Raw genomic sequence first — 57,671 nt, forward strand, 5'->3', positions numbered from 1 at the left:
GTGTTAATCAATGAGAAAAAAGGAGTTGTTGAAGTTACCAATGCTAATATTTTTGTTTTAAAAGGAAATATAGTGAAAACGCCAGCATTAACTGAGGGGTGTATAAAAGGTATTGTGCGAAATAAAGTGATTGAAATTATTCTTAAAAACAAAGAATATACTTTAGAAGAAACAACTATTTCGCCATTCGAAATTCAAAAAGCAGATGAAGTATTCATTACAAATGCAATTATAGGTGTTCAACCAATAACGAATTATAAAAAGAAAAATTTCACAATTGATTTTGCGAATAAAATAAGTAAAAGTTTAAAAGTTTTAGAAGTAACTGCTTCTTAGTTAAGATTGATATCACTTGGCGCATTCGCCCAAAGTTTATAGTCACCTCCTTGTTGTAATATTTTATTTTTCCAAAGAGATTCCTCGTTTTTAGAAAAGATGTTTTTGATATCATTTTCTGAAATAAACCAAGAGTTTGAATTTAGTTCATCTTCAAGTTGATTTTTTCCCCAGCCAGAATAACCAAGAAAAAAACGAATATCATTTTTATTTAAAGATCCATCGCTAAGTAATTTTTTTAAGGATTCAAAATTACCGCCCCAAAATATACCATTATCTACTTTAATGCTTTCTGGTATTAATTCAGGCACTTGGTGCACAAAATATAAATTATCCTGTTCTACAGGACCTCCTTGATAAATAACAAAATCACTTTCAATTTCTGGTAATAAATCTTGGAGTGTATAGTCTAAAGGCCTGTTTAAAATAAAACCTACAGAATTATTGTCTGTGTGTTCTGTAATTAAAATAATTGCTCTATTAAAAGAGCTGTCATTTAAAATAGCGGGTTCAGCAATTAACAATCTACCTTTAAGAGGTTTTAAATGGGTCATAGGTAAATATAAAAAAAAATATGGAAATAAAAAAAAACCCTCTTAAAAAGAGAGTTTCTTTATCACTTCGAAAACAATATCTTAGTTTACAGCTTCGCTTAACCCAGCTCCTGCTTTAAATTTTGCTACATTTTTAGCAGCAATTTGGATTGTCTTTCCTGTTTGAGGATTTCTTCCTGTTCTGGCAGCTCTGTTAGATATTGAAAAAGTTCCAAAACCAACTAAAGCAACTTTGTCTCCACCTTTTAAAGCAGAAGTTACGTTACCTGTAAAAGACTCTAAAGCTGCTTTAGCTGCTACTTTAGAGATTCCTGCGTCTGCAGCCATTGCGTCGATTAAATCTGACTTGTTCATAATAAATAGATTTTAAATTAATTGAATATTATTTTATTTTGCTAATAATAGCTTAACAAATATAGACGGATTAAGGGTTTACGCAAATTTGCCCTTAAAAAAAGTAGGATTTTGTTGATAAATAGGTGTAAATTGTTAATAAAGGTAACATGTAAAATCAAAAAACTCTAAAAACCTTATAAATAAAGGGTTTATAGCATTTCTGCATCTTCAGAAAAAGTGTATCCATTTAACAAGCTTTTTGCATCCATTTTTTTCTTTCCTGAAATCTTAATTTCATCAATAATTAGGAAGCCGTCTTTAATAGCCACTTTTAGCTCTTTTTTAGAAGCAATTATTTTTCCTGTATTAAATTTATGTTTTTGTATTTCTTTACGAACAGCATAAATTTTAGCAGTTATTTCTTCATCATTATTTTTAATGCTTGTCCAAGCGGCAGGAAAAGGGTTTAATCCGCGTATCTGATTATAGATTGTATCTAAAGAATGTGTCCAATTAATTTTTGTGTTTTCAGGATTCAGCTTTGGAGCTGATTTTTCTTCAAGTTCTGGCTGTTTCTTGGTGGTAACATTTCCTTCAGAAATTAAATCAACAGTTTTTGTCACTAAATCGGCTCCTAAGAACATTAATTTATCATGCAAGGAACCAACAGTTTCATCATTATCAATCGAAATTTCTTTTTGTAGGATAATTTCTCCCGTATCAATTTTATCATCAATAAAAAATGTAGTCACACCCGTTTTTGTTTCTCCATTTATAATTGCCCAATGAATAGGAGCAGCACCTCTGTAAGATGGCAGTAGGGAGGCATGAAGGTTAAAAGTACCAAGTTTGGGCATTTTCCAAACGGCTTTTGGTAACATTCTAAAAGCTACAACAATTTGCAAATCTGCTTTTAAGTTTTCTAATTCTTGTTGAAATCCTTGGTTTTTTAAGTTTGTTGGTTGCAGAATTGTTATTTCTTTAGATAAAGCATATTTTTTTACAGCAGATTCATTTAGTTTTCTGCCTCTTCCAGCAGGTTTGTCTGCGGCAGTTATTACACCTACAATATTATAATGGTTTTCTACTAAATGTTTTAAAATGGTAACGGCAAAATCTGGAGTTCCCATAAAAACGATGCGTAAATCTTTCATAATTTTTATTTTAGGTGGTATTTATTTTGATGATTAATTCGTACTTTATTGTCTGATAAAAGTTGTCGCAAATGTATTAAAATGTCTTTTTCGTCTGCTTTTAAATATTGATTTATTTCTTGTGAAGTTAACTCATTTTTTTGTTCTAAAATGGATAAAATTTCAGAAGAGATATCCTTTTTTTCAATTCTTTTTTTTGATAAACAGACATCGCAAATACCACATTTTTTAGTGGATATCTCATCGAAATAGTCTAAAATTTGAATACTTCTGCATACTTTATTATTTAAAATATAAGCTAAAAAATCTTCTGATTTTTTTTCTTTTTGTTTTATAAAACGACTGATTTCTTTTGAAAATTTATTAATTGTTTTATCATCTTCTCTAGGAAGTAAGAAGCGGATTTCTGAGTCTGTTTTCACGCTATTATACGTGAGTATTTCTTCTTGCTCTAAACGTTCTAAATTAGCAATTACCTGTTTAGAAGTAGTATTGCTTTTCTTTGCTAGTAAAAATTCATCTATTTTAACTTCTTGTTTAAATAAACCAGTATAAGTTCTTAGTAATGTGTCTATAAGGTTTTTAGTATAGATATTATTTATAGTGTGTGAAATGATGTTTTTACTACTTGAAGTGAAAATTACAGTAGATTTTTGATTGTAAGTATTTGTTAGTTCTAAGACGCCATTATTGGATAATATTTTTAAAACAGCATCTACTTTTTTAGATGTGAATTTATAGATTTCAGAGAATTCTAAAAGATTAAAACTATAAGAATTTTCAGTAATTTCTCCATTTGAAATTCGAAAATATTGATACAGTTTTTTGTGCACTTCTTTGATTTCTAAAATACTTGGCAAACCTTTTTTTATGTGCTCTCTATGAATGGCAATATCATTTTCGTTTTTTAACAAAACAGCAAAAGATTTTTTTTCATTTCTGCCCGCTCTTCCAGATTCTTGAATATAATTTTCGATACTAAAAGGCAGGTCAAAATGAACCACAATTCCCACATTAGATTTGTCAATTCCCATACCGAATGCATTTGTTGAAATCATAATTGGTGTTCTTTCTGTCATCCAATTATCAAAAGAAAGTTGTTTTTCTTTCACTGATAATCCACCATGATAAAAACTACTTTTAAAATTCCTTGCATTTAAAAATTTTGTAAGATCTTCGGTTTTTTTCCTGGAGTTAACATAAACAATGGCTGGCGATTTTGTTTTTGTAAATATCTGCGTTAACCTCAATAATTTATCTTCAACGTTAAAAACTTGGTAGGCTAAATTTTCTCTTGCAAATGAATTTCTAAAAATTACTGGATTTTTTAATTCTAAATTTGAAGAAATATCTTCTAGAACTTTTTTATTTGCTGTAGCCGTAAGTGCAATAAAATTTACATCGGGTTTAATTTGTTTTAAAATCTTTATGTTTCTATAAGATGGTCTAAAATCATGTCCCCATTCAGAAATACAATGAGCTTCATCAATGGCAACAAAAGAAATATTTAATTCTTTAATTTTTTGTTGCATAAAGATTGACTGCAACCTTTCTGGAGAGATATAAAGAAACTTAATGTTGCCAAATTTAATATTATCAAAAAGTGTTATAATTTCATCTTGAGAAGAACCAGATTTTATCGTTGTGGCTTTTATATTACGCTTTTTTAAGTTTTCTACCTGATCTTGCATTAAAGCAATTAATGGAGAAATAACCAAACAAACACCTTCTTTAACGATACCAGGAACTTGAAAACAAATAGATTTTCCTCCACCTGTTGGCAATAAAGTAATCACATCTTTCTGCTGTAAAACAGCTTTTATGATGTCTTCTTGAGGTCCTCTAAAAGAAGAGAAATTCCAGTGTTTTTTTAATATTTCTTTGGCAGAAATCATAAATCGCAAGAAAGCGAATGAAGGATGAAATTTGTTCTTTCGCTAACGGTGCCAAATGGAACGTTTATAATTTTGTAATCTAAGTCAGCGTAGGCTTTGGTAAGAAATTTATCAATTTTTTTAGACTCTTCAAAAGTTTCATAACGTTCATTATCCTTGGTATGTATTTCTTCCCAGGGAGAAAAATGAAAAATTAAATCATATTTGTATTGTTTGCTTTTTTCTAAAAATAAAGCAGGATAGGTTGTTTTAAAATAATTTAGATACGCATGTATGTCTGGAATTCCTCTATCCAAGAAAATAATATTTTCTTTTCTATTTTCAGCTAGTAAATATTGTTCTTCCCTTCCTTCAAGCAACATTTCACTAAATAACAGAGGTTCAGTTAAAAAGAGTTGTTCTATTCCTTTTTTTTGCGCTTTTAAAATTACTTCTCTTGAAACTTCATCAAAACAGAAAAAATCTTTTTCTCTCAGTTTATTTAAAACAGTAGATTTCCCAGTTCCTGGTCCTCCTATTAAAACAATTTTTTGCTGATTTTTTTGCAAGCTATTTATCTTAGAATTATTATTTTTGATTTTTACTTCAAATGAAAGTTTTACAAAAATAAATCATTCGCTTCATAAAACTAATTTTTAATGTAATTTTGTGAGTGGTTATTTTTAAATGAATAGAAAAGAAGTTCAATTATGAGCGATAAAAAAAATATTTTTTATACTAAATTAAAAGCGCAGTTAGACGATACGACTAATTTTCCAGCTGATTATATGTATAAATTTATTGTTCCTACTGATGAAAATCAAGCAGAAGAAGTGCATAGTTTGTTTAATAACCAAGGAGCAGTTATAAAAACAAAAAAATCGAAAACAGGAAAATATATTAGTGTTTCTATCGTATTAAAAATAGAAAGTGCTAATAAAGTAATTGAATATTACAAAAAAGTAGAAAAAATTAAAGGAATTATATCATTGTAAATTTATGAAAAAGTTAATATTATTAGTGGTCTTATGTTTTTCGAGTGTTTTATTTTCACAAAAGAAAAGCAAAGTTTTATTAACCATAGATGGTGAAAAAATAACAGTTTCAGACTTTAAGAGAGTGTATGAGAAAAACTTAGACGCTATAGATAATGAAGACGCCAAGGATGTAGAGAAAAACTTAGACTTATATATAAATTATAAGTTAAAAGTGAAGGAAGCTTACCACATAAAATTAGATACTTTGCCATCTTATAGAAAAGAGATTGAAACCTATAAAAATCAACTTTCTGCGCCTTATATGCAAGACACTGTATTTATAAATAAGTTAGTAAAAGATGCTTATTTTAGAACAAAAAATGAAGTAAAAGCAAAACATATTTTAATTAAAACTCCAAAATCACTTACTCCAAAATCACTTACTCCAAAAGATACCTTATTGGCATATCAAAAAATTACAGAAATAAGAAATAGAGTTTTAAATGGAGAAGGTTTCGAAATAGTAGCAAGAGAGACTTCAGAAGATCCCTCAGCAAGAGATGACGCCAAATCAGGAAGAAAAGGAAATAACGGTAATTTAGGGTATTTCTCTGCTTTTAGAATGTTGTATTCCTTTGAGACGGCAGCTTACAATACGAAGGTAGGTGAAGTTTCTAAACCTTTTAGAACACGTTATGGATATCATATTTTAAAAGTTGACGCTTTTAGAACTTCGAAAGGAGAAGTTGAAGTAGCACATATTTTGTTAAATGATAAGGGCGCTAAAGGAGAAGAATTAATTAATGATATTTATAAAAAGCTGCAAGCAGATGAGCAATTTAAAGCTTTAGCAAGAAAATATTCTGATGATACTGGTACAAAAACTAAAGGAGGTAAGCTAAGAAAATTTGGCACAGGAGTCATGGTGAAACCTTTTGAAGAAGTTGCCTTTAGTCTACAAAAAGAAGGTGAATACTCGAAACCTTTTAAAACTCGTTTTGGATGGCATATTTTACAATTAACGAAAAAGCATCCTGTATTATCTTTTAAAGAATTGGAAAAAGAATTGAAAAATAAAGTCAGATCTGGCGATAGAGCTCAATTATCCAAAGACGCTGTTATCCATAAATTAAAGAATAAATATTCGATTTCTGAGAATGAAGAAGCTAAGAGAATCTTTGATAGAAAAGATATCAAAACAATGTCTAAAGACTCAATGCAAGCCATAATATTATCAATAAATGATAAGAAAATTACACAAGAAGAATTTTTTGGTTTTTTAAAGAGTAAAAGAAATAAACCTGTTTTTGAAATTTTTAACGAATTTAAAAACAAGGAAATTTTAGCATATTACAAAGAAAACTTAGAAAAAACAGAGCCTGAATTTGCAGAAGTCTTGCAAGAGTATAGAGATGGTTTGTTATTATTTGAGTTAATGCAACAAAAAATTTGGGAGAAATCATCCAAAGATACGTTAGGTTTAAAAAGCTTTTTTGACGCTAATTTAAGCAAGTATCAACCAAAAGAATTAAAAAAAATAAAAGGGGAGGTAATTAATGATTATCAAAATTTTTTAGAAAAAAATTGGATTGCAGATTTAAGAAGAAAAAGCGTCATTCAAGTGGAAAAAAGGCAACTAAAGAAAATAATTAAAGCATATAGTAGCAAATAGATGAAACGTATTTTAAATGCATTTTTAATAATTTATTTATTTAACTCTTGCAATTATTTTATAGTGCAAGAAAAAGAAGATAAATCATCTGAAATAATTGCAATTGTAAATACAGAGAAATTGTTTAAAGAAGATTTAAAAAATGTTATTCCTCAAAATATAAGTAAAGACGATAGTATTGTATTAGTGAAAAGCTTTATCAACGATTGGGCGATAAAACAATTATTGCTGCATAAGGCAGAAAACAATAACTCTCTAGAAGTTATTAATGAAATTAACCATCTTGTAAATGATTACAGAGAAAGTTTGTTCATTAATAATTATAAAGAAATGTTGATAAAACAGCAATTAGATACCGTTATTAGTGATGTGGAAATAGAAGATTTTTACTTAAAAAGTAAAGATAATTTTAGACTAAATGAAGAGTTAGTTAAAATAAAATATCTTCATTTTGACAATAAAGTTGTCAGTAAAAAAGAATTTTTAAAACTCTTTAAATCAGAGGAAATTGAAGACCTAGAAGCATTAGAAAAACAACAATTAAGTTTTAAATATTTTCAGTTTAATGATTCAATTTGGACACAATTAGATAAGGTTTTGTTAAAACTTCCGTTTTCTAAAGAAAATCTGTTAAAAAAAACAAAATTACTTCAAAAACAAGATTCAATAGGTTTATATTTGACCACAATAAAAGACGTATTAGTTAGAAATGATATAGCTCCTTTAAGCTATATAAGACCTACGATAAAACAAATGATTTTGCATAAGCGCAAAATTGAATTAATAAGAGAAATAGAAAAAATAATAGTAAAAGATGCAACAAAAAACAACAATTTTAAAGTATACTAAATTAACTGTATTAACAGTTTTTTTTGGGTTGATGAGTATTTCAACTTTTGCACAAAAAATAAAAATAGATGGTGTTGCAGTGGTCATTGGTAAAAATATTGTTTTAGATTCAGATATTGAGAAATTTAAACAAGAAGTAGATGCTAGATCAGAGGGGAAAATTACAATCTCAGATTGTGAAATGTTAGAAAAATTAATGCAACAAAAATTATTGGCACATCATGCGATTGTTGATAGTGTTACTGTTTCTGAAGCAGAAATTTCTGGCAGGGTAGATCGAAGTGTTGAATATTTTACGCAACAATATGGCAGTTTAGATAAGGTGATTAAAGCCTATGGTTTTAATGATTTAGATGATTTGAAAAAAGAATTATATACGGTTCAAAAAGAGAATGTATTAATAGAAAAAGAACAGCAAAATATCACAGAGAAAATTGATGTAACTCCTGAAGAAGTTCGTTTATATTTTAACGGGTTAAAAAAGAATGAAGAGTTACCAGAGTTTCCAGCAGAAATTGAATTGGCACAAATTGTTTTAAACGCTGCACCTACAAAGGAAGAAAATGATAGAATTGTAACGAAGCTAACGGAGATAAAAAAACAGATTGAAGAAGGCGCAAGTTTTAAAATGAAAGCGATCATTAATTCTGATGATCCGGGTGTTACTCAAAACGGAGGAAGATACGAAGTAACAAAAGATTCACCATTTATAAAAGAATTTAAAGAAATGGCTTTTAGTTTAGATATTGGTCAAGTTTCTAAACCTTTTAAATCAGATTTTGGTTATCACTTAATGCAATTACACGAAGTAAAAGGAAACATGAGAGTTGCATCACACATATTAATGCAACCAGATATCCCAGATACTAGGTTAAAAGATACACAGCAAAGAGCAGAACAAATAGCAAAAGATATTAGAGAAGGAGCTATTACTTTTGCAGATGCTGTGAAAAAATATTCGGAAGATAAAGAAACTAAAAACAATGGAGGCGTTATTGTAAACCCTTATTCAGGAGAAACAAAATTTGATTTAACTAGGATGGATCCTGCTTTATATGCGAGGGTTGCAGAATTAAAAAAAGGAGAGCTTTCTGATGTCTTTTTTGATCAAAATAGGAATGGAGAGAAAATGTTTAAGTTCATTGTTATGAAAGATAGAACAGATACTCATATAGCAGACTTGGTGGAGGATTATGTGAAAGTACAAGATTTAGCTTTAAGAAAGAAGAGGGAAGAAACTATTACTAAATGGGCTAAAGGAAAGATAAAAGATACTTATATTAAAATGTCTGAAGTCCATAGTAAATGTTCTTTTGAAAAAAATTGGAAAAAAGAAATAAGTAAATAATGTCTGATGTGAAAGCTGTAAATGAATTGGTAAGTCAATTCAATTTATTAAAAACAGAGATAGGTAAAGTAATTATTGGTCAAAAAGACGCGGTAGAATTTACGCTTTTATCAATTTTTTGTGGGGGTCATTCACTTTTGATAGGTGTTCCAGGTTTAGCAAAAACTTTATTGGTAAATACTGTTTCTAATGCGTTAGGATTGAATTTTAAGAGAATTCAGTTTACTCCAGATTTAATGCCTTCAGATATTTTAGGTAGCGAGGTTTTAGATCAAAACAGACAGTTTAAATTTATTAAAGGTCCGATTTTCTCAAATATTATTTTGGCCGATGAAATCAACAGAACTCCGCCAAAAACACAGGCAGCTTTATTAGAAGCGATGCAAGAACGTTCGGTAACAGTTTCTGGAAATCATTATAAATTAGAGTTACCGTTTTTTGTTTTGGCAACTCAAAATCCTATTGAGCAAGAAGGAACCTATCCTTTGCCAGAAGCACAATTAGACAGATTTATGTTTTCTATAAATTTAGAATACCCAACATTTGCAGAAGAAGTTGAAGTTGTAAAAAGTACTACGAGTGATATTCAACAAAAAGTAAATGCTATTTTTTCTAGTGATGACATCATCGCTATTCAAAAGCTAATTAGAAAAATACCCGTTACAGATAATGTAATTGAATATGCTGTTACCTTGGTTGGTAAAACAAGGCCAAAGTCTAAGGAAGCAACAGACATGGTGAAAAGCTATTTAGATTGGGGCGCAGGTCCTAGGGCATCTCAGAGCTTAATATTAGGAGCAAAAGCACACGCAGCTGTTCGTGGTAAATATTCACCAGACATAGAAGATGTTCGTGCTGTTGCAATTCCTATATTATCTCATAGAATTGTGAAAAATTACAAAGCTGAAGCAGAAGGAATCTCAATTTCTGATATTATCAACTCTTTACTTTAATTATCTTCTTCAGTAGAATTTTCGAAAAAGCTAAATACATTTCCTCCGTAACGTTTATCATAGGAGTGATTTTTATGTTTTGATAAGTCTGTTTGTTTAGAGTGTTCTATAATCAAAACACCTTCTGGTTTTAAAATATTTTTTGTAAAAACAGTATCAACAATTTCTAAAAATTTTTCAATTTCAAAGTCATACGGTGGGTCGGCAAAAATGATATCAGCCTGCATAGAAGTTTTATCAATAAATTTATAAACATCACTTTTAAAAGTGTTTATCTCTAAATTTAATTCTTTTGCTGTATTAGAAATGTATTTGATACAATTGTAATTGACATCAATTGCGTATATATTTTTAGTGCCTCTAGAGGCAAATTCATAACTAATATTTCCTGTCCCAGAAAACAAATCTATTACAGTAATGCTGTCAAAATAATAGAGGTTGTTAATGATGTTAAATAAGGCTTCTTTAGCCATATCTGTCGTAGGTCGAACAGGCAGGTTCTTAGGAGCTCTGAGACGTCTTCCTTTTAGTTTTCCTGATATAATTCTCATTAGCCTAATAGTATGTAATTAGAGTGATTATCGATTTCTAAATCCTTGAAAATAGAATTTTTACTTTCTAAAAAAAAGATATTTTTAATATAGGTGTATGCTATTGTATATATTGCTGATTCAGCTTTAATTTCTCCCATAAAATAAAGTTCAAACTCTTCTGTATTTAATAGAAGCTGTTCTGCTGTAAATAAAATGTAATAGATAAAATCTTCCTTAGTTGTGTAAGAAAATGAATTTGAAAAAATGAGTTTTTTGTTTTCTAATATCATCAAATCAAAAGAGCTCTTAGATACATTTATGTACATTTTTTTTTGATGAGAGCTCTCTAATTTTAAAAGTTTTTCTACTAAAATAGAACTGTGATGTTGGTATTCAAATTCACCAAAATTTTGAAATAAATAATTATTAATGTTTACATATGGAACATATACATTTTTGGCATCAATAGAATGGATATCATCAAAAGTAATGAAGTCAGTTTTTAAAACCTTAATATTTAAATTAAGATAGGTTGCCAAAGAATTTTCATCAAAATATTTCGATGGTACAAATGTCGATAAATTATTTTGATGTATAACAGTAACTTTAGAGTAGGTGAGTTGTAAGTTGTTATCTTTCTTGAAGATAGCTTCAATTTTTTTCAATAAATCCTCAGGAGAATTTAAGGTTCCTTCAAATTGATATTTTTTAAAATAAAGAGCTTCTTTAGTCTTAGAGTTTATAACACAAAAAGAAAATCCATCCAAACTAAATTGGATGGATAATTCTATATCTTTTGCTTTCTTTAAAGAAATTATTTTATTCTTCTTTTGCACCGTCTCTTTTATCATAAGAAGGAGGCCAGTTTCCACCCGTAGTAACTTCATCTAAAGAACCTACAGAAACATATTCTCCTTTAATTTGATCTGATTCTATAACTTCTAACTCCTGTTTTACCAAAGATTCATTCATGCCTTTTAAAATGTTTTTCTTTGGAGTTCTAGCTCTAAAAGTAGGTACAATTAAGCCTTGTACTTTTTCAACTTCACCAACTTCTAATTCGAATTCAGTATTTTCAACTCCAGGAACTTTAAACATAGTTTTATAGTTTCTATCTTTAAAATACTTTAAAACCGGCTCAAAACCAATAGTATCAGTAACTCTTTTTTCTACATCTATGATAACACCACCACCTTTATTAACTTTTTCTACAATAGTTTTCGTTTCGGTTAATGCAATCGAGTCAGAATCTATAAATTTAATTAAGCTGTCTTTCTGTATGGTATATTTTCCATTAACTTCATAAAAAGTTACTTCGGCATCTCTAATAATTTTTAAGCTTGCTACAACTTCGGCATATTTCACCACTTTTTCTTTATTAAATTGAATAGGCTCCATAATCCCATTATAAATTTTAAAACCTAAAAATATTGCTAAAACTAGCAATAAAATAGATGGAATCCACCTCAGTTTTAAAGGCAAAAATTTAACTATAATATAGGCTACAAGCACAGAAGCTAACACAGCTCCTAAAATCATTAGTAATAAATCCATTTTTGTTATTTTTTTAATAGTATAAAGCAAACTTACAATTTTTTTTTAATGATAAAAATTTTTCTTTATAAAGAAATGTATCTTTGATAATTAAAATTTTGTATGATAAAAATAACTGTGGACTTTTATAAAATACTATTAAAGAAATTTCCTTTTATACCTACCCAAAAACAAAGGGAACTCTTAAATTTACTTAGTATTTTTATCTTTAATGAGGAAAAAGAATCTTTGTTTTTACTAAAAGGATATGCAGGTACAGGTAAAACGACAACAATAAGTACATTTGTAAATACACTTAGTAGTGCTGGAAAAAAAGCAGTTTTATTAGCACCTACAGGAAGAGCTGCTAAAGTAATTGCAGTATATTCAAAGAGACCAGCATTTACAATTCATAAAAAAATATATTTTCCTAAAAAGCAAACCAACGGATCTGTAGATTTTATTTTGCAGCCTAATAAACACAGAAATACAATTTTTATTGTTGATGAGGCTTCTATGATTCCTGATGGTAGACAAAATCAAAAAATGTTTGAATCTAGCTCGTTGTTAGATGATTTAATTTCTTATGTATATTCTGGACATCAATGTAAATTAATTTTTATTGGAGATACAGCGCAACTTCCGCCAGTAAAATTAAATGTTAGTCCAGCTTTAGAGGCAGATATATTAACTTATGATTATGATAAAATTGTTACAGAGATCGAGTTAGATGAAGTGATGCGTCAACATGAGAATTCTGGAATTCTGGCAAATGCAACCCAATTAAGATTGCAATTGCAAAATGAAGGAAATAAATTTCAGTTTGATATTGATTTTCCTGATATTATAAGATTGATAGATGGTTATGACATTGAAGATGCCTTAGTCATGGCATATGATAGAGATGGAGTAGAAGATACTGCATTTATAGTCCGATCCAATAAAAGAGCAAATCAATACAACCAGCAGATACGAATGAAAATCCGTGGACAAGAAAATGAAATCTCTGCAGGTGATTTTGTAATGATTGTAAAAAATAATTATTACTGGCTTAAAGAATCATCTGCAGCAGGTTTTATAGCTAATGGAGATATTTGTGAGGTTTTAAAAATTTTTTCAATTAAAGAATTATATGGCTTTAAATTTGCTGAGGTAGAGCTGCGAATGATTGATTATCCAGATATGCAACCTTTTGAAACTGTTTTGTTATTAGATACCTTAACCAGTGAAAGTCCTTCTTTAACGTATGAAGAATCTAATAAACTGTATCAAACAATAAAAGAAGATTATGCGCATGAAAAATCGAAATTTAAACAATTTTTAGCTATAAAAAACAACAAGTATTTCAATGCTTTGCAAGTTAAATTCTCTTATTCAATGACTTGCCACAAATCTCAAGGAGGGCAATGGAAAACGGTTTTTATAGAGCAACCATATTTGCCAGATGGCGTCTCTAAAGAATATTTTAGGTGGTTATATACAGCCATGACAAGGGCACAAGAGAAACTGTATTTAATTAGTTTTAAAGATGATTTCTTTCTAGATTAATCAAGTAAATAATTAACAGAAATTGTACCGTATTTATTTCCGTTATCTCTTCTTAAATTTTTAGATTTATTGCTATTATAATGAAAAATATATCCAAAATGAAACCTGTTAGCTGTAAATTTTAACCCTACTTCTAAATGAAAAACTAAAGGGACTAGTTCTTTTGTAACTTCACTAGTAGTCTTTAAAAAACTACCTTGTATTGTTGCGTCATAGAGCGCATATCTAACCAAAGGCTTAATGTATAAGAAAGATTCTATTGCTCTCTCAAAATTAGTGTTTTTATCATTTAAGTTTGTTTTAAAAGCAATAGAATTAATTATTTTTGCGAGTGGTTTAAAGCCTAATCTTGCATAAAATCCAGAAGAAATATTTGTGTAAACAGTACCTAGTTTTACAGAATTTATCCATGAAAGATCATAATGGTTAGAAGGGTCTTTAACTAAAAATTGATTGTAATTCGTGTTGAAATTGAATCCAAAAGCATTTTTGATTTGAAACTTCCAACCAATAGCTTCTTTAAAACCATAAATATTATGAATAAAATTTTGTAGTTCTTCGCCAAAGGCATTAGGTCCCACTATGCCAATTTGTAAAGTTGTATTTAAAGTTGTATTCTTTTTATAAATTCTATTGATTCCAAAACTGCCATATAAATAACTTGCAAAAGGTCTATCATGTGCATTAATACTTTTTACAATAGATTTATATGGAGTATACATTTCATGACCAATTAGCCATTCAAAAATCTTTTTTTCTTGGTTTTCTTTTTTTGTTTTAGAGAGATATCTATAACTTAAAAAAAAACCACTTGTATAATATCGATCTTTAGCAGTAGAAACATACAAATCATTATCAGTTATAAAACTAACTTCTCTAGAAAATTTTTCTTGAGAAAAAATAAAAAAAGATAAAAAAAATAAACAGAAAAATATTAGGGATTTCATACGAAACAAATATAGCAGAACTAATTTAAAATGATAAAATTATAATAGATTTTTCAAAAAAAAGCTTATTTTCGATGTAGTAAAAATTATGTATGAATAAAAAGGAAATCCTAACGGCAGAAGATTTAGGAAATTTAGAAAGCAACCAGGATCTTATAAGGCTTTTAAAACAAAAAAACATTTCATATTCGAAGGTAGAAAAGACTCTTTCTTATAATAATGAATTACGTCTATTACAAATAGAATTGGTTAAATTACAGCGCTATATTTCCGCAAATAATAAAAGAGTTGCTATTATTTTTGAAGGAAGAGATGCGGCAGGAAAAGGTGGTAATATTCGTAGATTTATGGAGCACTTAAATCCACAGTCAAGTAGGCTGGTGGCATTAAATAAGCCTACGGATATAGAAAAGGGGCAATGGTATTTTCAAAGATATATTAAAGAATTACCAAATCCTGGTGAAATAGTTTTTTTTGATAGAAGTTGGTACAATAGAGCGGTTGTAGAGCCAGTTATGGGTTTTTGCTCAGATAACCAGTACAAAGAATTTTTAGTTCAAGTACCAGAATTTGAGCACATGATGTATGAAGATGGCGTGGTAATAATAAAGTTTTGGTTATCAATTACTAAAGAGGAACAACAAAAACGTTTTGAAGGCAGAAAAGAAAATCCTTTAAAAAGATGGAAATTTAGTCCTGTTGATAAGCAAGGTCAAATATTGTGGGATAAATACACCCATTATAAATCTGAAATGTTCTCAAAAACACATACCACATATAGTCCTTGGATGATTATTAAAACCAATGATAAAAAAGTAGCAAGATTAGAGGCCATGAGGCATGTTTTATCACAGTTTGATTATGATGGAAAATCAGAAGCTGGCACGGTTGTAAATCCAGACCCAAATGTTGTGATGCGCTATTATCGTTCAAATAATAATGAATTAGATTAAGTTTTTATGAATAAAGAATTATCAGAATCAGAAGTAAGGAGTTTAAATTCTAAAAAAGGACTAATTGCTTTGTTGTCTAAAGAACCTTTAAACATAGAAAGAGCTCTTAGGTATATTGACTATCAGAAAAAACTCGAGAAATTGCAAACCGAATTAATTAGAATGCAAACTTGGGCAATTAATAATGATGAACGTATAATTGTTGTTTTTCAAGGCAGGGATGCAGCAGGAAAAGGTGGCGCCATAAGAAGGGTTACGGAACGTATTAATCCTAGGCATATGCGTATTGTTGCATTACCAAAACCATCTAAAGACGAGCAATCTCAATGGTATTTTCAACGCTATGTTGAGCAATTTCCAAAAGCAGGAGAAATGGTGTTTTTTGATAGAAGTTGGTATAATAGAGCAGTTGTAGAGCCTGTTAACGGGTTTTGCACACCAAAAGAATATGAAATTTTCATGAATCAGGTAAATGATTTTGAAAGAATGATTTTAGAATCTGGAATTCATTTGGTTAAAATTTACATGTCTATTTCTAAAAAAGAACAAGCAAAACGTTTTGCAGATATAAAAAGTGATCCTCTAAAACAATGGAAAATGACCAAGTTAGATGAGAAAGCGCAAGCTTTATGGGATCAATACACAGATTATAAAAAAGCAATGTTTGAAAAAACTCATACTAAAATTTCTCCTTGGAAAATTATACGTGCAAACAGAAAAACGGAAGCACGGGTGAATGTAATAAATCACATTTTAAAAAGTATTCCTTATGATAAGAATTTAGAAATTTAAGTATACCCAATCTCCCCCCCCCATTTATGAAACTATTTTTTTTGAGAATTACATATTTTTCGTCTTTGATAAAAAATATGCCTTTAAGCTTCTTATATTTATTATTTGCCACAAATCTTATTGTTGGGCAGGTGCCACCAATTGCAAATGATGACATAGCTACAACAATACAAAACACTCCTTTAAATTCTTCAGCTCCTGGGCTCTTAGAAAATGATACTCACGAAGCTGGAGATGTAATTATAATTGCAGAATTTTTAATAAATGGAACAACTTATGTTGCTGGACAAACTGCTAATTTTGCTGAAGGAGATATTACAATTTTTGAAGATGGTAGCTATACTTTTACCCCCGCTGGAAATTATATTGGGGAAGTTTCTATAATTAACTATACAATAACAGATGGATCTTTGATAAGTTCTGCAAATTTAATAATTTCTATTTTATCAATTCCGGTGCCTCCAAATGCAAATGATTTTTATGATACTGTAGATGTAAATACTACATTAAATGTCTCATCACCAGGGGTATTTGTAAATGATACGGATGAAAATGGAGACGAACTATTTGTTACAGAATTTGTAATAAATGGGGTAACTTATGCACCTGGTCAAACTGCTGTTTTATCTGAAGGGAGTATAACAATTGCCTCAGACGGTAGTTATATATTTATTCCAACTCCAAATTATATAGGTACTGTTCCTAATATTTTATATACTATAACGGACGGTGTTTTTACAAGTTCTGCGTGGTTATTTTTAACCGTTGAGCCTACAGAAGATTTATTAGAAATTATCAGTTTTAGCAGTTGTAATCAGGGTTATACTGCAAATGGTGAGTACAAAGTCAGATATTCAGCTGTTTTTCGTAATAGAAGCAAAGCGAAAGATTTTCATGACCCAAGTTTCATACGTAATATAGATATAAGGAATAATTTACAGACAACTTTTGGAAATGATTGTGTAACTCTTGTAGATGGAATTAATGTTTATAATGGTCCTGATAGAATAGATTTTAATACTGAAATCAGTTATCCAGTAGAATTTGATGGAGATGCAATAAATCCTAATTTTGCTACTGTAACATCAACCTTAGTTTTTAATGATAGTGCAATAAATAATTTAATATTATATCCAAGGCAAGACTTTACTGTAATTTTCTGTGTTACGGTAGACCCATTTTGCAATGGCAGACCTAATCCAACGCCATCAGGTTCTGGCATTGATTTTAACAACATAATAAATGTTACCTCAAATAAAGGAAATGCATCAAAAGAACTCTTACTTACAGATTTTCATACAACAGAAGCAGTTGTAACGGCAGGTTTATATGTGCCAGAATTTAATGATTCATTAGATCCTCCAGGAGTAATAAATCCAGATGGAACTTTTGATTATACAAATACTGTAATCATTACAAATGAAGGCACTGCTGCTGCTAATAATGTTAATTTTAATATGGGTTTAGGTAATTTTATAGACCAAGGAGTTGTCTTTGATCAATTAAATATTGTAAAGGTTTCAGGCCCTGATGTAGCTATTAATCAAGCTTATAATGGAAATACAGAAACTAGTTTACTTTCTCCAAACAATTCACTTCAATCAGGTGAAAAACTAGTTTTAGAAATATTTTACTTAACACAACCCATTAGATCAAGTCTGTCTAGTGTTTTCAATCAGAATCCCTTTTCTCAAACGCAAGGAGTTCTTGATGGATTTGATGAATCTTTAGATGCTATAAAAAGAAGACACTCTTTTGTTACCTGGTCAGATAATTTAGGAGATCATTTAGATAGGTATTATAAAACAACAAATCCAACAAATAGTGTGTCTTCTAGCTTGCAGTGTGTTTGTAGCACAGCGTCTATGTCATTTTTTTACGAATCTTCATCTAATATGAATAAAGTAATCTCTAATGTTAATAAAGTTCCAAATGGTATTTTAGAGCATGAAGAAATTACTTTCCAAATTACGATTGAAAATACAAGTGAATCGGTAGAATTAAAAAATTTACAAATACAGGATAATTTAAATAATATCTGTCCCGGAGAAATTGTTTCTGTAACAACGCCTATTATTCAAAATTCTACAGCAAATACAAACCCTCTATTAAATGCAGATTATGATGGAATTTCAGAAATAAATTTATTTGATGGCTCATCAGGAATTTTAGGAGCTAATGAAACAATTACTGTGCAATTTTCGGTTGTATTTAATGAAACATGTATTCGTAATAATGTTGCTGTTTTTACTTCAAATGATCCTTTTAATGTTTTGCTTTCTTCTTCGTCTTTTGTAGAGGTAAATGCGTTTTCGGATACAGATAATGATGGTATTTTTAATGATAAAGATTTAGATGATGATAACGATACAATTTTAGATGTATTAGAATATAACGGTTTAAATCCGTTAGATGACCATGATGCAGACCTTATACCAAATTATAGAGATTTAAATTTTGGACCAGATGCGAATGGAGATGGCATTGTAGATCTTTTTGATTTTGATAGTGATGGTGTTCCTAATCATTTTGATTTAGATAGTGATAATGATGGAATTCTAGATATTGTTGAAGCAGGAAACGCTGCATTAGATGCCAATAATAACGGAAGAACTAATAATGCTGTTGGGTTAAACGGACTTGATGATACTATAGAAACTAATGATACTAACAATGCACTTCTTACATATACCGTTCCAAATACAGATTCCAATGGGAATGCAAATTATTTAGATATTGATGCCGATGGAGATGGTATTGTAGATAATATTGAAGGACAATCAACAGATAGTTATATTACAATTAGTAATATTTTTTCTGAGGCAGGAATTGATACCGCATATCCTAATGGAATTTCGCCTATTGATTCAGAAAATGATGGTATTTTTGACTATATCGACACGAATTCAGATAATGATATTCGAGATGATATCATTGAGGGATGGGATATAGATAGTGATGGTACTGCAGAAATACTTCCGTCAAATATAGACCAAGATAATGATGGACTTGATGATGCTTTTGATACTAATGACAATTTAGTAAATCCCACAAATGGACAGGTTCCAACAAGTTTTCCAAATGCTGATAATATAGATAATCCAGAGAGAGATTGGCGAGAAATAATAGCAATAGAGGTTATTATCACTAATGTCTCTGAAATAGAAGGAAGAGATTTTATATTTAAATTAACTTTCGTTACAAAAAATGATAATTCCATTTTAATTGAAAGTGCTTCTGATATTGATATTAATTTTTCTACATCAAACGGAACAGATGCCACGGATATTTATGATGTAGCCACTTCACCATATGATTATAATAGTATTACAAATACAATTCTCACAATTCCTGCTTTCAACAATACATCAACTTTTACAGTGACTTCTTTGGATGATGCTATTTTTGAATTAGACGAATTTTTTACATTAACGGGCGTTATTATATCAAACAATACTTTAAATACTGAAGTAAAAGGAGTAGGAACTATTTTGGATGATGATTTAGCTCCTGCCATAACTATGAATAACTCTAGAGAGAATGAAGGTGTAGATTTAGTGCATACAATAACGATATCTCATCCTTGCTCAACACCTATATTAATAGATATAAAAACAGAAGACAATCTTGCGGTAAGTCCAGATGACTATATAGCAATTTTAGAAAATTTAACGATAGAAGGCACCGTAGACCAAAATAATGCAAATATGGAAGTCTCGTTTAACATTGTTACAATAATGGATAATTTAAATGAGTTAGATGAAGAAACTTTAAATGTAACAGGTGCCGTGTCAACAAATAATGTGGGGTTTCAAGATTTAATGAAAACAGGCACAATTATAGACATTGACCCATATCCTTTAGTGCATATAGATGATGTAAAAGCTGAAGAAGGTAATTCTTTAGAGTTTACAATTAGTCTCTTAAATGCAAATTTTGAGCTTATGCAGAATTATTTACCAATAAAATTTAGTTTAGAGACCTTCGGCAATACGGCCATTGCCGACGAAGATTATGAATCGATCATTAATTTTACAAATATTCCTGCCTACACATCTTCTATAAATCAATCTATCCAAACGATAGATGATCGCTTAAATGAAGATACGGAAGCCTTTTTTTTGGAAGTCAATATAACTACTAATAATACTTCAAATACTTTTTCACCAAGAGGAGAAGGATTAATAACAGACAATGATTATCCAAATTTGTTTTCTCCAAATTTTGATGGTAAAAGTGATTTGTTTAAAATATCTGGAATTGAAGATTATCCGAATTTTAAATTGACGATATTTAATCGTTTAGGAAATGAAGTGTTTAATTATAGCAATAATGCGAGAGTAAATCCTTTGTGGTGGAATGGTAATCATAAAGGAAAACCCGTTCCTGTTGGGGTTTATTTTTACACTTTAGATTTTAATGATGGGGTTACTAAACCGAGAACAAGTTTTATACAATTAATAAGATGATGATAAACAAACTGATAATCGTCTTTAAGATTAGAAAGAACATGTGGTTTTGGATGTTAATAATGACCACTCTTTTGACTAGTTTAAAAGCGTATTCCCAGCAATTACCAAACTACACCCAATATTTATATAATATGCAGATAATAAATCCCGCATATGTAGGTGTTAAGTCAGATTTAAGCATTTCTTTATTATCTAGACAACAATGGGTAGGTTTAGAGGGAGCGCCGAGTACTAGCACATTTTCTATAAATGGAAGAACAAGCAGGGGGTTAGGCATCGGCACAACAATTGTGCATGATAGAATTGGCTTATCAGAAACCACTAATTTAAATTTAGATGGATCATATACAATTATCACCTCTCGATATAGTAGGCTGTCTTTTGGGCTAAAAGCAGGGGTAACGTTTTTTAACAATAATTTATTCAATGGAATTACCCCCGATAATGATATATATAATTCTATTTCGGGTAGATTTCCAAATGTTGGTTTTGGTACTTTCTTTTACAATAGAAAATTTTTTGTAGGTTTCTCAATACCATATTTATTAGAAACCCCACAATTTTATATTGAAGAAAATTATAGAAAAGGTGCTCTTGCTACGAATCTAAACTATTTTTTCTCTGCTGGGGTTTTATTTAAACTTTCAGATAATTTGATGTTTAAACCATCAACAATGGTCAGATATACGGCTAATCTGCCAATTTCAATAGATATTAATTCAAATTTGTTATATAAAGAATTTATTGAAGCTGGTTTGTCTTATCGTTACCAAAATTCAGTAAGTGCTTTATTTTCAGTAATTCTAAATAAAAAATTTAGAGTGGGATATGCATATGATTACAAAACAATGAATTTGGGCAGTAATTTAAGCTCTCACGAAATAATATTACATTTAAATTTAGATTTTAAAAGAAATACTAGATGGTTGCGCCATAATAAATGTTATTTCTAATTTTTTAGGGATCAAGCAAAATTCTAAATTGAGTGAAATCCTTTCTTTTATTTACACTCCTATTGAATTACTTAAAATAGAGGTTAATGTAATTTTATGTAAAGGTATTTCTAACAAAAAAACATTTTTATGAGCAAATTTAAGAAAGAAGTTTTTTTACAGTAGCAAAAATAAAGTAAACTTCTCCGGCAATTTGTTCGCTGGTTTCCAAATATGTTTCTTCTTGTTTTTTAGTTCCATCAGAATGTTTTGGATCTACAAAAGGTAAATGAAACCTGTGACTTGCAGTGGGTATAAATGGACAGTTTTTATCAGCGTTATTGCAGGTTGTAATTGCCATAAAGGGTTCTATATTTATGGGGTTGCTATACAATTTAGAAAAACCTAAAATAGATTTTTTTCTTTTATGAAAAGAAATTTCATAGGTAGGGTTTTGATGAGAGAAGTCTGTTAAATTAAATTCGAAACCAACTTTTTGGAGCGTTTTTACCGTGTTTCTGTAAAATGCAGTTACTTCTGTTCCGCCTGAAAAAGCATTTATGTTGAGGTTAAAATAATTTGCAGCAAAGTAACTCCAAACTTGTCCTAATTGACTTCTTCTAGAATTGTGAGTACAAATAAAATTGAGGTTAACAACTTCATTCACAGAATATTCTTTTGCAATTGCTTCAGCAATTTTTGATAAAAGTATTTGTCTATCTTTGGTCAGTTTAGTTTTTTTGAAAGCATTTTCAAAGAAATTTTCTAAAGAAATGGTTGAAGTTTTAAGCATCTTGTTATTTTTAGCGCAAAGTTAGGTAAATAAAGTATTTTTGTAAATTAAAATAAGGTTAAGAATGGGTTTAGAAATTGGAAATAAAGTGGCCATTTTAGATGATGTTTTAAAAGGAAAAATTATCAATATTATTGGTAATTCAATTTCTGTTGAAACATCTGATGGAATGATTTTTAATTTCTCAGAAGCTGAGTTGGTTAGAATTGATACAGAACAGTATGAATTGTCTAAATTTTCAGATATAAATAATGAACTTTTAAAGGAAAAAATTGATTCAAACACACCTAAAAAAAGTTTGTTTAAAAAAGAAAAAAGTGAAGTTGTTTTTGAGGTTGATTTGCATATTAATCAATTAATAAAGTCGAAAAAAGGTTTGGATAATTATGATATGTTAAACCTACAATTAGATACTGCTAAAAGAAAAATTGAATTTGCATTAAATAAAAGAATTTCTAAAATTGTATTTATTCATGGAGTAGGAGAAGGGGTTTTAAAATCTGAACTTCAAAGATTACTGAATAAATATCCTGTAAAACATTATGATGCCTCCTTTAAAAAATATGGATTAGGAGCTACTGAAGTATATGTTTTTCAGAACCCTAATTAATTATATTTTTAACTTATGAAAGCTATTTATTTAGACAATGCTGCAACAACAAAAATTGATTCTGATGTTCTAGAATTGATGCATATTTCGATGCAAGAAAATTTCGGAAATCCATCATCTACTCATCAGTTTGGAAGGAAAGCAAAGTCTGCTCTTGAAACTGCTAGAAAAAATATTGCTCAACATTTTAATGTTTCTGCAAGTGAAATTATTTTTACTTCTGGTGGAACAGAAGCAGATAATTTAATCTTGCATAATGCAGTTTTAAATTTAGGCGTTCAGAGAATCATTACATCAAGAATAGAACATCATGCTGTTCTGCATACGTGTGAGTTTCTTGAAAGGATTCATAATATAAAATTAGATTTTGTTAATGTTGATAAATTTGGAAATATAGATTTATGCCATTTGAAAGATTTATTGTCAAATTCAAATGACAAAACCTTGGTTAGTTTAATGTACATCAATAACGAAATAGGTAACATATTGCCTGCTGATGAGGTTTCGGCTTTGTGTAAAAACTATAATGCTCTTTTTCATTCTGACACTGTCCAAGCAATTGGCCATTATAATTTAGATTTACAGAATACACCTATTGACTTTATTGCCGCAAGTGCGCATAAATTTCATGGACCAAAAGGAGTGGGCTTTGCTTATTTTAAAAAAGGTTTTGGAGTGCTACCAATGTTTTATGGAGGAGATCAAGAAAAAGGCGCAAGGTCTAGTACAGAAAATGTTCATGCTATTCTAGGAATGGAAAAGGCTTTAGAGATTGCAGTTGCAAATTTAGATAGTGATAAAGAGCATATAGAAAAAATTAAGCAATACTTTATTTCTGAGTTTCAAACCCTGTCAAAGCACATAAGTTTTAATGGCCTTTCCTCCAATTTAAATACTAGTAGCTATACTATTTTAAGTGTATGTTTCCCTTTGAGTAATGATATGTTTTTATTTAGCTTAGATATGGCAGGTATTGCAGTTTCTGGCGGTTCTGCTTGCCAAAGTGGGAGTCTTAAAGGTTCTCATGTGTTATCAGAAATATTAAAAGCCGATGAATTGAGCAAAACTTCTGTTCGTTTTTCTTTTTCTAAGTTTACAACTAAAGAAGAGATAGATATAACGCTTGCGCAAATTAAAGAGCTGCTTTCAAAGTAGTTTAATTATTTAATTTTTACTTACTTTATTAAATTCATTAATCATAATTAAGGCCCAAATAACTACACATACTGAAACAAAAATTGAAAAGTAGAAAATAATGTTATCTGTGCTCATTGCTTATTAGTTTTAAGTAAATCATCACTCCTAATAACGTAGGAGCCCAAAGGCCAATAAAAATTCCATGTAACTTATCGCCAGATAAAAAAAGATATTCTGCCACAAGGATAATAAGAACACACAAGGCTAGCATTAAAAAGTTAGCAATTCCCATTTTTTTTAAAAAATTCATAAATCAATTTAAATTTCAATAAAGTTACTAAATTTAAGAGTTTTAAAACTATATTTTTTTAAATTATTAATGTTGTGATGTTTTGTTCTTTATTTTTTGCCTATACAAAAGTGCTTTAATTAGTCTTCTTTAAGTCTGTTTTATTATATTTAGCGTAAATTAGTAACCAAACATTACTTTCTTAAAGATGCATAAATTTATTTTCACCTTACTCTTTCTTTTAATTTCTTTTACAATTACAGCACAAGAGTTACCACCAATTAGCACCTATACGGCTAAAGATTATAAAGCCGAAAATCAAAATTGGGCAATTTCTCAATCTGAGAATAAATTTATTTATGTAGCGAATAATAAAGGTTTATTGGAGTTTAATGGAGCAATTTGGCGATTATTTCCTACACCTAACGAAACCATCATGCGGTCAGTTAAATGCTTTGAAGATAGAGTTTATACGGGCTTTTACATGGATTTTGGTTATTGGAAAAAAAATGAATTTGGTTCTTTAAAATATACTTCTATCGCACGCGAGGGAAATGTTCAAATGATAGAAGATGAACAAATTTGGGAAATCTTTGAGCTTGATGGCTGGATGATTTTTAAGTCCTTAGAGAGAATTTATTTATACAATGTAGTCACAAAAAAAATAAAAATTATAAATTCTGACTTTCGGATTCATAAATTATCGAAAGTAGATAATGTTATCTATTTTCAAGAAAATAATAAGGGTATTTATAGGATAGAAAATGGTGTTCCGAAGTTAATTTCAAATCACAAAATTTTAAAAGAGAATATTGTCGTAGAATTTTTTAAAAAAAACGGCAAATTATTGATTTTAACTCAGAAGCTAGGATTTTTCTTTTTAGAAGGAGATTCACTTGTAAGTTGGAAAGCTCCTACAGATAATGTTCTTAAAAATGTAACTGTTTATAATGCTAAGCTGTTAAAAAATAATGATTTCGCTTTAGGTACAATTTCAGATGGTTATATCTATTTGTATAGTAATGGTGAAGTTAATTATCAAATAACTCAAAGTCTTGGATTAAGTAATAATACAATACTTTCGGTTTTTGAAGATGTTGAAAATAACATCTGGTTAGGGCTTGATAATGGAATTAACTGCATAAATAATGATTCACCTTTTAAATTTTACACTAATAAGAATGATTTTATTGGCTCTGTTTATGCATCTATCGTTCACAAGGATTATTTATATTTAGGAACGAATCAAGGATTGTTTTACCGAAAGATTAATTCAGATGAAGGTTTTAAGTTGGTAGATAACACGCAAGGACAGACCTGGAGTTTAACAATTATTGATGATACATTATTTTGTGGTCATACTTCTGGTACTTTTTTAGTAAATAAAAATAAGTCTAAGTTAATTTTTAATAAGCAAGGTACTTGGATTATCAAAAAAGTAAAGGATAATATCTTAATACAAGGCTGCTATGATGGATTATATGTTTTAGAAAAGAAGAATGATATTTGGGTAGAAAGAAATAAAATTGAAGGCTTTAGTAATTCTAGTAAATATTTTGCGAGATATGATACTTACAAATTTTTAGTAAATCATGAATATAAAGGCGTTTTTAAGTTAACATTGGATAAAGAATTTACTAAGGTAATTCATGTTAAAAAAGACAACTCCGTTTCAAAAGGATTACATTCATCCTTAATTGAATATCAGGATGAAATATTGTATTCAAGCAAAACAGGGGTTTACTTATATGATAAAAAATCAGAGCTTTTTAAAAGAGATAGTATTTATAGTCAGTTAATTTCGGAAGATAATTTTGTTTCTGGAGAATTGGCATATGATAAATCAAGTAATAAACTATGGTCTTTTTCTGAAGAAAATATTAGTTATTTAGCACCTGGAAAACTAAGTGATAAGCCAATAATTAAGAGCATACCAATTTCTGCATCAATGCCAAAAGCAATGTATGGTTATGAGAACATTATTCATTTAAAAAACGAAAAACATTTAGTAGGTACTTATAGTGGGTATGTTGCAGTAAACTTAGATAAATTAAAAACACCCAAAGACTTTAATATATTCCTTAATAAAGTTAATAATTTTATTTTAGATCAGCCTAAAGTCAGTAAAAAATTAGCTGTAAGTAAAACCTTTTCACCGGAAGAAAATAATTTTGAATTTTTTTATAGTGTACCTGATTATAATAAAATTACAAGTACAAAATATCAATATCAATTACTAGGGCAAAGCGCGCATTGGAGTGTTCCTTCTAGTTCTAAATCAGTTTTGTATGAGAATATACCTTATGGTAGTTATACCTTTAAAGTAAGAGCTATTATAGGAGATAAATTAAGCAGTAATGTAGCAGTTTATCAATTTAAAATAAACAGACCTTGGTATATATCAAACACATTAATAGCATTTTACATATTGTTGTTTTTACTAGTATTCTATTTGTTGCACATAACGTCTAAGAGATATTATAGAAAACAAAGAGAAGATTTATTAGAGAAAGCGAGAAAGGATTCTGAATTAAAAGAATTAGAAAGCTCTCAAGAAATTATTAAGTTGAATAATGAAAAGTTAAGAAGTGATATAGCTAGTAAAAATAGAGAGTTGGCAACATCTACAATGAGTATTATTAAGAAGAATGAGTTCTTGAGTTCGATAAAAACTGAATTAATTGACGGAGGAGTCAAAAGTTTAACAAAGGTGGTCAAGATTATTGATAAAAACTTAAATAATACAGATGATTGGAAAATGTTTCAAGAAGCTTTTAATAATGCAGACGAAAAATTCTTAAAGAAAATAAAAACGAAACATCCTGAGTTAACTCCAAATGATTTAAGATTGTGTGCTTACCTAAGATTAAATTTAACTTCAAAAGAAATAGCACCATTGTTAAATATCTCTCCGAGGAGTGTAGAAGTAAAACGTTACAGGCTTCGTAAAAAAATGAGTTTACCGCATGATGCAAATTTAACGAATTATATTTTAGAAGTTTAAAAAGACACAACAAAGGTTAAAGTCACCTATACAATAACACAACATTTACTTGTTTTTTTTAATTTGACTGTAATTTAACGTTTCTATAACATTAGTGCTGTAAAGGTATTCAGTGTGGATTAGGCCCTGTATGTTTTTTGTTTAGGTTGTTTTTAGTCATTTAATAAGAAAGGATGTATAAATTTACGGCATTATTAATTAAAACATAGTTTATGAGAAAAATGATTACATTACTACTTTTTATGTTTTGCAGTTTTGGTCTTTCGGCCCAAACATTAAACGTAAAAGGTGTTGTAAAAGACGCAAACTCTGGAGAGACTTTGCCAGGAGTTAGTGTTGTTATTAAAGGTACTTTTGTTGGTGTCGAAACTGATTTTGATGGTGTCTTTAAACTTTCAGATGTAAAGGTAGGATCAATCTTAGTATTTAATTATTTAGGTATGAAACCTAAAGAAGTAGTTGTTAATTCTTCTGAAATTAATGTTTTTCTGGAAGAGTCAGCAGAATCTCTTGATGAGATTGTAGTTGTTGGTTATGGAACTCAAAAGAAGAAGGAAGTTACTGGTGCGGTATCTGTATTAGATTCTAAAGCAATTGAGAAGCTTAACCCAACTAGAGTTGAGCAAGCTTTACAAGGTCAAATTGCTGGGGTTAATATTACATCTGCCTCTGGTTCTCCAGGTAGTGGATCTAATATTAGAATTAGAGGGGTTTCAACAAATGGAGATAGTAGTCCACTTATTTTAGTGGATGGTAATGTTATTTCAGATTTGTCAGTTTTAAATCCTAACGATATTAAAAGTATCAATGTTTTAAAAGATGCTACAGCGGGTATTTATGGTGTTCGTGCAGCAAATGGGGTAGTTTTAATTACAACTAAAACTGGTAGAAAAGAATCTGAGTTAAAATTCCAGTTAGATGCATATACAGGTATACAATCTACAAGTAAAAAAATCGATTTATTAAATCCAAAAGATTTTGCACTTTATGTGAATGATGCAGGAGATCAAACAAGGTTTTTTGTATATCCTAATAAAGGTACTGATTGGCAAGATGAAGTTTTTAGTGACGCGATTATTTCAAGTGTTAACTTTAGTGCGAGTGGTGGAACTAAAAAAGCAGCTTATACTTTTGGGGTATCCCACTTGGATCAAGATGGTATCGTTGGTTTAGGGAAGTCTAATTTTACAAGGTCTACCGCAAGAATAGGTTTTAATTATGATATTTTAGATAATTTAAAACTATCTACAACTGGATTATTTACAAATTCAGAAAAAAATAATTTACCAGAAGGAGGTATTGGTTCGGTTTTATATAGTGCAGTAAACGTGAATCCAGATTTAGCGATCAGAGATGAGAATGGTGATTTTTCAACTGTTGATGATATTTCACAAATTGAAATTATAAATCCATTGGCTCAAATTGCAAATAATAGTAATACCACTAGAATTGATAAATATAGTGCAACTATAGGATTAGATTATTCGTTCTGGAAAAACTTTACGGCAAGCTCTAAGTTTCAAATAAACCATGCAACTGTGCTTTATGATTCATTTAGCCCTATAGCTGATTATGGTCCAGGGAAATCTGCAAATAGAACTCAAGAATTTACTACAGATTTTTCTGATATTTATGATGATTATACTTGGGATAACTATATTAACTACACAAATACATTTAACGAAGTTCATGATTTAACCGTTTTATTAGGTACTTCTATATTTAAAACTACGGGAGAACAATTTTATGGGTTTAGTTTAGATGGTACTTTGTTAGCGCCTAGAGTTATTCAAGGTGAAATTGATAAGGGGGCAGGCTTTTTTGATAGTCGTTTATCTTCAATTTTTACGAGATTACAATATAGCTATAAAGGTAAATACTTACTATCCGCAGTATTGCGTAGAGATGGCTCAACTAGTTTTGGTCCAAATAATAAATTTGGTTATTTCCCATCAGCCTCTGTTGGTTGGAATGTTTCGGATGAACCATTTTTACAAGATAGTAAAATTATTAATACATTAAAGCTGAGAGCAAGTTATGGTGTTATTGGTAATGATAAGATTCCAGGTGGAGCATTTGTTTCATTACTAAATGGAGAAGGAGTTTATTCATCAAATAATGAAGTAACTCAAGATGATTTACTTTACGGAGTAGCAATCGGTAAAATTGGAAATCCAGATATTAGATGGGAAAAACAAAAATCTGCTAATATTGGTTTCGATGCTAGTTTTTTAGATAGAAAAATCAAACTTTCTGTAGATGCTTTTTCGAAAAGAACTGAAGATTTATTGCTTGCTCCGCAGGTTTCAGGTTTAATTGGTCCTTATGCACCCGGTGCTTCTACTCCTGTTAAAAATGCAGGAACAGTAGAGAATAAAGGAATAGAATTTAAAATTGACTATAATGACAGTTTTTCTGAAGATTTTAAATTTAATATGAGTTTCAATTTTACCACTATAGATAACGAAGTACTTTTTGTTTCAAGTGATAATGGTTTTGAAGTTGGTGGAGATTTTGGAGTTGGTTTAGGTATTAATACATCTAGAATGGAAGCAGGTTTTCCGATGGGTTATTTTCATGGTTTTCAAACAGACGGTTTGTATCAAACACAAGCAGAAATTGATGCTTTAGATGCAAATGCATCGGAAGGTACATATCATTTAGGAGCAGGTCCTGGAGATTTAAAATTCGTAGACACGAATGGAGATGGGATGATAAGCGATGATGACAAAACGTATATAGGAGATCCAATTGCGGATATAACAATGGGTTTCAATGTAGGCTTTTCATACAAAAACTTAGACTTTAGTGCAAATGCATTTGCATCTATAGGGAATGATATGGTTAGGGACTATGAGCGTAAAGATTTATTTGCAAATAGAGGTGATTATATGTTAGATAGATGGCAAGGTACTGGTACTAGTAATACCGTTCCAAGAGCGCTTTCTGGAGCATCTATAAATACAGATAATTTTTCTGACTTCTTTGTAGAAGACGCTTCTTTCGTTCGTTTACAAAATATACAAGTAGGGTATACGATTCAAGAAGACAGTTTAAAAGGTTCAGGAATCAACAAAATAAGAGTATATCTTACAGGAAATAATTTATTTACAATTACAGATTATAAAGGATATGATCCTTCAGCAAGTTCTGGCTCTCCTATTGGAGCAGGTGTAGATAAAGGATTTTATCCAGTTGCTAGTTCTTATTTGTTAGGTGTTAACTTAAATTTTTAATAAAAGATGAAGAATATAAAAATAATACAGTATTTTTTAGTAATACTAATAACTTTTTCAGCATGTGATGATTTTGTGGATGTAGATCCTATAGGGGTTGAAGCAGAAGATTACTTTAATTCTGAGGAAGAATACGAAAGTGCTCTTTTAGGAGCTTATGATTTATTGCAGGCTACATTTCAGAATGTTTTAATAAGTGTAGTTGCTTCGGATGATATTATTGCTGGTGGAGATGCATTTAATTATGATCAACCAACACTGCAGAATATCAATTCAATGATTCATACTCCTGCCGATAATAATCAGTTAAGAGAAGTATGGCAGTTAATGTATGCTGGAATTAATAGAGCTAATTATGTTTTAGAGTTTAAAGAAAAAACAGAATTTGCAGGTAGAGATGCAATTATAGCACAAGCATATTTTTTAAGAGCTTATTTTACATTTGAATTGACAAAGTTTTTTGGGGATGTTCCATTGAGTTTTGAAGAAAGAAATGGTGTAAATAGAATGGTCGACAAAAGAATTTTATTTGGACAAGAGTTTGACGTTAATAGAGTTGGTAGTATCGCAGATGTCTATAGTTTAATAGAAGAGGATTTAAAGGAAGCCATTGCGAAATTACCTGCTTCATCTCAAACGGAGGCATATAAAATCACAAAAGGTGCTGCTCAAGCATTATTGGGTAAAGTATATTTATATCATGGTACATTTGATAACTCTAAATTTGCAGAAGCTGCTAATCAACTTGGATTAGTAGCGAACAACGCAAATTATAGTTTAGTTCAAGGAGATAATTATTTAAACTTATTCGAAAGTACGGGAGAGAATGGCTCTGAAGCTGTTTTTGAAATTCAATATACAGGAGTTGAAGCTGCTGGATGGGGGTGTATTATTTGTTCTGAAGGTTCGTACTTCGTTCAATACAATGGACCAAGATCACCATATGATGGTACAGAATATAGATCAGGTTGGGGATTTAATTTACCAACACAACAGTTGTACGATTTGTTTGACGCGAACGATTTAAGAAGAGATGTTACCTTTCTTGATTTAAGAGATCAACAGGATATCTATTCTCAAGGTAGAGATGATACTGGGTTTTTTAATAAAAAATATTTACCGCGGAAAGCTGATGATAGAGTGGGTTCAGATCCATTAAATCATCCTAATAATTATAGAGCTATTCGTTTAGCAGATGTATTATTAATGGCTGCAGAGGCAGAAGTTCAGAGTGGTGGTTCAAACGGGGAATCTTATTTAAACCAAGTTAGAGAAAGAGCATATGGTAATAATAGTCAAGATTATACTGCTGCTGAAGGTTCTTTGCTAGAAGCAATTTATACAGAAAGACGTAAAGAGTTAGCCGGTGAAGGTCATCGTTTTTTCGATTTGGTTAGAACAGGTAAAGCTAAAAGTGCATTTGATGCATTTAATGCAAGCAAACCAGCAGAATTTAATACTGTAAATTACATAGAAAATAAACACGGAATTTTTCCGATACCTTTAGTGGAATTACAATTAGCAAATGCGGTAGAAAAATGGGGTCAGAACCCAAATTATTAAAAAATATAAAAGTTGAATAAAAAACAAAACAAAATGAATTTATTAAAAAGAGGATCTTATTTAGTACTACTATTATTATTAGGTGTCACCGTATCTTGTGAAAATAATGATGATGACATAGCTGAAATCACTGGTTTAGATTTCGTAGTAGCGACATTAAATGCAGAAGGAACAAAAGCAGGAGTTGTGCCAACTACCGCTTTTGGAAACGGAAACATTTTATATACTGTTGACTTTGGCGCTACAGCTGATTCAGATACAGATGTATTTCAAACAAGTGCCCCAATGGTTACTTACGATTATCCAGAAGAAACAGTAACATATACAATTACAGTAACAGCTTCTTTAGAAGGAGCACAGGATGTTTCAATTACTAAAGAACATACAGTTACTTTCGTAGTAGCTCCTCCTTCAGGCGGAGGCGGTGGAGGTGATACCAGTGCTGTAGCCGGTACTTGGAGATTAGCGCCGGAGTCTGGAGCTTTCGGAGTTGGTCCAGCATTGAATGATGTATCTTGGTTTTCTAGTTCTGCGGATGATGTAACAACAAGAGCATGTTTGTTTGATGATGAATATGTATTTAATGCGGATGGAACTTTTCAGAATGTTTTAGGAGCTGACACTTGGTTAGAAGCTTGGCAAGGTGCTGATCCTGATGATTGTGGTGCACCAGTATTTCCACATGACGGAAGCGGAGCAGCAACATACACGTATGATGCGACTTCAGGTTCGATAACACTAGATGGTAGAGGAGCTTATTTAGGTTTAGCAAAAGTTATTAATTTGGCTGAGTTGGAGTCTCCAGCTGGTGCTCCAGATTCAATAACGTATATCGCTGCTTTAGATGGTGATACTTTAGAAATAGATATTGAAGTTGCAGGTGGTGGTTACTGGTCTTATAAATTAGTTAGAGATGCAGCACCTTCTTTAGAAGGTACATGGAAATTAGCGCCAGAATCTGGAGCTTTCGGAGTTGGACCGGCATTAGATGATGTATCTTGGTTTTCTAGTTCTTCGGATGATGTAACAACAAGAGCATGTTTATTTGACGATGAATATGTGTTCAATGCAGACGGAACTTTTAATAATGTTTTAGGAGCAGACACTTGGTTAGAAGCTTGGCAAGGTGCGGACCCTGATGATTGTGGTGTTCCAGTATTTCCTCATGATGGCAGCGGAGCGGCAACATACACGTATGATGCAACTGCTGGTTCAATAACACTTGATGGTAGAGGAGCTTATTTAGGTTTGGCAAAAGTTATTAATTTGGCTGAGTTGGCATCTCCAGCAGAAGCGCCAGATTCAATAACATATATGGCTGATTTGGATGGTGATACTTTAGAAATAGATATTGAAGTTGCAGGCGGTGGTTATTGGAAATACAAATTAGTAAGACAATAATAATTAGTATAGAATTTTGAATTAATTGAATTAAAAGCCGGTATTAACTTTATTTAATACCGGCTTTTTATTTTTATTTATATAAGTAATCAACGAAACGATTTTCTTTTAATTGATTTAGTAATGATTTTAAAAGAATCAATACAATACCACAACATTAATAAAGATTTCAAATTTTATGAATTCTTAAGGATGAAGTATATTAAAGGTATTGCTGATTGTTTTGTAATTTATTTGTCATGTATGTTTTTTGTTGCGGTATCTAGAATTGATATAGTACGAAAAGAATATTACATTTATAGAAGTTTAATAAGTTAAATTATTTAATGGATGTTGCTTTTTAAGTAATCAACGATTCTAAAAAGCATTATCTCTAAAAAAAAAAAAGAAATTATGAAGAACATTTTTTTAAGATTGTTACTTTTCTTTTTCGCAATGAATGTCTTTGCTCAAAAAACAGATAAGGTTTCTGTTGTTAGTAATGAACAAGGAATGAAGTTAGTGGTTAATGGAGAAGATTTTATGATTAATGGTATGAATTGGGATTATGTTCCAATTGGTACAAATTATGCATACAGTTTATGGAAGCAACCTGATGACGTTATCAAAAGTGCTCTGGATGCGGAAATGGGATTGCTAAAAAATATGGGTGTAAACACGATTCGGGTTTATACTGGTATTCAGCCAAAGTGGATTTCTTATATCCATGAAAATTTTGGTATTTATACAATGTTAAATCACTCTTTTGGGCGCTATGGGTTAACGATTAATGGTGTTTGGACGCCTGTCACGGATTACAGGGATGCAGAAACTAAAAGCCAATTATTATCGGATGCAAAGGAGATGGCCAATACTTACAAAGGAACTCCAGGATTACTTTTATTCTTATTAGGGAATGAAAATAATTATGGTCTTTTTTGGTCTGGGGCAGAAACTGAAGATTTTCCTGAGGGAGAGGAGCAAAAGAAGGCTGTTGGTGAAAAAAGAGGTAGACCAATGTATAAATTGATGAATGAGGCTGCCATCTTAATGAAAAACTTAGATGGTTCTCATCCGGTTGCTATTTGTAATGGTGATTTTTTGTTTTCAGATATTGTTGCAGAGGAATGTCCAGATGTAGATATTTACGGCACAAATATGTATCGAGGTAAATCTTTTGGAGATGCTTTTGAAAGAGCTAGTAAGGAGTTGAATAAACCGATAATGTTTACAGAATTTGGGGCGGATGCTTTTAATGCTTTAACGAATCAAGAAGACCAAAAAATGCAGGCATTTTTTATGCTAGAAAATTGGAAGGAGATTTATCAAAATGCCGCAGGTTTAGGGAAAGCGAATAATTCTATTGGAGGATTTACATTTCAATTTAGTGATGGCTGGTGGAAATTAGGTCAAACTGAAAATTTGGATGTTCATGATAATGGAGCATCTTGGTCTAATGGAGGTTATTATTTAGATACTAAAAATGGGAGTAATAATATGAATGAAGAATGGTTTGGTATCTGTGCAAAAGGACCAACAAATTCTGCAGGATTATATACATTATACCCAAGGGCAGCATATTATGCCTTAAAACAAGCTCATAGTATAAATCCTTATGGACTTGGAGTCTCTGCTACCTCGGTAACAAATCATTTTAATAATATCCAATTAATGGATGCTGTTTTAAGAGCGAGAGGAGATAAAGCTGCTTTAGGAGGTAATGAAAAAATTAAATTAAGTAATTTAAGGGCAGAATTTACCACTTTTAATACAGGAGGATCGTTACTAACAACTGATGGTTTAGATGGTACATCTGGTGAATATCCAGACAAAACAGGTTTTGACCACATGCAATCTTATTATGTGGGAGTTCAAGGGCAACCTTCTGCAAACATGAGGGCAGAAGTAAACTTTAACATATTAGGAAATATTGCAGGAAATCCAATAGATGATATTTTTTATGAAAATGTAGGAAGAACTGTTTCATTTGCAAGTGTAAATAGTAATGGTGGTTATGAGGCTATGCCTGTTAATGATAATAATAGATTGCGTGTCTATAACGCCTCATTTGAGTGGAATGCAGAAGATTTTGAGATGAGAGGTTTTTATAGGACTGGTCATTATCATTGGGGATATGAAGGCGATTTTTTTGGCTTATACCGGGAATCATATTATGGGCCAAATTTAGATATATATAATGGGGAGATTTTAGGAATTGAAGTTGATGGTAAAGGTGCTTTAGAGGGTTTAAAAGCAGCATTTGGTCCGCAGTTATGGTGGGGAGCAAACCCAGCCGTTTTATTAAAATATAGTAAACAATTAGGTCACTATAACTTTACAGGTATTTATCATGAGGATATAGCTAGTAATACTGAAGCTCAAACATCAGGATTTATCCCGTTACCGAAAACAAAGAGAGTCACTTTGGCTATGGAAAGAAAAGGAGCAAATTTTGGAATGCAATTAGGTGCAATCTGGGGAGGACAGCCTTTAAATGGTAGAGAGTATCAAGATATTAGATACCAAAATGGATTTTCAAATGTTGTTGTTGATAAAATTAAGTCTTCAGATAATTGGGGAGGTAAAGCGAAAATAACTTTTCAAAAAGGAACTTTTAATTGGTATGCACAAGGCGCCGTTATGGGCTTAGTTGCTAATGGTGGTTTTGATCAAACACAAACGTTTACAGGATGGAAATTAAAAGATAATGGAAGCGGAAATCAATCTAACTTTTTAACTGGTTTTGCGTATAATTTCGGTAAATTCGAAATAGCACCAAACTTCTTATGGCAAAAACCATTAGTTGCTGCAATGCCAAATGATGTAAATGCTCCTGGAAGATTAAGAAATGTTGTATTGGATCCATTTGCTGTTAGAGGAAATAGAGAAACCACTGCCGGAGAACTTTTGTTAACATTTGATCCAACACCAGGAACTTGGATGTATGAGTTTAATAATGATAGAGCAGAAGATGCAAAATTTGCAATGAACCTTGGTTTTGTATATCGTCATTTACCAACAACGCAAGATGCAGCAATTGGTTTTTTAGCAAATCGTAGTTCATTTGCATTTCCAAATTCAGCACCAGCTGAAGATTTATGGGAAGTGAATTCTAGAATTGTATCTAAAATAAATCCAGAATTTGGTTTTATAGCAAACTTATATTACGGTAACGGACAATCTAATGGTAGTGATGAAAGATTAATTACAAGAGCAGGAGGTGATGTTAGAATGATTTATAATAAATTGAAAGTTATTGCAATGGCTAAATTTAACGATTGGGGGCCTTTTGATTATCACAGAGATTTTAATTTAACATATCCAGCACAATTCATGTTAGATTTATCTACATCTGTAGGGAAACCAAATTGGTTGCTTTTACCGGGCACCAAAGTTGGTTTAAGAGGAACTTGGAGATCATTAGATCAATACTCTCCTAGATACTCACCAAATCAAACATCTTCAGCTTTTGCAACTGCACCAACAATCAGTCCTGTAGGATTTGATAATGGTTCGGAATGGGAGATTAGAACATACATTCATATCAACATTGGAAAATAAATAACTTATGAAAAATATAAAATATAATTATACAAAAACTTTTTTCCTTTTAGGGCTATTATTCGTGACAGTCATAAGTTGTGAAAGAGAACTTTCGGACGATGTAGTTTTAGCTACATTTTCGGATAGTGCAGAAGTTTATATAGACGGCTTTAGTGGTGGATTAGAATATTATCCCTATGCAGATTCTCAGCAAGAAGCTTTTTCTGTGGATACAGAAGTTAAATATTCAGGTTCATCATCTATGAGGTTTGACGTTCCAAATGTTGGAGATCTTCGAGGTGCATATGCTGGTGCAATATTTCGGGATGATAATGGAGGAAGAGATTTATCTGGGTACGATGCTTTAACCTTTTATGCAAAGTCATCAAAATCAGCTGTAATTAATGACATAGGCTTTGGACAAGATTTCTTTGGAAACAAATTTCAGGTTAGTAATCAAGGTCTTCAATTATCAACGAATTGGGTTAAATATATTATTCCAATTCCTGACGCATCAAAATTAACCCAAGAACAAGGAATGTTCTGGTATGCAGAAGGACCAGAAGGACCTGTAGGTAACGAAGTAGGTTATACTTTTTGGGTAGATGAATTAAAGTATGAAAAGTTAGGTACTATTGCACAGGCAAAACCAAAAATGTTTAATGGTGAAGATAAAATTGAAACTTCTTTTATTGGAGGACGTATTCAAATAACAGGTCTTACACAAACATATAATTTAGCAACAGGAGTTAATCAAACGGTTACTGCTGGCGGGCATTATTTTAAGTTCTCTACAACAGATGTTTCTGTTGCCACAGTAACTAGATCAGGTTTAGTGTCTATCGTAGGCGAGGGAACAGCAGAAATTACAGCAACTCTTAATGGAGTTGAAGTTTCAGGTTCTCTATCCATTACCTCTCTAGGTCAATTTGTGGTAGCTGCAACACCAACAGTAAATGCAAGTAATGTAATTTCAATCTTTAGCGATGCTTATACAAATCAACCAGTAGAATATTATAATGGTTATTGGGCACCTTATCAAACAACCTTAGGACAGAATGACATTACAATAAATGGAGATAATATTATAAAATATTCTGAACTGAATTTTGTTGGTATTCAATTTACAAAGCCTACAATAGATGTTTCTCAAATGACTAATTTTCATGTAGACATACAAGTTATAAATGAATTAGATTCTGGGGATTTTGTTACAGTAAAATTACAAGATATTGGACCGGATAATACTTTTGGCACTGGAGACGATTCTGCTGCAGAAATTAAGTACTCTTCATCAGATTTAGTAGCAGGAGAATGGGTAGGTATAGACATACCTCTTTCTAGTCTCTCTAGTTTAACAGGTACATCTAATTTAGCACAAGTTGTTTTTGTTTCAGACGCAACTGTAACTGATATGTATGTTGATAATATATATTTTAATAAATAATAAGAAATAAAAAAGATACAAATATGAATTTTATTAATAAAAATAAAATTATGTCATTTGGCAAGTATTTTATAACAGCAATATTATTTGTGGTTTATAGCTGTTCAGATAACGAAACTCAAACTGTAACCACATTGAAGAAATTAGTCTTTGTAGATAACTTTGAAGTAGATGGGGCTCTAGATTCTGCAAAATGGGCTTATGATACTGGTACAGGAGATAATGGCTGGGGTAATAATGAATTACAATATTATTCTGACCGATTAGAAAATGTTGAGGTGAAAGATGGGATGTTACATATTACTGCATTGCAAGAATCTTATATGGGTTCTGGTTATACTTCAGGAAAAGTATTAACAAGAGGTTTATTTGAAACCAAATATGGTCGCTTTGAAGCTAGAATAAAGTTGCCTTGGGGCCAAGGCTTGTGGCCCGCTTTTTGGCTACTTGGTGATGATGCTGAGGGCACTGTTATTTGGCCGAAAATAGGTGAAATTGATATTATGGAGTATGTTGGTCAAGAACCAACAATTGCGCATGGTAGCATTCATGGTCCCGGTTATTCAGCCGGCGAAGCAGTCACAAAAAGTTATACTTTAGAAAACAGCCGATTTGATACAGACTTTCATGTTTTTGGAATTGAATGGGGCCCAAACTACATTAATTATTATATTGATGACGTTTTATATAACCAAATAACACCAAGTGATTTACCAGAAGGAACTAAATGGGTTTTTAATGATAACCAGTTTTATCTTATTCTAAACATGGCTGTCGGGGGGTCTTTTGTAGGTTCACCAAATGCTGAAACTGAGTTTCCACAAAAAATGGTAGTAGATTACGTCAAAGTATATCAGTAAAAAATCAATTTAGAATAGAATGATGGTAATTAATTATACCATCATTCTATTTTTTAAAAATATTTTCGCTTTAAATTTTTATTTAAGACTCACTTCAATATATCTAACTGAATTCTTCAATAAAAGATAGTTTAACAGAAATTTATGAAATGACATTATTTGGAAGTTTTTTATGCGCAATAAAAAATCAACTAAAGTCTAAATAAAGTATAGTAAAACTATAGATAAGATAAAATATAAATATAATCAAGACAAAATAAATGAGTAAAACTGTTTCTTACGAAGACAATTTAACCTCTAAAAGTGATAAGGAAATTACTGGAGAGTTAGTTAATTATGAAAATGAATCTTATTATAAGATTTCTAATAGTCATAAAATGCGTCCTTTTTTTATGAGTATTATTTCAGACTCAAATCATTGGATGTTTATCTCAAGTAATGGAGGTTTAACAGCAGGTAGAAAAAATGCTGAATCCGCTATTTTTCCTTATTATACAGATGATAAAATAACTGAATTAGCAGAAACTACTGGTTGTAAATCGATTTTTAGAATACAAAAAAATGGTAAAACACTTATATGGGAGCCATTTTCGGAAAGACAAGCAGGTATTTACTCAATAGTTAGAAATCTTTACAAAAATGAATTTGGAAATAAAGTAATTTTTGAAGAAATCAATCAAGATTTAGGACTTACATTCAAATATCAATGGAATTCTAGTGATGAATTTGGTTTTGTTAGAAAAGCGACACTGATAAATAATTCTGATTTAGATTTAGATATTTCTATTCTAGACGGATTTCAGGATATTTTACCTTTTGGTGTAAGTTCAGATTTGCAAGGGATTAGAAGTAACTTGGTAGATGCCTATAAAAAATGTGAACTTGAAGTAGACTCAGGTTTGGGTATTTATGCATTAAGTGCTATTATCGTGGATAAAGCAGAACCGAGTGAAGCTTTAAAAGCAAATGTTGTTTGGTCTCGTGGATTAGAAAACCCTACACACTTATTATCTTCTTTACAATTAAACAATTTTAGAAGAGGCATGAAGCTGGAGCAAGAAGTGGATATGAAAGCAGAAAAAGGTGCTTACTTCTTAAATGCTAATATCAACTTACCTGCCAATCAAGAAAAAAGATGGTTGCAAGTTGTGAATGTAAATCAAACAGTTTCTGATGTTACTTATATTTCAGAAATGATTAAAAATAATGCTAGCTTAGACGAACTTTTACAAGTTAGCATAGAGGTAGGAACAAAAAAATTAGTAAAATTGGCTGCAGCTTCAGATGGTTTGCAACTTTCTAATGATCCATTAATTAATACAAGACATTTTTCAAATACGCTTTTCAATATTATGAGAGGTGGTATTTTTGATGATAATTACTCAATTGAAAAACAAGATTTTATTACCTATTTATCAAAAGCAAACAAACAATTATTTGTTGCAAAAAAAGAATTTTTAGCTAGCTTACCAGAGAAATTCACATTGAATTTCATTAAAAATTTAGCAGAAAATGATGCAGACAAAGATTTTAAAAGATTGTGCTTAGAATATTTACCATTAAAATTTAGTAGAAGGCATGGAGATCCAAGTAGACCTTGGAACAAATTTTCTATCAATACAAAAAGTGAAATTGATGGCTCTAAAATTCTAGATTACGAAGGAAACTGGAGAGATATTTTTCAAAATTGGGAGGTTCTTGCCTATTCATATCCTCAATTTATAGAGAGTATGATTCATAAATTTTTGAATGCAACTACATTTGAGGGTTACAATCCTTACAGAGTTACAAAAGGTGGTTTTGATTGGGAAGTGATAGAAGAGAATGATCCTTGGTCTTATATAGGTTATTGGGGAGATCACCAAATAATTTATTTACTTAAATTTTTAGAGTTTATAGAGAAACATTATCCATCTAAACTTGCAGAATTATTCAATGATGATATTTTTGTATATGCTAATGTGCCATATAAAATAAAACCGTATTCAGATATTTTAAAGAATCCAAAAGATACGATTGATTTCGATCACCAATTAAATGCTGAAATTGATGAGAGAAGAGCGATAATGGGTGCTGATGGTTCTTTACTAACTGATAAAAATAAAAATGTTTATAAAGTAAACCTTATTGAAAAGTTATTAGTTACGGTTTTGGCAAAAGTTTCAAACTTTATTCCTGAAGGTGGAATTTGGTTAAATACACAAAGACCAGAATGGAATGATGCAAACAACGCGTTAGTTGGTAATGGGGTTTCTATGGTAACGTTAAATTACTTAAGAAGATTTATTAATTTCTTTGAGGGTATTTTAGAAAATTCTGATGTAAATAATATTAAAATTTCTGATGAGGTATCAGTTTTATTTAATGATATTTTAAAAACCTTAGACGGAAATACTACCATTTTAGAGAGTAAAGTATCAGATAAAGATAGAAAAACAGTTTTAGATGGATTAGGGAATCCTGCAAGTAAATATAGAGAGTTTATTTATAAAAACGGATTTTCGGCTAAAAAATCAGCACTAACTAAAGCATCTTTATTACATTTTTTTACAGTTACAAAAGACTATTTAGAGCATAGTATTAGAGCAAACAAACGTTCGGATAATATGTATCATGCATATAATTTAATGACGATAGAAAATACGGATGAAGTTTCTATTTCATACCTATCGGAAATGTTAGAAGGTCAAGTAGCAGCTTTAAGTTCTGGTTACTTAACTCCAACGCAAGCTTTAGATTTGTTAGATGGATTAAAAGCTTCGGCATTGTTTAGACCGGACCAATACAGTTATATTTTATATCCAAATAAAAACTTACCAAGATTTACCAAGAAAAATAATATTCCATCAGAAAAAGTTGAAACTTCTAAATTATTAAAAGAATTAGTAGCTGCAGGAAACAAACAATTAATAGAAAAAGACGTTTTAGGGAACTATCATTTTAACGGAAATTTTAACAATGCGAATAGTGTAAAAGAAGCTTTAGCAAGTTTGCCAGAAGACTATAAAGAATTAGTAATAAAGGAATCGGATGCTGTTTTAGATATTTTCGAGGAAATTTTTGATCATAAATCTTTTACAGGACGTTCAGGAACTTTCTTTGGTTATGAAGGTTTGGGTTCTATTTATTGGCACATGGTTTCTAAGCTATTATTAGCAGTCCAAGAAAACTGTTTATTAGCAGTTAACTCCGGTGAAAGTGAAGTTGTTATTGGTAAATTATTTGACCATTATTATGAAATAAATGCGGGGGTTGGAGTTCATAAATCACCAGAATTATATGGTGCTTTTCCAACAGATGCATATTCACATACTCCAGCAACAAAAGGTGCTCAACAGCCAGGAATGACTGGCCAAGTAAAAGAAGATTTACTAAGTAGATTTGGCGAGTTAGGTGTTTTTGTTGAAAAAGGAAAAATTATTTTTAAACCAAGGTTATTAAAAACTTCTGAGTTTTTAGATGAACCAAAAGTATTTGAGTATATAAATATTAACGGCGAAAAACAGCAATTAAATATTGATAAAAATCAGCTGTGTTTTACGTATTGTCAAGTTCCAATCATTTATAGTTTATCTAACGACAACAGCGTTGAAGTTATTTTTAACGATGAATCAAATATATTTTTTGATAGTTTAAGTTTAGATGGAAGCACAAGCTCGGAAATGTTTGATAGATCAAATAAAATTAACCACATAAAAGTATCAATTATTAAGTAAAGTTGATGAAAAACCGCAATATAATATACCTAATTTGTTGTTTTTTGTTGATAGGTATTGGTTGCAATAATGAAATGAAAGTAAGTAGCAAAGCTCAAATAGAACAAAAAGTGGAGGCTCTTTTAGAGTTAATGACTTTAGAAGAGAAAATCGGACAAATGTCACAAATAAGACATTTTGAAGAGTTTGCTGATAAGGATGTTACTGAAAAATTTATAGGGTCAATCATTCATACGCAAGGCCCAAATCCGGGAAAAACCGCTTTAGGGTGGCAAAAGAGGTTTATAAAACTTCAAAAGAAGGCGCTTTCTACAAGATTGGGTATTCCTTTATTATTTGCTGTAGATGCTGTTCATGGTCAAAATACTTTTGAAGGAGCAACTATTTTTCCACACAACATAGGTTTAGGAGCAACAGGAAATGAAAACTTAGTTCAAGAAATTGCGAAAATTACCGCTTTAGAAAGTCAGGCAACGGGTTTTAATTGGGTGTTTTCACCTTGCGTTGCAATTCCTTTTAATGAAAAGTGGGGAAGAGTATACGAAGCATTCTCAGAAAGTACAGAACTAACGGAAAAACTAACAAGAGCTTCTGTTAAAGGTCATCAGGGAAATTTAGCAGACCCAAAAACGGTAATGGCAACCGCCAAACATTTCGTAGGCGATGGTGCAACGGATTTTGGTGTAGAAGGTGGTAATACTTCTTTATCTCGAGCAGGAATTAAAGAACGTTTATTGGCGCCTTACAGAATGGCCGTTAAGGAAAATGTTGGTGCAGTTATGGCATCATTTAATACAGTTTCTGGTATTTCTATGCATGCGCATAAGTCCTTAATCACTGATGTTTTAAAAGTTGATATGAATTTTGATGGCATTGTAGTTTCTGATTGGAAAGGGTATTCCCGTTTTGGTAAAAATGATATCATAAATGCTGGAATAGACATGATTATGGCTGTTGATGGTGATTTAGAAGATTTTCAAAAAGGAGTAAAAAGAGGCGTAGAAACAGATACAATTGCGATGTCTAGAATTGATGACGCAGTGAAAAGAATTTTACGTCAAAAATTTAGATTAGGTTTATTTGAAAACCCATTTCCAGATTCAACGTTAGTTTCTAAAATAGGAATTAAAAAACATAGAAATGTTGCACGACAGGCAGTCAGAGAATCTATAGTACTTTTAAAAAACAAGAATAAAGTCTTGCCTTTAGATAAAGAAACTAAGAAAATTGTAGTTGTTGGAGAGCATGCAAATAGCAGTGGTTTGCAATCTGGAGGATGGACTGTTAACTGGCAAGGAACCAAAGAAAATTATAAAGGAGCAACAACCATTTTAGAAGGAATTAAAAAACATGCAAAAGGAAATGTTGTGTATGATAAAGAAGCAACTCAAAATCATTTTGATGCCGATATTGCTATTATCGTTGTTGGAGAAACTCCGTACGCAGAATTTTTCGGAGATATTGGGCATGAATCAAATACAAGAAAATTAACTTTAACAGAAGAACACCAAAACTACATAAAAACATATTCAGAAAAAGGAATAAAAACAATTGTGGTATTAGTTTCGGGAAGACCTTTGGTTGTAACAGACCAAATAGAAACGTCTGACGCATTTATGGCAACTTGGTTATTAGGTTCAGAAGGAGATGGAGTTGCCGAAATTATTTTTGGAGATTTTAATTTTTCTGGAAAATTGCCGCATTCTTGGCCAAAATCAGAAGAAGATTACAAAGGAAAGTACGGACCCAATTTTTGGGATAAAACTATACAACCATTATATCCTTTGGGGTATGGTTTAAAATATTAAATAAGGAAAAGAAGTAAGAACAATCATTTAAAAAGTGCAGAAGAATATGAAATCAAGTTTAAAAATTTTAGTAACGTTTTTAATATTACAGATTGTATTTGGATGTAGTTCTAAAAAAGAGAATACAAAAGAAGTAAAGCAACCAATTAAAGAAATGACAGCAGCCAAAATTTTAGGAAATCCAGAATATTTAGCAATTTCTTATGGAGGATATAGAGCAAAATCTAGAGAAGTACAGCCAACAATCTCTGAGTTAAAAGAAGATTTAAAGTTAATGCACGCAATGGGTATTCGGATACTTAGAACTTATAATGTGCAACCAAAACTACCACACGCATCAAATATTTTAGAAGCAATTAGTCAACTTAAAAAAGAAGATGAAAATTTCGAAATGTATGTGATGTTAGGTGCTTGGATAGATTGTTTAAATGCTTGGACAGGTAAAGTGCCTAATCACGAAATTGAAAGCGATCAGAATGAAGGAGAAATTGCAAGAGCTGTTGCTCTAGCTAACAAATATCCAGATATTGTTAAAGTGATTGCTGTTGGTAACGAAGCCATGATTAAATGGGCTACGAGTTATTTTGTAAGACCTAATGTTATTTTAAAATGGGTAAACCATTTACAAGATTTAAAGAAAGAAGGAAAACTTTCTAAAGATCTGTGGATTACTTGTTCAGATGATTTTGCTTCCTGGGGTGGTGGAGATCCAAGCTATAAAGTTAAAGAATTAGAAGATATAATTAGGGCAGTAGATTATGTTTCAATGCATACCTACGCTTATCATAACTCTCATTATAACCCAGAATTTTGGAAAGTTCCAAATCATGAAAAAGGTTTATCGGATAAAGAAAAAATAGACCAGGCGATGTTACGTGCATTAAATTTTGCAAAAACGCAATATAAAGATGTTTCGGATTATGTGAAAAGTATAGATTCTACAAAGGCAATTCATATTGGCGAAACGGGATGGGCAACTGTCTCTAGCGGGCATTATGGGGCTAATGGATCGAGAGCAACAGATGAATACAAGCAAGGATTATATTACAAACATCTTCGTGATTGGACAAATAAAGAAGGTATTTCTTGTTTCTATTTTGAAGCTTTTGATGAACAGTGGAAAGATGCACATAATGCAAAAGGTTCAGAAAATCACTTTGGTTTATTTACTTTGAAAGGAGAAGCTAAATATCCAATTTGGGATTTAGTAGATAAAGGAATTTTTAAAGATTTAAAAAGAAATGGTAATTCAATTATTAAAACATTTAAAGGAGATAAGGAGGCTTTGATGAAAGACGTTTTAGTACCTAATACAGAATACCACAGATAATTAACTACTTATGCGAACTATAAAATATATTTTTTATTTATTTCTGACATGTATGATTTTAAGCTGCAATAGTAAAGAAGACAAATTGGAAGTAGAAGTATACGAAACCTCGGCAAGCGGAAATAATTTAACCAAATTGGATGATTTTTCTACTATCGAGACTCAAGAAAATGCAATTCAAATAAAATTACTACCAGCACAAAAACGTCAAACAATCACAGGTTTCGGTGGATCATTTACAGAATCATCTGCTTACTTATTAAATAAGGTAAGTAAAGAAAATAGAGAGATTATTATTGAAGCTTATTTTGGTGAAAGTGGGGCAAAATATTCATTGACAAGAACGCATATGAATTCTTGTGATTTTTCTATTAGCCAATATTCTTATGCACCTGTTGCAGATGACAAAGAATTAAAGCATTTTACAATACAAGATGATATAGACGATATAATTCCGATGATTAAAGATGCTATGAAAGTATCGAAAGATGGCTTTAAAATTCTGTCATCACCCTGGACGGCATCACCTTGGATGAAAGATAATAAGGAATGGGTAGGAGGTAAGTTATTACCAGAATATTATGATACTTGGGCCTTGTTTTTCTCTAAATATATAAGTGCATATAAAGTAGAAGGAATTGATATTTGGGGCTTTACAGTGGAAAACGAGCCTTTAGGAAATGGAAATAACTGGGAGAGCATGCACTTTTCACCTGATGAAATGACCAATTTTGTTCAAAATCATTTAGGTCCAAAATTAGAAGCCGATGGCCATAAAGCAAAAATTTTAGGCTACGATCAAAATAGAGAACATTTAAATGAATGGGTAGATTCCATGTATAAAAATGAGGAAACATCTAAATATTTTGATGGAACAGCAATTCATTGGTATGCAAGTACATATGATTATTTTCCAGAAGAATTAAAATATGCTCACAATAAAGCACCGAATAAATATATCATTCAGTCAGAAGCTTGTGTAGATTCAGAAATTCCACAATGGCAAGATGATGCGTGGTATTGGAGAAAAGAGGCTACAGATTGGGGTTGGGATTGGGCTCCAGAAAAAGATAAATATTTACATCCTAAGTATTCTCCGGTAAACAGATATGCCAGAGATATTATCGGTTGTTTAAATAATTATGTCGATGGTTGGATAGATTGGAATATGGTTTTAGATACGCAAGGAGGGCCAAACTGGTTTAAGAATTGGTGCGTTGCGCCCGTGATTGTCGATCCAGAAAAAGATGAAATATATTTCACGCCAATTTATTACACACTGTCACATTTCAGCAAATTTATAAGACCAGAGGCAAAGGTAATTGGACTTGAAAACTCCGATAAAGAATTAATGGTAACTGCAGCAGAAAACCTTGACGGAACAATCGCAGTAGTTGTTTTTAATGAAGGCAAAATAAATAAAAAAATAAACTTAACTCTAAAAGATAAGAGTATCGAGATTAACATAAAAGGACAAGCAATTCAGACCATTGTGATTCCAAATTAAAAATAAAACTAACTTAAAATCAGTAAAAATATGTCAAATAAATCTACAACACCAGTAAGAGGTAAAGTTCCATTCGGACAGAAAGCTGCCTTTGGCTCAGGTCACTTAGTACTTAATCTATTACCTGGTTCATTGGGAGTTTTTATGTTCTTCTTATTAACCGCTTTTGGAATGGATCCTTTTTTAGCAGGATTACTTGGAGGTTTGCCAAGAATATTTGATGCTATTACGGACCCAATTATGGGTTTTATTACAGATAATACAAAATCTAAATGGGGAAGAAGAAGACCGTATATTTTTGTGGGTGCTATTTTAAGTGGTGTTTTATTTGCGCTCTTATGGCAATTAGATCCAGAGAACACGCAGAATTATAATTTTTGGTATTTCTTAATCATGTCTATGGTGTTTTTAATTGGGAATACCATGTTTGCAACTCCATTAGTAGGTTTAGGGTATGAAATGACTTCTGACTATAATGAGCGAACAAATTTAATGGCATTTTCACAAACGGTAGGTCAAATTGCATGGATGATTGTTCCTTGGTTTTGGGTTATAATTAGTGACCCAGATATGTTGCCTATATCTGCTGAAGAAATAAGTAGAATAGCTTCTTTAGGGTTAAGTGATGCAGATGCAGCAAAAACTACATTAGAAGCGGTTCAAGCAAATGGTGTTCGTAAGCTTTCTGTAATAGTTGGTGCAGCATGTATCGTTTTAGGGATAATACCTGCTTTTTTCTGTAAAGGAATTGATTCTGCAAACATGGAGAACAGAAAAGAAATTTCATTTAAATCTCTTGGTTCTAATTTAATGGATCTTTTTAGAGGTATAGCGCAAGTTGCAAAAAATAAACCTTTTACAAAGCTTTGTGGTGCTACTTTTTTAGTCTTTAATGGTTTTCAAATGGTAGCAGCTTTCAGTGTTTATATCATCGTATTTTATATGTATAATGGTAGTTATGAGGACGCTGGTACTTTACCAGCTTGGTTTTCTACAGTAACTGCAGTTATTACAGCGTTTGGAGTTATACCAGTAGTTTCTTGGATGGCCGGTAAATGGGGTAAACGTAGAGCTTTTATTTACTCTACAGCGATTTCTATTGTTGGTTATGTTTTAAAATGGTGGGCATTTGACCCAGAAAATATTTACTTACTATTTATGCCAATTCCATTTATGGCTTTTGGTTTAGGAGGATTATTTACTTTAATGATGTCTATGACAGCGGATGTTTGTGATTTAGATGAATTAGAAAATGGTATGCCACGTAAAGAAGGAACTTTTGGAGCAATTTACTGGTGGATGGTAAAATTAGGACAAGCATTAGCGTTAGTTTTAGGAGGACTCGTTTTAAAAATGGTTGGTTTTGATGGTGCTGCAGCACAACAAACTGCAGAGACAATGACTAGTTTGCGTATTGCTGATGTTGTAATTCCGGCATCAACTGCAGGTTTGGCAATATGGATTATGTGGAAATATAGTTTAAACGAGGCTAGAGCTAAAGAAATTAAAGATTTGTTAGTAGAACGAAGAGGAGAGTTGTAAATAAATAAAAAAAAATAAATTAAAATGTCATTTAGAGAAGAGCAGTATTACGCAAGTAGTAAAGAAAGTTTTATAAAATTAGAAAAGGATTTTAAATCTCATGAAGGAGTAGATTTTAATGAATATTCTTCAGAAGAGGATTTGAAAAAACTTTGGCACGATACCTTAGAAAATGGTATGCACGGTCTTTGTTTTAGCATGTATGAAGATCAACAGAAACCTGGAGATGTTATTACGATCGAGCAAGTAGAACGAAGAATTAAAATTATAAAACCTTATACAAAATGGGTTCGTTCTTTTTCTTGTATAGAAGGTAATGAGCATATACCTAGAATGGCGCATAAGCACGGTTTGAAAAACATGGTTGGTGCATGGTTAAGTGACGATTTAGAAATGAATGAGTCTGAAATAGAAGGACTTATTCAACTTGCAAAAGAAGGATGTGTAGATATAGCGGCAGTTGGTAACGAAGTTTTATACAGAAATGATTTATCATTAGAGCAATTATTAGGCTACATAAAAAGAGTAAAAGAAGCATTACCGGGTATACCAGTTGGGTATGTGGATGCGTATTATGAATTTTCAAAGCATCCAGAGTTAGTAGAAGTTTCTGATGTTATTTTAGCAAATTGCTACCCATATTGGGAAGGCTGTAGTATAGAGCATTCTCTAAACCACATGCAGCAAATGTATGGACAAGCAGCACATGCGGCAAATGGTAAAAAAGTAATTATTACAGAATCTGGTTGGCCAAGTAAAGGAGAAAGTTTAAGAGGCGCACATTCATCTGAAGAAAATGCCATGAAGTATTTTATTAATGCTCAAGCCTGGTCTTCAAAGGACGATATAGATATGTTTTATTTCTCTTCTTTTGATGAATCATGGAAAGTAGGAGCAGAAGGTGTTGTTGGAGCGTATTGGGGACTATGGGATAAGCATGAAAAATTAAAGTATTAAGGGTTAATTAATTTTTTAATAAACTACAAAGGGTTTCTATTTATTTAGAAACTCTTTTTTTGTTTACTTTATAAAGTGTTAGAAATACAAAGGTTTAATATTTACAATATATTCATGAATTAGATATATGTATTATTAAATACGGTTGATTATGAAATTCAAACTCATTTATTTGAAGCATTTATTTGTATTGCTTTTTAATTCTCTCACTTGAAAAATCAAATCGCGACATATATCCAAAAACTTTAGTAGGGGGATTTGAATTATTGGCCCTAGAACAAACAGGAATTGATTTTAATAATATGATAAAAGAATCTAAGTACTTTAATCATTATCTTTTTGGTCAAATATATGTGGGCTCTGGTCCAGCTATAGGTGATTTTAGATAACGATGGTTTACCAAATATTTTCTTTGGAGGTAATTAAGTTGGTGAAAGAATATATCAGAATAAAGGAAATTTTAAGTTTGAAGATATTTCTAGATATTCTTCCAGAATATAAAGTTAATGCTGCTGTATTATATGTAATTACTAATTATTAAAATATTATTTTAATCCATGAAGATGGTGAAGTAATCCTTCAGTAGCTGCTTATATAAACTTAGGAAGTAGAATAAAAATGATTTTAATAATGACGGATTTATAGAAATATTAATTATAATATTCATCATAGTACAGAAACTATAAGATATAATGCTATAATTCAGAGAATGGTCTTCTTGTATTAGCTATTGGTAATAATAATTTTAAATCGACTAAATCTTCATAAAGCGGAGTTTATATTCTATTACAAGTCGTTCAATCAAATCATTTAAAATAAAGAAGCAATATTAAGAGTTAATAATTATTTAAAGTTTCTTCAAAGAAATTGTTGATTTATATAACACGTTGTTTTTTCTTTTTTTTACGATTCAAAACTTTTTAATTTTAATAATCCAAATTTTGTTCTATTTTTTCTATCAATTAATCATAATCTTCGGTTAAAAATTCTAATTTAACCACAACAATACCCATACTTTATTTCCTTTGAAAGGAATACCCTCAAATTTTAAATAACTATGAGTGTTTCAAAAACCCAAAGAACAGCAGAATATTATCGTTGATTGTGTGTAGCTTTTTATTTTGTATAGTTTTTGTGATAATATTTTACTAAAAACAACATTAATATTACCTATATTGTGTACGATATTAACAATTAATATTATTTAATTTAAAACAAATTTAAAATTATGAAAAAAATTACATTATTATGTGCCTTTTTGATTACATCACTTGGGTTTTCGCAAACTTATGATCTACTAACTAACGGTGATTTCGAGAATGGTACAGAGCCTTGGGTAGGAAATAACTTAAGTGTTGTAGCTGGTGAAGCTTTTGTTAGTGAAACTAATGCAGGAGGTAATCCTTGGGATACGCAATTAGTTCATGCTAATTTGCAATTTGAAGAAAATAAAGAGTATGTTTTTACCTTTTATGCTCGTGCAGCAGCAGATAGAAAAATTACAGTAGCAATTCAAAATGTTGGTGTTTGGTCTGACCAATTTAGAGCGGACTATGATCTTACAACAACAATGACTATGTATACTGCAACCTTTAATGCTTCTTCTTCTTTTTCGAACGTTCAGATTGGTTTCTTAATGGCTGGTGCTGGTTTTACAGATGGAATTTACTATGACAATATTTCTTTAATGACTGCAGGAGCTGCCTCAGAAACATGTACTGATGGTATAATGAACAATGGTGAAACTGCGATAGATTGTGGCGGACCTAATTGTGATGCATGTCCTGAACCTCCTACAACAGCAGCTCCAACTCCACCAGCAAGAAATGCGGCGGATGTTATGTCAATATACAGCGAAGCATATGCTAGTGTTGGACTTATCAATGTTCCTTGGGATGACGGTGATACTTCTCCAACGACTGTTGCGGGTAATGAATTATTAATGATGGAAGCGGGTAATTTCTTAGGACAGACTTTAGGGACTCCAGTAGACGCTTCAAATATGACTCATTTTCATATGGATTACTACGTAGCAGATGAGTTTGCAGATGGTCAGGTATTTAATTCTAAATTATCTAACCATGAGAAAGCTAGTGGTGAGGACGGTGAATCTAACGCTTTAGAATTTAATGTAGCTTTAACAGCAAGTGATGTTAAGACATGGAAATCTATTGATGTAGCTTTGGGTGATGCAAAAAGAGGTAATATCAAAGAATTTTTAATTACTGTATCTAATACAGTTAAATTAGCCTACTTAGACAATATTTATTTGTACAGAGAATCAACTGCGGGTGTAGATAATAATGCACTATTAGGTTTTTCTATGTATCCAAATCCAGCATCTAACAGATTAAATATCTCTGCTAAAGAAGCAATTCAAAACGCAGCTGTTTATAATGTATTAGGTAAAAAGGTAATGAGTTTAGAAATCAATAAGTCAAGTGAGTCTATCGATATCTCTAACTTAGCTTCTGGAATATACTTAATTAAGTATAATGTAAACAATAAAGTTGGTACTGCTAAATTTGTGAAGCAATAACAACTAACTTTTAAAATTTTTTAAAACGTTCAAAATTTATTTTTGAGCGTTTTTTTTTGTTTGTAATTTTTGAGCTAATGAGTAATTTAGTATCTTTAATTTTATAAAAACAGAATATAAATTGAATTTCTTTAAAAAATATACAGCCTTACTATTTGTTTTATTTACTTTTTTAAATTGTTCAAAGGAAGGGGTAAAAGAGTCTAAAAAAAGTAACGATTTAATACAAGAGACAAGTCCATACTTATTACAGCATGCCTATAATCCTGTTAATTGGAAAGCTTGGAATTCTAAAACATTAGCATTAGCAAAAAAAGAAAATAAACTAATTGTAATCTCTGTAGGATATTCTGCGTGTCATTGGTGTCATGTAATGGAAGAAGAAAGTTTTGAAAATGATTCTATTGCTAAAATTATGAATGCTAATTTTATCAATATAAAAGTAGATAGAGAAGAGCGACCAGATGTAGATAAAGTTTATATGAATGCGGTACAATTAATGACAGGCGGCGGTGGCTGGCCTCTAAACTGTATTGCACTTCCAGATGGAAGACCTATTTATGGAGGAACCTATTTTACAAAAGAACAATGGTCTAAAGTATTAAAGAGTATTTCTAAATTATATAAAGAAGAACCTCAAAAAGCTATTGAGTTTGCAGAGAATTTAACAAAGGGTATTCAAGAATCTCAGCTCATTACCTTAAACAAAGAAACGCCTAGTTTTACTAAAAAAGAGATTACATCTTCTGTGGCCTTATGGAGAAATCAAATGGACACTATTTATGGTGGATTTAAAGGTGTACCAAAATTTCCAATGCCAAATTCATTAGAATTTTTAGCAAGGTATAGTTATCAATTTAAGGATACTTCAATCGATAATTACTTAGAAAATGCATTAGCAAAAATTGCTTTTGGCGGTATTTATGATCATATTGGTGGTGGTTTCTCAAGATATGCTATTGATGAAAAATGGCATATTCCTCATTTTGAGAAAATGCTGTATGACAATGCACAATTAGTGAGTTTATACTCTAAAGCCTATTTAAAGGACAAAAACAAACTTTATAAAGATGTTGTACAAGAAACCTTACATTTCATTGAAAACGAATTAACAAGCAATAATGGAGCCTTTTATTCCTCTTTAGATGCAGACAGTAAAAATAGCTCAGGAGAAAAAGAAGAAGGAGCGTTTTATGAATGGACGGAAGAAGAACTAATAGAATTGCTTCAAGATGATTTTACTCTTTTTAAAGAATTTTATAACATAAATGACTTTGGACTTTGGGAAAATAGCAAGTATGTTTTGATTAGAAATAAATCAAAAGTTGAGTTTGCAAAAGAACAAAATATTACAACAGTAGTTCTAAATGAAAAAGTTTCTAAGTGGAAAAAGGTTTTACATAAAGCAAGAAATAAAAGAAGCAAACCTAATTTAGATGATAAAGTGCTTACCTCTTGGAATGCTTTAATGATTCAAGGATATGTGGATGCGTATAGAGCTTTTGGAAATAAAGAATATTTAGAGAGTGCGCTTAAAAATGCAAACTTCTTAGTAGAGAATCAATTAAGAAAAGATCAAGGTTTATATAGAAATTTTAAAAATGGTAAAAGCACCATAAATGCATATTCCGAAGATTATGCAGCAGTGATGAAGTCGTTTATTTCGTTATATGAAGTTACGTTAGATGAAAAATGGTTAACAATTTCCAAAAATTTAATAGATATTCTGTTTGTTAATTTTTTTGATGAAAACAATAAAATGTTTTATTTCACGTCTAAAGAAGATGAAAATTTAATTGCTAGAAAATACGAAATCATCGATGGTGTAATTCCATCGTCAAGCTCAATGATAGCAAACAGTCTTTTTAAATTAGGGCATTATTTTTCAAATTCCAAATATTTAAAAACGTCAGAACAAATGTTAAATAATTTAAAGGGTGATGTTAAATTGAATCCTGCTAATTATAGTAATTGGTTAAATTTAATGATCAATTTCACGAATCCTTTTTATGAAGTGGTTGTTGCCGGTGATAATGCAATGGAAGTAAATACTAGTTTAATTAATAATTATAATCCAAATATTTTAATCGCTGGAACCACGAAAGAGAATACCACATTACCATTGTTATCGTATAAATTCAATGAAGATAAAACCTTTATTTATGTATGCGTAAATGGTACCTGTAAATTACCTCAAAGGGATCTTAAAAAAGCAATAAAAAGCATTGATAAGTAAACTATTCTTTTCTTTCAGCTTCTTTAATGTTATCTAAATACTCTTGAAAACGTTTTCCGTATGTTGATTTTTTCACTTTAGGAGATAAAGAGTAATTAACAGTATCTAACATTTTTAGACTAGCATCATACATTTCTGTTAAAGCAATATATGGTGCAGCTTCATAATCAGCATTCGTAAGTGCAAAGTTTGTTGTGTATAAAACTCTTCTTCTGGTGAGTCTTTTGTAATCAACTTCTAACTTTTTTAACAAATCTAAATCATTTGCTTTTTTTGCGTCAAAATCTTTCTTGATAAATTCTAAACGTTGATTTTGAAATCGTTTACTTACAGTATTGTATTTATCTAATATTGCTTGATTTTTAGAACCAGTAATTTTTGGAGCATAACCAAATCCTTTAACTTGATCATTTATGGTAATAACACCCTTTTCACCAAAAAATAAAATTCTTTTGTCTGTTGTATTTCCATCAAATGTTAAATAATATAAAACAGGAGAATCTACGTTGTCTGTTAATGTAAAAGTATCTTTTCCTAATAAGGCAACAGAGTCTACAGAAACTAATAAAGTATCTTTCATTTTCTGAAGATATAAAGTTCCTTTTTTAAGGCCTTTAATTTGTCCTTGTACAATCATATTTCCTTCCTTTTTAGAAGAACATGCAAAAAGCACAATTGATAATACTAGAAGAGCGGTAATTTTTTTCATTTTGATTATGACTTTGGAGTGCAAATATGCTGTTTTTTTTTATAAAGTTGAAGCTAATTCCATTAAAATAGTACAGGCGATTGCACCAATAGTTCCAATTGCATAGCCAAAAACGGCTAACAAAACACCTACAGTTGCTAATGATGGATGAAATGCTTGTGCAACAATGGGAGCAGAAGCTGCACCACCAACATTTGCTTGACTTCCAACAGCCAAAAGGAAGTAAGGAGCTTTGATGATTTTAGCAACTAGGATTAATAAGCCCGCATGAATTATCATCCAAACCAATCCAATAACCATTAAGCCAGGGTTTTCAAAAGCTTGATTTAAATCCATTTTCATACCAATAGTGGCTACCAAAATGTAAATTAAAACACTACCTAATTTACTTGCACCAGCACCTTCATAATTTTTTGCTTTGGTAAAAGATAAAATAATAGCAACAAGGGTAGAAACACTAATTAACCAGAAAAAACCGGAACCTAAGAAAGAGAAAATATTACGCCAAGTTTGGGATTCTATCGAAGCTACAAAATCAGAGAAAAAGATACTTAAATATTTAGAGGCAAAATGTCCAAAACCAACGGTTCCAAATGCAATAGCTAACATGATCATTAAATCTGAAAGAGTAGGATTTCTTTTTACTTTTTGTGTAAAACTGATTACTTTTTCTTTCAATTCTTCAATAGCGGTTGTATCTGCTTTTAACCATTTATTTATTTTATCTTTTTTACCAATTCCTATTAATAAAATGGCCATCCAAACATTTGCAACAACAATATCTACAATTACCATTCCACCATATTTTGCAGGATTGTATTGGTAGATTTCTAGCATTGCTGTTTGGTTTGCTCCACCACCAATCCAACTTCCTGCAAGTGTAGAGAGTCCTCTCCAAACTGCATCGAAATCGGCTCCTCCAACAGTTTCTGGCGAGAAAATTGAAATTAATAATATAGCCAAAGGTCCACCAATTATAATACCAACAGTTCCTGTAAAAAACATAATTAATGCTTTAGAACCTAGGTTGAAAATAGCTTTTAAATCGATACTCAACGTCATTAAAACCAAAGCTGCAGGTAGCAGAAAACGACTCGATACGTAATACAATTGTGAGCTGGCACCAACGGTTTCTCCCATAGTATTTGTGGTTTCCCATTCTGGAGATATAACACCAAAGGTTGTAAACAAAGCAGGGATAAAATAAGCCATAAATAACCCTGGTACAATTTTATAAAATTTTTGCCAAAAACCAGCTTTTATGTTTTCTGTGTAAAAAACAAATCCTAAAGAAATCATTAAAATACCAAAAACAATGGCATCATTTGTAAAAATTGGTTCAGTCATTATCTGTTTATTTTTTTTTATGATTTGTATTTAGAATTACACCTAATTGTAATCTTTTTAAAGTGTTAGCTGGTAATTTTATTTGGATATAGCCTAATTTTATTTTTAAATTATTGTTCAGTTTGTGTAAAAAACCAGCTCCAGTCCAATTTTGAGAAAATCTTTTACCTCGATCTAGGTTTAAAAATAGTTCATTAAAAGCGTAAACACTCCATTTTTTAGAAATTGGAGTGCCTACATTTAAGTTATAACGAATCCAACTTTGTGTGGCATCCTGAGTAATATTTTTATGAATAAAACGATGCTCAAAACGAAAACGATGTTTTGCTATAAATTTTCCCCATTTAGATTTTAA

General features: G+C 30.8%; 42 protein-coding genes (2 of these 42 only partly in view). 28 read left to right on the forward strand and 14 right to left on the reverse strand.

Annotated elements, in window-relative coordinates; translation table 11 throughout:
* Positions 1-336, forward strand: the 3' end of a protein-coding gene (locus ATE90_RS04325) for an aminotransferase class IV (RefSeq protein ID WP_101450910.1). The gene continues 498 nt to the left of window position 1, outside the view; the window shows 336 of its 834 coding nt (coding positions 499-834); its start codon lies off the left edge, out of view; its stop codon occupies positions 334-336.
* On the opposite strand, the gene ATE90_RS04330 is transcribed toward ATE90_RS04325, so the two are convergent.
* From ATE90_RS04330 to ATE90_RS04350, 5 genes are all read right to left on the reverse strand, one after another.
* A complete protein-coding gene (locus tag ATE90_RS04330; protein WP_036786852.1) occupies positions 333-890 on the reverse strand; it encodes a YqgE/AlgH family protein in 558 nt (185 codons plus the stop codon). The two genes, ATE90_RS04325 and ATE90_RS04330, sit on opposite strands and share 4 nt — an antisense overlap.
* Positions 891-971: 81 nt before the next feature.
* Positions 972-1,244, reverse strand: coding sequence for an HU family DNA-binding protein (locus ATE90_RS04335; protein WP_036786850.1), 273 nt, complete (start codon positions 1,242-1,244; stop codon positions 972-974).
* Positions 1,245-1,435: 191 nt separating this feature from the next.
* On the reverse strand, positions 1,436-2,380 hold the full coding sequence (gene fmt, locus ATE90_RS04340) for a methionyl-tRNA formyltransferase (RefSeq protein WP_180335169.1): 945 nt from the start codon (positions 2,378-2,380) through the stop codon (positions 1,436-1,438).
* Between the two features lie 5 nt (positions 2,381-2,385).
* On the reverse strand, positions 2,386-4,275 hold the full coding sequence (locus ATE90_RS04345) for a RecQ family ATP-dependent DNA helicase (RefSeq protein WP_101450913.1): 1,890 nt from the start codon (positions 4,273-4,275) through the stop codon (positions 2,386-2,388).
* Positions 4,272-4,823: an AAA family ATPase gene (locus tag ATE90_RS04350; protein ID WP_036786843.1), complete on the reverse strand. Its 552-nt coding sequence runs from the start codon at positions 4,821-4,823 to the stop codon at positions 4,272-4,274. The genes ATE90_RS04345 and ATE90_RS04350 overlap by 4 nt, the downstream gene beginning before the upstream one ends.
* A gap of 141 nt (positions 4,824-4,964) precedes the next feature.
* Between ATE90_RS04350 and ATE90_RS04355 the strand changes: the two genes are divergently transcribed.
* Genes ATE90_RS04355 through ATE90_RS04375 form a run of 5 tightly spaced genes read left to right on the forward strand, consistent with a single transcriptional unit; the run spans position 4,965 to position 10,053 of the window.
* Positions 4,965-5,249, forward strand: a complete 285-nt coding sequence (locus ATE90_RS04355) for a DUF493 family protein (protein ID WP_036786841.1) — start codon at positions 4,965-4,967, stop codon at positions 5,247-5,249.
* Between the two features lie 4 nt (positions 5,250-5,253).
* Positions 5,254-6,903, forward strand: coding sequence for a peptidylprolyl isomerase (locus ATE90_RS04360; RefSeq protein ID WP_101450915.1), 1,650 nt, complete (start codon positions 5,254-5,256; stop codon positions 6,901-6,903).
* Positions 6,904-7,752, forward strand: coding sequence for a hypothetical protein (locus ATE90_RS04365; protein WP_036786837.1), 849 nt, complete (start codon positions 6,904-6,906; stop codon positions 7,750-7,752).
* A complete protein-coding gene (locus ATE90_RS04370; RefSeq protein WP_036786835.1) occupies positions 7,718-9,100 on the forward strand; it encodes a peptidylprolyl isomerase in 1,383 nt (460 codons plus the stop codon). Before ATE90_RS04365 ends, ATE90_RS04370 begins: the two co-directional genes overlap by 35 nt.
* Complete coding sequence (locus tag ATE90_RS04375; protein ID WP_036786833.1) at positions 9,100-10,053, forward strand: AAA family ATPase; 954 nt, start codon at positions 9,100-9,102, stop codon at positions 10,051-10,053. Before ATE90_RS04370 ends, ATE90_RS04375 begins: the two co-directional genes overlap by 1 nt.
* Here the strand turns inward: ATE90_RS04375 and ATE90_RS04380 are convergent.
* Genes ATE90_RS04380 through ATE90_RS04390 form a run of 3 tightly spaced genes read right to left on the reverse strand, consistent with a single transcriptional unit; the run spans position 10,050 to position 12,140 of the window.
* The gene (locus tag ATE90_RS04380) at positions 10,050-10,604 is read right to left on the reverse strand and encodes an RsmD family RNA methyltransferase (RefSeq protein WP_036786831.1); all 555 of its coding nucleotides are present in this window, start codon (positions 10,602-10,604) and stop codon (positions 10,050-10,052) included. The genes ATE90_RS04375 and ATE90_RS04380 overlap by 4 nt on opposite strands.
* Positions 10,604-11,437, reverse strand: coding sequence for a DUF3822 family protein (locus tag ATE90_RS04385; RefSeq protein WP_101450917.1), 834 nt, complete (start codon positions 11,435-11,437; stop codon positions 10,604-10,606). Before ATE90_RS04385 ends, ATE90_RS04380 begins: the two co-directional genes overlap by 1 nt.
* Positions 11,406-12,140: a hypothetical protein gene (locus ATE90_RS04390; protein ID WP_036786829.1), complete on the reverse strand. Its 735-nt coding sequence runs from the start codon at positions 12,138-12,140 to the stop codon at positions 11,406-11,408. Before ATE90_RS04390 ends, ATE90_RS04385 begins: the two co-directional genes overlap by 32 nt.
* 102 nt (positions 12,141-12,242) lie before the next feature.
* On the opposite strand from ATE90_RS04390, the gene ATE90_RS04395 reads away from it, so the two are divergent.
* Positions 12,243-13,667 carry an ATP-dependent DNA helicase gene (locus ATE90_RS04395; protein ID WP_036786827.1) on the forward strand — a complete coding sequence of 475 codons (1,425 nt, stop codon included), beginning with the start codon at positions 12,243-12,245 and terminating at the stop codon, positions 13,665-13,667.
* Here ATE90_RS04395 and ATE90_RS04400 read toward each other — a convergent pair.
* Positions 13,664-14,614: a lipid A deacylase LpxR family protein gene (locus ATE90_RS04400; protein WP_036786825.1), complete on the reverse strand. Its 951-nt coding sequence runs from the start codon at positions 14,612-14,614 to the stop codon at positions 13,664-13,666. The two genes, ATE90_RS04395 and ATE90_RS04400, sit on opposite strands and share 4 nt — an antisense overlap.
* Before the next feature lie 92 nt (positions 14,615-14,706).
* Between ATE90_RS04400 and ppk2 (ATE90_RS04405) the strand changes: the two genes are divergently transcribed.
* The 4 genes from ppk2 (ATE90_RS04405) (at position 14,707) to ATE90_RS04420 (ending at position 21,784) form a co-directional block, all read left to right on the forward strand.
* Positions 14,707-15,567, forward strand: a complete 861-nt coding sequence (ppk2, locus tag ATE90_RS04405; RefSeq protein ID WP_101450919.1) for a polyphosphate kinase 2 — start codon at positions 14,707-14,709, stop codon at positions 15,565-15,567.
* A 6-nt stretch (positions 15,568-15,573) separates the two neighbouring features.
* Positions 15,574-16,359 carry a polyphosphate kinase 2 gene (gene ppk2, locus ATE90_RS04410; RefSeq protein ID WP_036786820.1) on the forward strand — a complete coding sequence of 262 codons (786 nt, stop codon included), beginning with the start codon at positions 15,574-15,576 and terminating at the stop codon, positions 16,357-16,359.
* Between the two features lie 77 nt (positions 16,360-16,436).
* Positions 16,437-20,828 (forward strand): gliding motility-associated C-terminal domain-containing protein, encoded by a 4,392-nt coding sequence (locus ATE90_RS04415; RefSeq protein ID WP_180335170.1) that lies wholly within the window; start codon positions 16,437-16,439, stop codon positions 20,826-20,828.
* Positions 20,825-21,784, forward strand: coding sequence for a PorP/SprF family type IX secretion system membrane protein (locus ATE90_RS04420; RefSeq protein WP_235317745.1), 960 nt, complete (start codon positions 20,825-20,827; stop codon positions 21,782-21,784). The genes ATE90_RS04415 and ATE90_RS04420 overlap by 4 nt, the downstream gene beginning before the upstream one ends.
* A gap of 139 nt (positions 21,785-21,923) precedes the next feature.
* On the opposite strand, the gene ATE90_RS04425 is transcribed toward ATE90_RS04420, so the two are convergent.
* Entirely contained in the window at positions 21,924-22,556 is a 633-nt protein-coding gene (locus ATE90_RS04425) for a hypothetical protein (RefSeq protein ID WP_091954320.1), read from the reverse strand.
* A gap of 64 nt (positions 22,557-22,620) precedes the next feature.
* On the opposite strand from ATE90_RS04425, the gene ATE90_RS04430 reads away from it, so the two are divergent.
* The gene (locus tag ATE90_RS04430) at positions 22,621-23,166 is read left to right on the forward strand and encodes a Smr/MutS family protein (RefSeq protein WP_036786811.1); all 546 of its coding nucleotides are present in this window, start codon (positions 22,621-22,623) and stop codon (positions 23,164-23,166) included.
* Between the two features lie 15 nt (positions 23,167-23,181).
* On the forward strand, positions 23,182-24,321 hold the full coding sequence (locus ATE90_RS04435) for a cysteine desulfurase family protein (protein ID WP_036786809.1): 1,140 nt from the start codon (positions 23,182-23,184) through the stop codon (positions 24,319-24,321).
* 103 nt (positions 24,322-24,424) lie between these two features.
* Here ATE90_RS04435 and ATE90_RS04440 read toward each other — a convergent pair whose 3' ends face one another.
* A complete protein-coding gene (locus ATE90_RS04440; protein ID WP_231959965.1) occupies positions 24,425-24,595 on the reverse strand; it encodes a hypothetical protein in 171 nt (56 codons plus the stop codon).
* A 205-nt stretch (positions 24,596-24,800) separates the two neighbouring features.
* Here ATE90_RS04440 and ATE90_RS04445 point away from each other — a divergent pair, with 205 nt between their 5' ends.
* The 15 genes from ATE90_RS04445 (at position 24,801) to ATE90_RS04520 (ending at position 55,260) form a co-directional block, all read left to right on the forward strand.
* On the forward strand, positions 24,801-27,596 hold the full coding sequence (locus tag ATE90_RS04445; RefSeq protein ID WP_101450925.1) for a triple tyrosine motif-containing protein: 2,796 nt from the start codon (positions 24,801-24,803) through the stop codon (positions 27,594-27,596).
* A 212-nt stretch (positions 27,597-27,808) separates the two neighbouring features.
* Positions 27,809-30,832: a SusC/RagA family TonB-linked outer membrane protein gene (locus ATE90_RS04450; protein WP_036786802.1), complete on the forward strand. Its 3,024-nt coding sequence runs from the start codon at positions 27,809-27,811 to the stop codon at positions 30,830-30,832.
* A 6-nt stretch (positions 30,833-30,838) separates the two neighbouring features.
* Positions 30,839-32,395: a RagB/SusD family nutrient uptake outer membrane protein gene (locus ATE90_RS04455; RefSeq protein ID WP_036786800.1), complete on the forward strand. Its 1,557-nt coding sequence runs from the start codon at positions 30,839-30,841 to the stop codon at positions 32,393-32,395.
* 33 nt (positions 32,396-32,428) lie between these two features.
* Positions 32,429-33,796 carry a hypothetical protein gene (locus ATE90_RS04460; RefSeq protein ID WP_052107558.1) on the forward strand — a complete coding sequence of 456 codons (1,368 nt, stop codon included), beginning with the start codon at positions 32,429-32,431 and terminating at the stop codon, positions 33,794-33,796.
* Between the two features lie 393 nt (positions 33,797-34,189).
* Positions 34,190-37,336 (forward strand): glycosidase, encoded by a 3,147-nt coding sequence (locus tag ATE90_RS04465; RefSeq protein ID WP_180335171.1) that lies wholly within the window; start codon positions 34,190-34,192, stop codon positions 37,334-37,336.
* 7 nt (positions 37,337-37,343) lie between these two features.
* Positions 37,344-38,765, forward strand: a complete 1,422-nt coding sequence (locus tag ATE90_RS04470; RefSeq protein WP_036786796.1) for a hypothetical protein — start codon at positions 37,344-37,346, stop codon at positions 38,763-38,765.
* 23 nt (positions 38,766-38,788) lie between these two features.
* Positions 38,789-39,625, forward strand: a complete 837-nt coding sequence (locus tag ATE90_RS04475; RefSeq protein WP_052107556.1) for a glycoside hydrolase family 16 protein — start codon at positions 38,789-38,791, stop codon at positions 39,623-39,625.
* A 260-nt stretch (positions 39,626-39,885) separates the two neighbouring features.
* Positions 39,886-43,341 (forward strand): hypothetical protein, encoded by a 3,456-nt coding sequence (locus ATE90_RS04480; protein ID WP_101450929.1) that lies wholly within the window; start codon positions 39,886-39,888, stop codon positions 43,339-43,341.
* A gap of 74 nt (positions 43,342-43,415) precedes the next feature.
* Positions 43,416-45,149, forward strand: coding sequence for a glycoside hydrolase family 3 protein (locus ATE90_RS04485; RefSeq protein ID WP_036786792.1), 1,734 nt, complete (start codon positions 43,416-43,418; stop codon positions 45,147-45,149).
* Positions 45,150-45,195: 46 nt separating this feature from the next.
* A complete protein-coding gene (locus ATE90_RS04490; protein WP_052107555.1) occupies positions 45,196-46,479 on the forward strand; it encodes a glycosyl hydrolase family 17 protein in 1,284 nt (427 codons plus the stop codon).
* Between the two features lie 52 nt (positions 46,480-46,531).
* On the forward strand, positions 46,532-47,986 hold the full coding sequence (locus ATE90_RS04495) for a glycoside hydrolase family 30 protein (RefSeq protein WP_235317744.1): 1,455 nt from the start codon (positions 46,532-46,534) through the stop codon (positions 47,984-47,986).
* Between the two features lie 30 nt (positions 47,987-48,016).
* A complete protein-coding gene (locus ATE90_RS04500; RefSeq protein WP_036786789.1) occupies positions 48,017-49,528 on the forward strand; it encodes an MFS transporter in 1,512 nt (503 codons plus the stop codon).
* 24 nt (positions 49,529-49,552) lie between these two features.
* Complete coding sequence (locus tag ATE90_RS04505; RefSeq protein WP_036786787.1) at positions 49,553-50,485, forward strand: glycoside hydrolase family 17 protein; 933 nt, start codon at positions 49,553-49,555, stop codon at positions 50,483-50,485.
* 1,228 nt (positions 50,486-51,713) lie between these two features.
* Positions 51,714-53,024 (forward strand): T9SS type A sorting domain-containing protein, encoded by a 1,311-nt coding sequence (locus tag ATE90_RS04515; RefSeq protein WP_036786783.1) that lies wholly within the window; start codon positions 51,714-51,716, stop codon positions 53,022-53,024.
* Between the two features lie 121 nt (positions 53,025-53,145).
* Positions 53,146-55,260, forward strand: coding sequence for a thioredoxin domain-containing protein (locus tag ATE90_RS04520; RefSeq protein WP_081958173.1), 2,115 nt, complete (start codon positions 53,146-53,148; stop codon positions 55,258-55,260).
* Between the two features lies 1 nt (position 55,261).
* Here the strand turns inward: ATE90_RS04520 and ATE90_RS04525 are convergent, their stop codons facing one another.
* The 3 genes in view from ATE90_RS04525 to ATE90_RS04535 are tightly spaced (at most 39 nt apart) and all read right to left on the reverse strand, a layout consistent with a single transcriptional unit that may run on beyond the window.
* Complete coding sequence (locus ATE90_RS04525) at positions 55,262-55,969, reverse strand: DUF4369 domain-containing protein (protein WP_036786781.1); 708 nt, start codon at positions 55,967-55,969, stop codon at positions 55,262-55,264.
* 39 nt (positions 55,970-56,008) lie between these two features.
* The gene (locus tag ATE90_RS04530) at positions 56,009-57,316 is read right to left on the reverse strand and encodes a DUF819 family protein (protein ID WP_036786779.1); all 1,308 of its coding nucleotides are present in this window, start codon (positions 57,314-57,316) and stop codon (positions 56,009-56,011) included.
* 7 nt (positions 57,317-57,323) lie between these two features.
* On the reverse strand, positions 57,324-57,671 hold the 3' portion of the coding sequence (locus ATE90_RS04535) for a DUF2490 domain-containing protein (RefSeq protein WP_036786777.1). The gene runs 327 nt beyond the window's last position; 348 of the gene's 675 nt are visible here — the last part of the coding sequence; its start codon lies beyond the right edge, outside the window; the stop codon is at positions 57,324-57,326.

This window comes from Polaribacter sp. Hel1_33_96 (assembly GCF_002846595.1).
Classification (GTDB): Bacteria; Bacteroidota; Bacteroidia; order Flavobacteriales; family Flavobacteriaceae; genus Polaribacter.

What these genes read in the sequence shown, in the direction of transcription:
- ATE90_RS04465 (WP_180335171.1), top strand. Translation starts at nt 34,190, where the DNA reads ATGAAGAACATTTTTTTAAGATTGTTACTTTTCTTTTTCGCAATGAAT.
- ATE90_RS04360 (WP_101450915.1), top strand. Translation starts at nt 5,254, where the DNA reads ATGAAAAAGTTAATATTATTAGTGGTCTTATGTTTTTCGAGTGTTTTA.
- ATE90_RS04480 (WP_101450929.1), top strand. Translation starts at nt 39,886, where the DNA reads ATGAGTAAAACTGTTTCTTACGAAGACAATTTAACCTCTAAAAGTGAT.
- ATE90_RS04475 (WP_052107556.1), top strand. Translation starts at nt 38,789, where the DNA reads ATGAATTTTATTAATAAAAATAAAATTATGTCATTTGGCAAGTATTTT.
- ATE90_RS04375 (WP_036786833.1), top strand. Translation starts at nt 9,100, where the DNA reads ATGTCTGATGTGAAAGCTGTAAATGAATTGGTAAGTCAATTCAATTTA.
- ATE90_RS04365 (WP_036786837.1), top strand. Translation starts at nt 6,904, where the DNA reads ATGAAACGTATTTTAAATGCATTTTTAATAATTTATTTATTTAACTCT.
- ATE90_RS04385 (WP_101450917.1), bottom strand. Translation starts at nt 11,437, where the DNA reads ATGATAAAAGAGACGGTGCAAAAGAAGAATAAAATAATTTCTTTAAAG.
- ATE90_RS04370 (WP_036786835.1), top strand. Translation starts at nt 7,718, where the DNA reads ATGCAACAAAAAACAACAATTTTAAAGTATACTAAATTAACTGTATTA.
- ATE90_RS04420 (WP_235317745.1), top strand. Translation starts at nt 20,825, where the DNA reads ATGATGATAAACAAACTGATAATCGTCTTTAAGATTAGAAAGAACATG.
- ATE90_RS04395 (WP_036786827.1), top strand. Translation starts at nt 12,243, where the DNA reads ATGATAAAAATAACTGTGGACTTTTATAAAATACTATTAAAGAAATTT.
- ATE90_RS04500 (WP_036786789.1), top strand. Translation starts at nt 48,017, where the DNA reads ATGTCAAATAAATCTACAACACCAGTAAGAGGTAAAGTTCCATTCGGA.
- ATE90_RS04525 (WP_036786781.1), bottom strand. Translation starts at nt 55,969, where the DNA reads ATGAAAAAAATTACCGCTCTTCTAGTATTATCAATTGTGCTTTTTGCA.
- ATE90_RS04345 (WP_101450913.1), bottom strand. Translation starts at nt 4,275, where the DNA reads ATGATTTCTGCCAAAGAAATATTAAAAAAACACTGGAATTTCTCTTCT.
- ATE90_RS04390 (WP_036786829.1), bottom strand. Translation starts at nt 12,140, where the DNA reads ATGGATTTATTACTAATGATTTTAGGAGCTGTGTTAGCTTCTGTGCTT.
- ATE90_RS04490 (WP_052107555.1), top strand. Translation starts at nt 45,196, where the DNA reads ATGAAATCAAGTTTAAAAATTTTAGTAACGTTTTTAATATTACAGATT.
- ATE90_RS04450 (WP_036786802.1), top strand. Translation starts at nt 27,809, where the DNA reads ATGAGAAAAATGATTACATTACTACTTTTTATGTTTTGCAGTTTTGGT.
- fmt (WP_180335169.1), bottom strand. Translation starts at nt 2,380, where the DNA reads ATGAAAGATTTACGCATCGTTTTTATGGGAACTCCAGATTTTGCCGTT.
- ATE90_RS04445 (WP_101450925.1), top strand. Translation starts at nt 24,801, where the DNA reads ATGCATAAATTTATTTTCACCTTACTCTTTCTTTTAATTTCTTTTACA.
- ATE90_RS04455 (WP_036786800.1), top strand. Translation starts at nt 30,839, where the DNA reads ATGAAGAATATAAAAATAATACAGTATTTTTTAGTAATACTAATAACT.
- ppk2 (WP_036786820.1), top strand. Translation starts at nt 15,574, where the DNA reads ATGAATAAAGAATTATCAGAATCAGAAGTAAGGAGTTTAAATTCTAAA.
- ATE90_RS04530 (WP_036786779.1), bottom strand. Translation starts at nt 57,316, where the DNA reads ATGACTGAACCAATTTTTACAAATGATGCCATTGTTTTTGGTATTTTA.
- ATE90_RS04495 (WP_235317744.1), top strand. Translation starts at nt 46,532, where the DNA reads ATGATTTTAAGCTGCAATAGTAAAGAAGACAAATTGGAAGTAGAAGTA.
- ATE90_RS04335 (WP_036786850.1), bottom strand. Translation starts at nt 1,244, where the DNA reads ATGAACAAGTCAGATTTAATCGACGCAATGGCTGCAGACGCAGGAATC.
- ATE90_RS04430 (WP_036786811.1), top strand. Translation starts at nt 22,621, where the DNA reads ATGGGTTTAGAAATTGGAAATAAAGTGGCCATTTTAGATGATGTTTTA.
- ppk2 (WP_101450919.1), top strand. Translation starts at nt 14,707, where the DNA reads ATGAATAAAAAGGAAATCCTAACGGCAGAAGATTTAGGAAATTTAGAA.
- ATE90_RS04355 (WP_036786841.1), top strand. Translation starts at nt 4,965, where the DNA reads ATGAGCGATAAAAAAAATATTTTTTATACTAAATTAAAAGCGCAGTTA.
- ATE90_RS04400 (WP_036786825.1), bottom strand. Translation starts at nt 14,614, where the DNA reads ATGAAATCCCTAATATTTTTCTGTTTATTTTTTTTATCTTTTTTTATT.
- ATE90_RS04380 (WP_036786831.1), bottom strand. Translation starts at nt 10,604, where the DNA reads ATGAGAATTATATCAGGAAAACTAAAAGGAAGACGTCTCAGAGCTCCT.
- ATE90_RS04425 (WP_091954320.1), bottom strand. Translation starts at nt 22,556, where the DNA reads ATGCTTAAAACTTCAACCATTTCTTTAGAAAATTTCTTTGAAAATGCT.
- ATE90_RS04515 (WP_036786783.1), top strand. Translation starts at nt 51,714, where the DNA reads ATGAAAAAAATTACATTATTATGTGCCTTTTTGATTACATCACTTGGG.
- ATE90_RS04470 (WP_036786796.1), top strand. Translation starts at nt 37,344, where the DNA reads ATGAAAAATATAAAATATAATTATACAAAAACTTTTTTCCTTTTAGGG.
- ATE90_RS04440 (WP_231959965.1), bottom strand. Translation starts at nt 24,595, where the DNA reads ATGGGAATTGCTAACTTTTTAATGCTAGCCTTGTGTGTTCTTATTATC.
- ATE90_RS04505 (WP_036786787.1), top strand. Translation starts at nt 49,553, where the DNA reads ATGTCATTTAGAGAAGAGCAGTATTACGCAAGTAGTAAAGAAAGTTTT.
- ATE90_RS04415 (WP_180335170.1), top strand. Translation starts at nt 16,437, where the DNA reads ATGCCTTTAAGCTTCTTATATTTATTATTTGCCACAAATCTTATTGTT.
- ATE90_RS04330 (WP_036786852.1), bottom strand. Translation starts at nt 890, where the DNA reads ATGACCCATTTAAAACCTCTTAAAGGTAGATTGTTAATTGCTGAACCC.
- ATE90_RS04485 (WP_036786792.1), top strand. Translation starts at nt 43,416, where the DNA reads ATGAAAGTAAGTAGCAAAGCTCAAATAGAACAAAAAGTGGAGGCTCTT.
- ATE90_RS04435 (WP_036786809.1), top strand. Translation starts at nt 23,182, where the DNA reads ATGAAAGCTATTTATTTAGACAATGCTGCAACAACAAAAATTGATTCT.
- ATE90_RS04460 (WP_052107558.1), top strand. Translation starts at nt 32,429, where the DNA reads ATGAATTTATTAAAAAGAGGATCTTATTTAGTACTACTATTATTATTA.